Here is a 54747-nt window from a genome sequence, read left to right as displayed (position 1 = left end):
GGTGCGCCGACCGCCACAGCCACGGCGAGCTGCGCGCCAGCGCCCGGAGGTCCTTCGCGGTCGGGGTCATCGCGCCACCGTAGGTGCCCCCGGAACCCCCCACCACCCCTGCGACACTGGCCCGGTGAGCGACGCACCCACCCACCTGCAGATCGGCGAGGTCGCGGCGCGGACGGGGCTGAGCCTGCGGACGATCCGCTACTACGACGAGATGGGTCTCGTGGCGCCGTCGGCCCGGACGGCGGGCGGGTTCCGGCTCTACACCGAGCCCGACCTCGCGCGGCTCGGGCTCATCATGCAGATGAAGCCGCTCGGGTTCACCCTCGACCAGATGCGCGACCTGCTCGGCATCGTCGACGCCCTCGCCGCGGACGCCGACCAGGATCCCGACGCCGCCCCCGACCCCGATGAGCGCCACCGCCTCCTCACGAGCCTCGCCGCCTACCACGCGGACGCCGAGGAGCGGGTGACGAAGGTACGCCGCGAGCTCGCCACCGCCGAGGCCTTCGCCGCCGACCTCGCTGCGACGCTGGAGCGCGCCGACACCTGAGCAGACCATCCCTCGTGGCGCAGGCCACACAGCCCCGGCTTTGCAACCCTCACGCAACGTGAGGTTTGCTGCGGCGGTGACCTCCGCCGTACCCGCGACGCCCGCGACACCCGTGCAGCCCCCGCCCGACCACCGCGTGCGGACCGCGCTCCGCTCCCCCGCCGTGCTGCGCCGCGAGGTCGTCGCCGGCCTCGTCGTCGCGCTCGCGCTCATCCCCGAGGCCATCTCGTTCTCGATCATCGCGGGCGTCGACCCGCGCCTCGGCCTCTTCGCGTCGTTCACGATGGCGGTCAGCATCGCGTTCCTCGGGGGCCGGCCCGCGATGATCTCTGCCGCCACCGGTGCGGTCGCGCTGGTCATCGCGCCGGTGGTGCGCGACCACGGGGTCGACCACCTCATCGCCACCGTCATCCTCGGCGGTCTCATCCAGGTCGCGCTGGCCCTCGCCGGCGTCGCCCGGCTCATGCGCTTCGTGCCGCGCTCGGTGATGGTGGGGTTCGTCAACGCCCTGGCCATCCTGATCTTCACGGCCCAGCTGCCCTACCTGCGCGACGTGCCCTGGCTGGTCTACCCCCTCGTCGCCGCGGGCATCGCGATGATGGTGCTCCTCCCCCGCCTCACCGACGTCGTGCCGGCCCCGCTGGTGGCCATCGTCGTGCTGACCGCGCTCACCCTCGCCGCCGGCTGGGTGCTGCCCGACGTCGCGGACCAGGGCGAGCTGCCCGACACGCTGCCCACGTTCCTCGTGCCCGACGTGCCGTTCACGCTGGAGACCCTCGAGATCATCGCCCCCTACGCGCTCGCGATGGCGCTCGTCGGCCTGCTCGAGTCGCTGCTCACCGCCAAGCTCGTCGACGACATCACCGACACGCCCTCCGACAAGACGCGCGAGTCGTGGGGCCAGGGCGCGGCCAACGTCATCACGGGGTTCACCGGCGGCATGGGCGGCTGCGCGATGATCGGCCAGACGATGATCAACGTGAAGGCGTCGGGCGCCCGCACGCGCATCTCGACCTTCTGCGCCGGCCTCTTCCTGCTGGTCCTCGTCGTGGGCCTGGGCGACGTCGTCGGTCGCATCCCGATGGCCGCCCTCGTCGCGGTGATGATCATGGTCGCCGTGGGCACCTTCGACTGGCACAGCGTCGCGCCGTCGACCCTGCGCCGCATGCCCCGCAGCGAGACCACCGTCATGGTCAGCACCGTCGTGGTCGTCGTGGCCACCCACAACCTGGCCATCGGCGTGGCCGTCGGCGTGCTCGTCGCGATGGTGCTCTTCGCCCGCCGCGTCGCGCACCTCGCGCGCGTCGACCGCACCGTCGAGACCGACGCCGACGGCGAGCTCGCCCGCTACACCGTCACCGGCGAGCTGTTCTTCGCCTCCAGCAACGACCTCTACAGCCAGTTCGACTACGCCGGCGACCCCCAGCGGGTGCTCGTCGACCTCTCGGCCTCCCACGTGTGGGACGCCTCGACCGTCGCGGCGCTCGACGCCGTCGTGACCAAGTACGCCGGCAAGGGCAAGCACGTCGAGGTGGTCGGGCTGAACAAGGCCAGCGCCGGGATGCACGAGCGGCTCAGCGGTCACCTCGGCGCGCACTGAGGGGAACCGTGGCGGCGACCGGCGCGTCGTACCGGTGATCACCCACCCACGGGAGGACCTGCCATGCCAGCCACCGCCCCGACCGACCGCACCGGACAGGACGGACGCGCCCGCCTCGTCGTCCCCGCCGTGGTGGCGGCCGTCCTCCTCGTCGCCGGCGGCGCCGTCGTGGGCGCCCTCGCCCTGCGCGGCGGGGAGCCGGGTGTCGCTGCCGACCCGGGTACGCCGGAGGCCGCGACGTCCGCCGTACCCGACGACCGGCCGCTTCTCGAGCAGCTCTACGCGGCCGTCGCGCTCGACCCGGGCCTCGCCTTCGTCACGTTCGCGGAGGACCCGGCGACGCGCACCGTCACGGCGTGGATGGCGGACGGCGAGCCGGACCGCGCCGCGGTGCGCTCGGCGACCGCGCCGGTCCTCGACCGCTTCGACCACGAGCTGACGATCGACGACGGCGCCCCGCAGGACGCGGTGGTCGACGAGGCCGATGTGGCGCTCTCCGACGTGGCGACCCAGGTGCAGCAGCGCCTGGTCGGGAGCGGGTCCGGCTTCTCCTGGATCAAGGTCCACGAGGGACTGGGGTGGGTCACGGCGTGGCGCACCACGCCGGACCCGGAGGTCGACGCCGCGCTCGTCGCGCTCGGCGCCGAGCGCGGGGTCACGGTGCAGCTGCTGACCGCCCGCTACACCGAGGAGCACCTGCACGCCGTGATGGAGGACCTCGACCTGGGCGACTCCGGGCAGGGCTTCGCGGCCGTCTCGATGTACGCCCTCCCCGACGGGCTGGTGGTCGAGGTGACCGGCGGCGACACCGAGGCGGCGGCCGCGCGGGAGTTCTACGCCGACGTGCCCGAGGTGGCCCACGTCGTGGGCGGCGCCAGCGCGCCCCAGCCGCTCGGGGCGGTCCTGGACGGCGCCCCGAGCGTCACGGGCTGACCGGGTACGCCGCGCCGCGCGGCACGGCGTACCCGGTCGGGGCTCGACCCGGGCTCAGCCCTGCAGGCTCTCCGCGGCGGCGAGCAGCACGCAGGTCGCGACGCCCTCCATCGCGGCGGTGACCTCGGCGACCGGCGGCAGCGTGGGAGCGAGGCGGATGTTGCGGTCGCGCGGGTCCTCGCCGTACGGGAACGACGAGCCGGCCGGCGTCAGGGCGATGCCGGCCTCCTTCGCGAGCTGGACCACGCGGCGCGCCGTGCCGTCGAGCACGTCGAGGCTGACGAAGTAGCCGCCCGCCGGGTCGGTCCACTCCGCGATGCCGTGCTCGGTCAGGCGCTCGCCGAGGATGCGCTGCACCTCGGCGAACTTCGGGGCGATGAGGTCGCGGTGGCGGCGCATGTGCGCCCGCACGCCCTCGGCGTCGCCGAAGAACTCGACGTGGCGCAGCTGGTTCACCTTGTCGGGGCCGATGGAGTAGAAGCCGAGCCCCTCGAGGTACGCCGCGACGGTGGCGTCCGAGCCGGCGAGGAAGGCGACGCCGGCGCCCGCGAAGGTGATCTTCGAGGTGGAGGCGAACATGACGACGCGGTCCGGGTTCCCCGCCTCGGCGGCCAGGCCGAGGATGTCGGGCGTCGCGGTCTCGACGTCGGTGAGGTGGTGCACCGCGTAGGCGTTGTCCCACAGGATCGTGAAGTCGGGCGCCGCGGTCGGCATCGACGCCAGCGTGCGCGCCACCTCGACCGAGCACACCGAGCCGGTGGGGTTCGCGTAGGTCGGCACGAGCCACATGCCCTTGATCGTCGGGTCGTCGGCGACCATCGTGGCCACGACCTCGGTGTCCGGGCCCTCGTCGGTCAGCGGGACCGGCACGAGCTCGATGCCGAGACGGTCCGCGAGCGCGAAGTGGCGGTCGTAGCCCGGCACGGGGCACAGGAACCGCACGACGTCCTCGACGCCCCACGGCTCGGGGCTGCTCGGGCGCCCGTAGAGCAGCGACTGCACGAGGGTGTCGTGCATGAGCGTCAGGCTCGAGTTGCCGGCCGCGACGACGTTGGCCGGCGAGGTGCCCAGCAGCTCGGCGAAGATCGCGCGCAGCTCGGGCAGGCCCGCGAGCCCCCCGTAGTTGCGCACGTCCGTGCCGTCGGCGGCGACGTGGCCCGACGGCAGCGACAGCAGGCCCTCGGACAGGTCGAGCTGCTCCGGCGACGGCTTGCCCCGCGTCAGGTCGAGCTTCAGACCCTTCGCCTTCAGCTCCGCGTACGCCGCGCGCTGGGCGTCGGCGAAGGCGGCGAGGTCGGCAGGGGCGAGGTCGGGCAGCGCCATCAGGGGCTCACTCTCATCGGTCGCGGTGCAGGCCGGGAACGATCATCGCAGGCGCGCCACCCCGGCGCCCGCCGGTGGGTCCCGGCGTCCGCCGAGCGGACACCCGACGGCGTCGGCGACGCCCGGGCCGACCCCTCAGGCCGCCGGCTGCGTCGGTCCGCGGTGCACGACGCGGCCGGTGGCGCCGGCCTCCTCCAGCACGCGGCGCGCGGCCTCGGCGCTCCCGGCCGAGAGGCCCGTCGCGAGCACGACGGGCGGGCGGTCGGTGGCCTGCTTGGCCGGCAGCAGCTTCCACCCGGTGATCTGCCGGACGGCCTTGACGACCGCCACCTGGTTCGGCCCGGTCGCCAGCAGCTCGACCGCGTGCTCGCCGGGCTGGGACAGGCTCTCGTGCGGCCACGGGCGGGTGAACCGCCGCCACCGCGCCCGGAGCGACCCCTCCGGCTGGTGGTGACCCCTCGCCGTACCCGTCTCCCCACGCATGCCCTCCATGGTGCCGGGCACCGGCGCGCCACCCCACCCGGCGCGGGCGTCGACTCGGCCACACGCACACGACAAACGCGTCGTGCAAGCCGTTTCGCGGCTCCTACGGTGCGGGACGCGGCGGCCGGGTGGTCGCCGCACCCGCGCCGACCGGTGCGGGACGAGACCGGAGAGGGACGACGGCAGGACGACGATGGAGCAGATCACCCCGACGCTCATGAGCTGGGCGTCGATCCTCGAGGAGGACACCCGCGCGCAGGCGGTCACGACGGCCACGATGCCGTTCATCCACCCGCACGTGGCCCTGATGCCCGACGCGCACCTCGGCCTGGGCGCCACCGTGGGGTCGGTCATCCCGACCCTCGGCGCCGTCATGCCCGCCGCCGTCGGCGTCGACATCGGCTGCGGCATGATCGCGGTCCGCACCGCCTGGACGACCGGCCGGCTGCCCGCCGACCGGCGCGCGCTGCGCGAGGCGATCGAGCGCGTCGTACCGCTCTCCGCGGGCGCGGCGAACCGCGACGTCCGCCGCGACCACACGCGCGCCCGGCTCGACGACCTGGCGGCGCGGGCGGAGGCCGCGGGGTTCGACCCCGCCCGCTACGCGGCTCGCTGGGAGCTGCAGCTCGGCACGCTCGGCTCCGGCAACCACTTCATCGAGGTGACCGCCGACGAGCAGCACCGGGTGTGGCTGTTCCTGCACTCCGGCTCGCGCGGCGTGGGCAACGAGATCGCCCAGCGGCACATCGCGGTCGCGCGGCGGCAGTGCGAGCAGGCCGGCGTGGACCTGCCGCACCGCGACCTCGCCTACCTCACCGAGGGCACGCCGGAGTTCGACGCCTACATCATCGAGATGCAGTGGGCGCAGCACTACGCGCTGCTCAACCGCGAGGAGATGATGGACCGGGTCGTCGCCGAGTTCTCGGCGTGGGTCGGCGAGCCCGGGCCGGTCGAGCGCGTCGAGTCCATCAACTGCCACCACAACTACACCGAGCCGGAGGAGCACTTCGGCCGCCGCGTCTGGCTCTCGCGCAAGGGCGCCATCAACGCGGAGGCGGGTCGCCCCGGGCTCATCCCCGGGTCGATGGGCACGGCGTCGTACGTCGTGGTGGGCCGTGGCAACGCGGACGCGCTCCACTCGGCGCCGCACGGCGCGGGCCGGGAGTACTCCCGGACGCGCGCCCGGAAGACGTTCACCCGCGCGCAGCTGCAGGAGTCCATGGCGGGCATCGAGTACCGCGACACCGTCGCGTTCCTCGACGAGATCCCGGCGGCCTACAAGCCGATCGACCGGGTGATGGAGGACGCGGCCGACCTCGTGCGGGTCCGCCACGTGCTGCACCAGCTCGTCAACGTCAAGGGCGACTGAGCGGTACGGCGACCAGCCGACGTCCTGGTCCGGGTACCGGCCGCGGGGCACGATGGAGGGATGCGCGTCCCCCTCATCGGTCCCGTGGTCGGCCCCGTGCTGTCCCCCGTGCTCACGCCGGTCGTGGGCCCGGTGGTCGCGGACGCCCGGCAGCGCCTGGGCCAGGCACTCTTCACCCGGGTCGCGGGGCCGGACGGCGAGCGCATGCGGGCCCGCATCCACGGCCGACCCGGTCCGCGGCGCTTCTCGGTCGACGACCCCATCGGCCGGGTGCACGGCGACGCGTCCATGTTCGTCGGCGGCATGCGGGCGCTGATGCTCCAGACGCTGCACCCCTCGGCCATGGCCGGCGTCGCGCAGCACTCGGCCTACCGCGAGGACATGTGGGGGCGGCTCAACCGCACCGCCACGTTCCTCGCCACCACCACCTTCGCGACCGACGCGGACGCCGACGCGGCGATCAGCGCGATCCGCCGCATCCACGAGCGCATCACGGGCACGACGCGCGACGGCGTGCCCTACGCCGCCTCCGACCCCCACCTGCTGCGCTGGGTCCACGTCGCCGAGATCGACAGCTTCCTCGCCGCGCACCGGGCCTACGGCGCCGAGCCGCTGTCGCCGGAGGACACCGACACGTACGTCGCGCAGGCCGCCCACGTCGCCGAGGCCCTCGGCGCCACCGACGTCCCCCGCAGCCGGGCCGAGCTCGACGAGACCCTCGCCGCCTACCGCCCCGAGCTCCGCGCGACGCCCGAGGCCCGGGAGGCCGTGCGCTACCTGCTGCTCAAGCCCCCGCTCCCGCTGCCGGCCCGCGCGCCGTACGGCGTGCTCGCCGCCGCCGCGGTCGGGCTCATGCCGGCCTGGACGCGGCTGCCGCTGCGTCTGCCCTACCTGCCGCTGACCGAGCGCACCGTCGTGCCCGTCCTGGGCCGGCTGTCGACCGCGACCGTGCGGTGGGCCATGACGTCGGACCGCGACGTCGTCGACGAGCTGCGCGCTTCCACCACCGCGGGGGCCGCCGACGCGCGAGGATGAGCGCGTGCACCCGCCGCCGTACCAGCCGCCGCCGCCGCGCCCGCCCCACCAGCCGCCGTACGGCCAGCAGCCGTACGGCCAGCAGCCGGCGTACCCGCCGGCGTGGCTCGACCTCCACGTCAAGGGCAACGCGCTGACGTCGGCGCTCAACGGCCCGCGCGCGCTGGTCAACGGGGTGCCGGCGCGGGTCTCCTACGGCGGCAACCGCCTCCCGATCCCACCCGGGCCGGTGCAGGTGGAGTGCTACCTCCACTGGATCTTCCAGCAGGGCCGGGCCACGGTGCAGTTCCACGCCCGACCGGGCGACGTCGTGCCCGTCTTCTACGCGCCGCCCTACGTCGCGTTCGTCGGTGGTCGGATCGGGCACGTCCCGCAGCAGCGGCCGGGCCTGTGGGCGTTCCTGCTGCTCATGGTCGTCGTCCTGCTGGCGCTGACGCTCAACGTCGCGCTCTGGCTCGCCTGACGGATCTTCCCCGTCACTTGCGACCTTCTTGAAGGCGGGCGCGGGACGCCGACCCTAGGCTGGCGGCGGCGCGGATCCGGCCGCGCCAATCCCTCCCCGGAGTCGCCCTGATGCTTGCTGCCCTGTCGCCCGCGCGCCGCCACGCGCTCGCCGCCCTCGTCGCGCTGCTCGTGCTCGTCGCGGGCGCGGCCGTCGCCGTCGGCTCCACCTCCGTCGGCTCGCGGGCCGAGGCCGCGACCGCCACGAACGCCCGCCTCGTCGGGGCGATCCGCCAGGCCAACGGGCAGCTGTGGGGCGGGGCCGTCAAGGTCACCTTGTTCGACCGCAACTGGAAGCAGCTGGGCTACACGACGGCCCGCTCGACGTACTCGATCCCGGTCGTCGCCGGCACCTACCGGATCCAGGTGACCGACACCCGCCCGACGTACGACACCAACCGGTTCGCGCCCGCCGACCTCTACGTCCCCGTCGTCCCCGGCCAGACCCGGCAGGCCGACGCGGTCATGCGCAAGGGCGTCAGCATCACCGGCACCGTGACGACCGGCGGCGGCGTCGGCTCCTACGCCCGGGTGGTCGCCGCGAACCAGTACGGCCAGTCCTTCGAGACGACGGCCAATAACAACGGCCAGTTCGCCGTCGCCGGCATGCCGGCCGGCAACTACTCGGTCTTCACCTACGACGCGCGCCGCCAGTGGGCCGCCGGCAGCACCTACCTCCCCAGCCGCCGCGTCGGGGCCAACACGAACATCGCGATCAAGCTCAACTACCGCGCCGGCTCGCTCGTCGTGAACGTCGTCGGCGGCGGGCAGGACCTGCGGGGCACCGGCTGGGTGACGGCCACCAACCGCAGCAGCGGCCAGTGGTACGTCGCGCGCGCCACGAACGGCACCGTCAACTTCGCCGGCGTCGCGCCCGGCGCCTACAGCGTGACCGTCCCCGACATGGGCAACTACCTGGGCCGCACCGGCGCGCTGCCGGGCGGGCGCCACGTGCCGGCCGGCGGCGTCCTGTTCTCCGCCTTCGAGCTCGTGCAGCGCGGAGGCTCCGTCACCGGCTCCGTCACCGACGCCCGCGTCACCGACCGCGGCCTGCCGAGCGTGCTCGTGCGCCTCTTCGACAAGTACGGCGCGCCCGTCGGCAGCGCGTGGACCTCGCCGAGCGGCCGCTTCACCATCAACGGCGCCCTGCGCAGCAACGGCGGCTACAAGCTCGTCCTGGAGCGGCCCGACGGCGGCTGGGTGAAGTGGGGCACCGGCGGCAACGACCAGTGCCAGTACGCCGGCCTCACCACGACGGCCTTCACCATCCGCCAGGGCCAGGTCGCGAACGTCGGCCGCCTCGGCCTGCGCGCCGTCGGCCACCCGCAGAACGCGTTGTGCATCCCGCCGACCACGCCCACCACCGAGCCCACGGCGAGCCCGACGACCACGGCCCCGACGACCGCGCCGACCACGGCGCCCACGACGACCGCGCCCGCCCCGACGACCACCGTCACCGTGACGGCCACGCCGACGAGCACCGCCACGGCCAGCCCGACCACCCCGGCGCCCTCCGCCACGAGCAACCCGACCACCACGGTCACCGTGACGGTCACGCCGACCCCCTGACGCACCGGACCTGACGGCCCGACCCCCACGGCCCGTCCCTGACGCCCCCGACCGCCACCCGGCGCTCGGGGGCGTCGTGGTTGGGCGCGGTCGGAGAATGGGGGCATGTCCGACGTCGAGCTGCTCTCCGCCCGCGCCCTCGTCCTCGCCGACCTCGGGGCGCGCGGCTTCGCGGACGCGGAGGGTGTGTCGCTGCTGGAGAACGCGCTGTCGGAGCGCCGCTGGTGGGTCGAGCAGTGGCCCGACGGCCTCGCCTTCGTGGCCGGGCTCGTGGCCACCGACGTGCAGGACGCCCTGCTCGACCGCGGGTCGCGGTGGCCGACCTGCACCACGTGTCCCTCGGTGGAGGAGCACGCGCTGCGGGTCGACCCCGAGATCGGTGGGCCGGACCCGCACTGGGTGTGCGAGAACTCCGGCCAGGCGATCGCGCCGCTCGGGCGGCTCACCGCCGCCTGACGCCTGGGGCCTCAGGCGCTGGTGAGGTGCTCGCCCAGGAACGCGATGGTGCGCTCCATCGACACCTCGAACTGCGGGCCGAAGGCGTGCCCCTCCCCCGGGTAGGTCAGCAGCGTGCTGTCGACCCCGGCGGCCGTGAACGCCGCCTGCGTCTCCTCCGACCACACCACCGGGCACGTGTCGTCGGCGGTGCCGTGGTGGATGAGGACCGGCTCGGTGATCCGGTCGGCGTACGTCCGGGCCGACAGCCCCGCGTAGAACGCGGGGTTCTCCGCGGGCGTGCCGACGCCCGCGGTGAGCCGCTCGACCACCTCGGCCCGCTCGGGCACGGCCCAGCGCTCGTAGTTGTCGACGAAGTCGGAGCTGACCGGCGCGAAGACGACCGCCGCGTCGACAAGGCCCGGCTGCGCGACGAGCACGTTGTAGGCCACCGCGCCGCCCATGGAGCGACCGACCACCGCCGTGCGCGCCGCGTCGACGACCGGCTCCCGCTCGAGCGACCGCACCGCGTTGACGACGTCGCGGGTGTAGCCGAGGCGCGACTCCCGGTCGAGGTCGCTCGCGGGCGACGACGCCGCGTGGCCCCGGTAGTCGGTGTGGAGCACGACGTACCCCGCCCGGGCGAGCCGGTCCTGCTCGCGGCGCATGCCCTGGCCCGTGACGTAGGCCGACGGCTCGATGTAGCCGTGCGCGAGCACGACGGCCGGGAACGGCCCCGCGCCCTCCGGCACCAGCAGCACGCCGGAGACCGTCGTGCCGGAGCTGTCGTAGGTGACCTCGAAGCGTCGGTAGGGCCCCTCGGCCGCCGTCTCCCGCACCCGCTGCAGCGGGCCGCCGGCCATCTCCTCGCGCATCAGGGTGGGCAGCGACAGCTCGTGAGGTGCGGCGGGGAGGGCGTCCGCCGTACTGGTCGAGGACGGGGCCGACGCCGACGAGGACGCCGACGGCGGGGCCGGGGACGCGGGGGCCGACGACGCGGAGCCCGAGCCGTCCGCCGTGTCGTCGGACGCGCCGCTGCACGCGCCCGCGGCGAGCGCGAGGGCCAGCACGGCGGCGGCGAGGCGCACGGCGCGCCGGTGGGGAGGAACGGGCCGGAGGGGCGCGAGCGGGGTCATGGTTCCTCCTGCACGGGTGGACCCCGTCAGCGTAGCCAGCGGGTCCGTCCGGACGACCGCGTGCGGGGCGGCTGCGTCAGGGACGGTGGTCGACGTCGGCGCCGCCGGCGAGGTCGCCGCACCACACCGACGTGGCGCCCACCCGGGCGAGCAGCCGCCGGGCACCCTGGTCGCCGCCCGCGACCGCTCCCGCCGCGTCGAGGTGGTCGCGACCGAGCAGCACGGGGTGGCCGGGGCGGGGATCGGCGGGGTCGCCGTACGCCGCGCGCGCGGCCGTCGCCGGGCCGCTCCAGGCGGCGAGCACCCGTCGTACGACGTCGGGTCCCACGTCGGGCAGGTCGACCAGGTGCACGAGCACACCGGGGGCGTCGGAGGGTGCGGCGGACAGCCCCGCCCGCAGCGAGGCGCCCATGCCGTCCGCCCAGTCGGCGGCGACCACGACGTCCTCGGCGGGGTGCGGGACGGGGCCGGCGTCGAGCAGGGCGCGTGCCGCCGCGGCCTCGGCCCCGAGCACGACGAGGACCCGGGGACAGCCGCCGGCGCGCAGGGTGGCGACCGACCGCGTCAGCCAGTCGTCGACGAGCGCCTTCGGCCGGCCCATGCGCCGGCCCGCGCCAGCCGCCAGGAGGAGGCCGACGACGGCCGGTCGCCCGGCGGGTGCGGCGGGTGCGGCGGGTGCGGCGGGCTCGATGACGCCGGGCTCAGTCGTCGCTGAGCTGCACGTAGAGGGTGAAGCGGTCGGAGCGGTAGACCGAGCGCGACACCTCGACGACCTTGTCGCCCGCGACGGCGCGACGCGCGACGCGGAGCACCGGCGTACCCAGGCCGATCTCGAGCGCCTGGGCCTCCTCGGCGGTCGGCACGTCGGCCGTCACCGAGTCCTCCGCCCAGCTCGGGCGCAGGCCGCGCATCGACAGCGCGTGGTAGAGGCTCGTCGGCATGCCGCTCTGCAGGAAACCGGGGAGCAGCACCTCGTTGAGGTAGGCGTCCTCGATGCACATCGGCTGGCCGTCGGCGCGCCGCAGGCGCTTCCAGTGGATGACGGCGTCGCCCTCGGTGAGGTCGAGGGCCCGGGCCACGCCGGGGCCGGCCTGCTCGCGCCGCGCGAGGATGGTCTGCGACTCCGGCAGGAGCCCGCGGCGCTGCATCTCGGAGGTGTAGCTGAGCAGGCGCCCGACCTGGTTGCGGGGCTTGGCCACGAACGTGCCCCGTCCGGGCATCCGCTCGAGCAGGCCCTCCGCGACGAGCGCGTCCATCGCCTGGCGCACCGTCATGCGTGCGACGCCGAAGCGCTGCACCAGCTCGCGTTCCGAGGGAGCCGGCGTACCCGGCGCGCACTCGCCCACGAGGTCCCGCACGTACTCACGTACCTGCACGTGCTTGAGCGGCTCCCGCTCGACCACCACCGCGTTGTCCACGGGCTCACCGTAGGGACCCCGGGGCACCCGTGTCCGGCATTTCGACCTCAATTTCCGTACCAGGTTTCCCGAGAACGGACCAGGCGGACCGGCCGTGGACCAGACCAGGCCTGCGTCACTCCGTGCCGACGGCGCCCAGCACGTCGAGGCGGGCGGCGCGGCGCGCCGGCAGGACGGCGGCGAGCACCCCCACGACGAGCGCGGCGACGCCGAAGGCGGCGAGCTGGTCGACGGGCACGCTGACGACCTCCAGGCCCTCGTCGCGCAGGGCGCGCATGAGCACGACGCCGAGCACCACCCCGAGCACGAGCCCCAGGACGGCGCCGAGCAGCGCGATCACCACCGACTCCAGCGTGATCATCCAGCGCAGCTGCCCCCGGCCCAGCCCCACGGCGCGCAGCAGGCCGACCTCCCGCGTGCGCTCCACCACGGACAGGGCGAGGGTGTTGACGATGCCGAGCACCGCGATGACGAGGGCGAGACCGAGCAGGGCCAGCACGACGAGCACGAGCTGGTCGATGGGCTCGCGCTGCTCCGCGGCGTAGTCCGCCTGGTCCTTCACCGTCAGCAGCGGGTTGTCGGCGACCACGGCGTCGAGACGCTCCTGCGTCCCCACCAGCCCTCCGGGGGCGTCCTCGGCGACCTCGACGACGAGGGTGGAGTCGACGTCGCGGTAGCCGGCGTCGAGGAGCGTGCCGGTCGTCGTCGCGAGGGGGAACCCGATGACCGGGTCCGGCTCGACCAGCGCGACCACCGGGAGCGTGCGCTCGCCGCCGACCGTGCCGACGACCAGCTCGTCGCCCACCGCGATGCCCTCCTCCTCGGCCTCCTCGGTGTCGACGACGACCGTGCCGTCCCGCAGGTCGGCGAGGTCGCCCTCGACGACCTCCAGCTCGAGCCCGCGTCCGAGGTCGGCGGGGTCGAGACCGGCGAGGCCCTGGGGCCCGCCGTCGACCTCGACGACGCCGTAGCGCAGCGCCACCAGGCTCTCGACGCCCTCCACCTCGCGCATCGCCCCGGCCACCGCGGTCGAGAACCCCTGCCCGACCTGGTTGCTGACGACGAAGTCGCCGGGGAACGAGTCGGCGATGGTCTTGTCGACGGACGCCTTGGCGGAGTCGCCGAGGATCGCCATCGTCGAGGCCAGCGCGAGCCCGATCATCAGCGCCGACGCCGTGGCCGTCGTACGACGGGGGTTGCGCAGGGCGTTGAGGCCCGCGAGGTCCCCCACCGTCCCGAAGGCCCGGCGGTAGAGCGCGTGCGCCGCCAGCAGCACCGGCCGCCCGAGCAGCGGGCTCGCGGCCGAGACCCCGAGGAGCACGGCCAGGACCCCGGCGCCGAGCCACCAGAACGGGCGGGGCACGTCGCCGACGAGCCGCAGGCCGAGCAGCACGGCCACCGCCCCGCCCGCGACCAGCACCAGCCCCAGCAGGCTGCGGCGGCGGATGGTCGTCTCGGGGAGGGCCACGTCGTCGCGCAGCGCCTGCACGGGGGCGATGCGGGTGGTGCGGCGCGCCGGTCCCCAGGCCGCGGCCATCGTGACGAGCACGCCCACCGCGTACGCCGCGAGGACCGTGCGCGGCTCCAGCACGAGCGGCTGGCCCTCGAGGTCGAGCCCGAACCGGCCGAAGAGCGTGCGGATGGCGATCGCGAGCACGACACCGAGCCCCAGGCCGAGGGTCGAGCCGACGAGGCCGAGCACGAGCGCCTCCAGCTGCACCGAGCGCACCACCTGGCCGCGGGAGGCGCCGAGGGCGCGCAGGAGGGCGAGCTCGCGGCTGCGCTGGGCGACGAGCATCGAGAACGTGTTGACGATGAGGAAGCCGCCGACGACGAGCGCGATGCCGGCGAAGATGAGCAGGAAGGTGGTGAGGAACGAGATGGCCTCGAGCAGCACCGAGGCGGTCTCGTCGGAGGCCTGCTCCCCCGTCACCGCCTCGACGCCGTCGGGCAGCAGGGGCGCCACCGCGTCGCGCAGCTCGGTCTGCGAGGTGCCGTCGGCGGCGCTGACCCACACCTCGGTGTAGGCGTCCGGCTCGCCGAGGAGCAGGGTCTGGGCAACTGGCATCTCGAGCACCGTCACCGTCGCGCCGTTCAGCGAGGCCCGGTCCCCGAAGGCGACGAGGCCGACCAGGGTCGCCGAGAGCGTCGGGCGCTCGGACGCCGTCACGAGGGAGACGGTGTCGCCGAGCTCGTAGCCGGCCCGCTCCGCCGTCGCCGCGTCGAGCGCCACCTCGGCCTCGCCCTCGGGCGCGCGCCCGGCGGTCAGGTTCAGCCCCTCCCCGCCGCCCGCGCTCGGGGCGGTGTCGAACCCCAGGCCGAGCCCCGGCGCCCCCTGGGCCCCGACCACCTTGCCGTCGACGTCGACGACGTTGACGCCCGGCACGGTGACCTTGCCGTCGACCCGGGCCGCGCCGCCGCCGCCCGTCAGCTCGGCGGCGAGCTCGCCGACGAGGGAGGCCGGCACGGTGCGGCTCGTGCCGCCCGGCCCACCCGGGCCACCCAACCCGGTGCCGGACGCGGGCCGCACGACGACGTCGCCCACGGTGGAGGAGAACAGCGACGTGAAGGAGCGCTCGAGGGTGTCGGAGAACATGAGCGAGCCGGAGGTGAAGGCCACCCCGAGCACGACGGCGAACGTGCTCATCACCAGGCGCACCTTGCGTCCGAGCAGGCTCCGCCAGGCCGCGCGGAGCATCAGGCGTCGCCGCTCGGCGCGGGCGCCACGCCGGGGTCGGTCCGGGCCATGGCCGCCAGCACCTGCTCGCGGTCGGGCGCGCGCAGCTCGTCCACGACGCGACCGTCGGCGAGCAGCACGACGCGGTCGGTGAAGGCCGCGGCGACCGCGTCGTGGGTGACCATGACGACCGTCTGGCCGACCTCGTCCGCGCTGCGCCGCAGGAGCCCGAGCACCTCGGCGCCGGAGCGCGAGTCGAGGTTGCCGGTCGGCTCGTCGGCGAAGACGACGTCGGGGCGGCTCACGAGGGCGCGGGCGATGGCCACCCGCTGCTGCTGCCCGCCCGACAGCTCGTTCGGCTTGTGGCGCAGTCGGGGCGCGAGTCCGACGGTGGCGATGACCGAGGCCAGCACGTCCGGGTCCGGCTTGCGGCCCGCGATCGCCAGCGGCAGGAGGATGTTCTCCTCCGCCGTGAGCGTGGGCACGAGGTTGAACGACTGGAAGACGAACCCCACGCGGTCGCGCCGCAGCCGGGTGAGCTCGCGGTCGCCGAGCCCCACCAGTTCGGTGTCGCCCAGCACGACCGAACCCGAGTCCGGCGTGTCGAGACCCGCGCAGCAGTGCATGAGCGTCGACTTGCCGGAGCCGCTCGGGCCCATCACGGCGGTGAACTCGCCGCGCCCGATGTCGAGCGTGACGCCGTCGAGGGCGTGGACGCGGGACTCGCCCGCGCCGTACGTGCGCACGAGGTCGCGCACGCGGACCGCCGGGGGGCGCGACGGGGTCGGCGCCGGCGTCGCATCGGGCTCGGGCCTCATGCACCCACTCTCCCGGGTGCCCGGTCACGGCACCAGGGCGAGCCCTGGTCGGTCGCACACCTGTTCGACTACGCTCCCGCCATGGACTTCCAGGCGACCCTCTTCGCGACAGCGCCCGAGGCCGAGGCCGGGGCGGACGCCGGGGCCGGCCTGGCCGGCCGGGTGGAGCGGCACGAGCTCAGCGCGGGCGCCTGGGTGGACGTGGCGCGCGACTGGCTGGCCGCCGACGCGGACGCGGTGTTCGACGCGCTCGTGACGCGCGTGCCGTGGCGGGCCGAGCGGCGCCAGATGTACGACCGGGTGGTCGACGTGCCGCGCCTGCTCCACACGTACGGCGCGGGCCAGTCCCTGCCCCACCCCGCCCTGGAGCGCGCGCGGGACGAGCTGAGCGCGCACTACGCCGACGAGCTGGGCGAGCCGTTCACGACGGCGGGCTGCTGCTACTACCGCGACGGCCACGACTCGGTGGCTTGGCACGGCGACACCATCGGTCGCGGGTCCACCCACGACACGATGGTCGCCATCGTCTCGGTCGGCGACCCGCGGCGGCTCGCGCTGCGCCCGCGCGGCGGGGGCGAGGCCCTGTCGTTCGTGATGGGTCACGGGGACCTCGTCGTCATGGGCGGCTCGTGCCAGCGCACGTGGGAGCACGCCGTGCCGAAGGTCGCCCACGCGGGCCCGCGCCTGTCGGTGCAGTTCCGCCCCGCCGGGGTCTTCTGACCCGGCGGGCCGGGAAAACCGGAGGCGCCAGGCCGCCCGCCGACCCTAGGCTCGGCGCCCATGACCGATCTCGATGCCGGCACCTCCGTCCGCCTGGAGGAGGACGACGAGCGCGGTGGCACCTTCGAGGGTCACAGCGCGTTCGCCCGCCACTCGCCCCACTACCTGGAGGAGGACACGCCGGACCGGCACGACCGCCGGCACGACGTCGTCGTCCGCACCGCGCCCGCCCAGTTCGACCGCACGAACGCCGACGACGTCGACCGCGTCCAGCACGAGCTGATGCTCCAGCTCGCCGGCGCGGTCGACGACCACTGCCTCCGCGCGGTGCTCGCCGCCGCACCCGCCGCGGGCACCACCGTCGACGACGTCGGGGCCGACGACCTCGACGCCTGGCTGGCGGACGCCGCGTGCGCGGTCAGCCTCGACACCCGCAGCGCGTGCGACGTGGAGGCCGTCCTCGACGTCGAGCTCGACGCCTTCCTCGAGCAGCAGCGCGGCGGGTGCGGCGCGCCGTACGTCGACCTGGGCTGGACCCGGTGCGACACGGCGCCGATGGCGCGCGGCGCGGCGGTGGACGAGGGATTCCACGTGGCCCTCTCGACCGAGCACCTCCTGGGCCTGTCGAGCCGCGCCGCGCTCTTCTACATCTCGCACGTGCTGGGCGCCGACGAGTACCTGAGCGCCCGTTGCGAGCTCGCCTACGCGCCGCGCCTGCGCTTCCACCCCGGCGCCGTGCGGGTCGCCCGCGTCCGCTTCGACCACGAGGCGCACTGGCGCCGGCTCGTGGGCGAGCGCCGTGCGCGGGCGGCCGACCGGGCGCGCGACCGCGTCCGGCACGGCGAGGGCCGGCGCGGCATGCTGGACGGGTGAGCCCCTCCCCCGACGCGCCCGACCTCGACCGCCGGATCGCCGCAGCGGTCGACGACCTGCTGGACGCCCGCGCCGCCGGCGCGACCATCTGTCCCTCCGAGGCGGCGCGCCGCGTCGCGGGCGACGACGGCGACTGGCGCGCCCTCATGGACCCGGTGCGCGCGGTCGTCGGTGACCTGGTGGGCCAGGGCCGGGTCGAGGTGACCCAGGGGGGCGAGGTCGTCGACCTCGCCACCGCGCGCGGACCGATCCGGGTACGACGCGCCCGCTGACGGCACGAGGCCCCCGCTCCCGGGTGGGAGCGAGGGCCTCGCGGGTGGTGCTGGTGGAGCGGCAGACTCAGAAGTCCATGCCGCCCATGCCGCCGGTCGGGTCGCCACCGGGGGCGCCCGCCTTCTCCGGCTTGTCGGCCACGACGGCCTCGGTGGTGAGGAACAGCGCGGCGATCGACGCGGCGTTCTGCAGCGCGGAACGCGTCACCTTCGCCGGGTCGATGATGCCCGCGGCGACGAGGTCGACGTACTCGCCCGTGGCGGCGTTGAGGCCGTGACCCGGGGTCAGGTTGCGCACCTTCTCCGCCACGACGCCGCCCTCGAGGCCGGCGTTGATCGCGATCTGCTTGAGCGGGGCCTCGATGGCGAGACGCACGATGTTCGCGCCCGTCGCCTCGTCGCCCGTGAGCTCGAGCTTGTCGAACGCCGTGGCACCGGCCTGGACGAGGGCGACGCCACCACCGGCGACGATGCCCTCCTCGACGGCGGCCTTGGCGTTGCGCACCGCGTCCTCGATGCGGTGCTTGCGCTCCTTGAGCTCGACCTCGGTGGCCGCGCCGACCTTGATGACGGCCACGCCGCCGGCCAGCTTGGCGAGGCGCTCCTGGAGCTTCTCGCGGTCGTAGTCCGAGTCGCTGTTCTCGATCTCGGCACGGATCTGGTTGACGCGACCGTTGATCTGGTCGCCGTCGCCGGCGCCCTCGACGATCGTGGTCTCGTCCTTCGTGACGACGACCTTGCGCGCCTGGCCGAGGAGCTCGATGCCCGCGGTCTCGAGCGAGAGGCCGACGGTCTCGGAGATGACCTGGCCGCCGGTGAGGATCGCGATGTCCTGCAGCATGGCCTTGCGGCGGTCGCCGAAGCCCGGGGCCTTGACGGCGACGGACTTGAACGTGCCGCGGATCTTGTTGACGACCAGCGTCGAGAGGGCCTCGCCGTCGACGTCCTCCGAGATGATGAGGAGCGGCTTGCCGGTCTGGATGACCTTCTCCAGCAGCGGCAGCAGGTCCTTCACGTTCGAGATCTTGCTCTCGACGAGGAGCAGGTAGGCGTCCTCCAGGACGGCCTCCATGCGCTCCATGTCGGTGGCGAAGTAGGCCGAGATGTAGCCCTTGTCGAACCGCATGCCCTCGGTCAGCTCGAGGTCGATGCCGAAGGTGTTCGACTCCTCGACGGTGATGACGCCTTCCTTGCCGACCTTGTCCATCGCCTCGGCGATGATGTCGCCGACGGTCGGGTCGGCGGCGGAGATGGCCGCGGTCGCAGCGATCTGCTCCTTGGTCTCGATCTCCTTGGCGAGCGCCAGCAGCTGCTCGGAGACGGACGCGACGGCGGCCTCGATGCCCCGCTTGAGGGCGATCGGGTTGGAGCCGGCGGCGACGTTGCGCAGACCCTCGCGGACCAGCGCCTGCGCGAGGACGGTGGCCGTCGTCGTGCCGTCACCGGCGACGTCGTCGGTCTTCTTGGCGACCTCCTTGACCAGCTCGGCGCCGATCTTCTCGTAGGGGTCCTCGAGCTCGATCTCCTTGGCGATGCTCACACCGTCGTTGGTGATCGTGGGGGCACCCCACTTCTTCTCGAGCACGACGTTGCGGCCCTTGGGACCGAGGGTGACCTTGACGGCATCGGCGAGGGTGTTCATCCCACGCTCGAGACCGCGCCGGGCCTCCTCGTTGAAAGCGATGAGCTTCGACATGTTCTCCTGCGATTCCTTGTCTGCTGGAGAGTGCGGATGGCCCGGGTCGTCGCCCGCGACGGACGGTCAGGCCGACCGGCGGACCCTTCCCACCGTCGCTGCTGACCTCGACTCACCGAGCCGGGTGGTGCTGCACGTTCGGTGGCACTCTCACCAGGAGAGTGCCAGTCCAATGTCTAGCACTCGACCCCCGGGAGTGCAAGGAGACGAGCCGTCAGCCGAGGCGCCGCACGACGAGCTCGGCGACGTGCTCGGCCATCTCGGGGGCCACGTCGAGGTAGAGCCCGGGCTCGATGAGCTCGAGCTCGCTCACCGCCCACGCGCCGTCGTGGTGGAGCAGGTCGACGCGGGCGTAGTCGAGCGTCGTCGAGCGCAACTCCTGGGCCGCCTCGACGGCCCGGCGGGCCACGACGGCGATCTCGTCGACCAGCGGCACGGCGCGGGAGCTCCCGCCGTACTGCTCGTGCACCCGCACCTCGCCCCCGGCGGGACGCTTGTCCACCTGCAGCACGGGACGCCCGTCGAGGACGAAGACGGAGGTCTCGCCGGTCGTGCGCACGGACGCGACCAGCGGCTGCACGACCCACGGCCCGGCCGTCAGGCCCTCCAGGCGCGGGTCCTCCACGGAGTCCACGACCACGACCCCCACCCCGCCGGCGCCGGTGGCGGGCTTGACGACGACCGTCCCCCAGTCCGCGGTCGCCGCGGCGAGGACGGGGCGCAGGGTGGCGTCGTCGACGGCCCGGGTCGGCACCGTCGGCACGCTCTCGGCCAGGCCGACGAGGTAGGTCTTGTCGGCGTTCCACGCGAACGTGGCGGCGCCGTTGAGCAGGCGCGTCGCGGCCTCGGTACGGCGCGCCCACTCCAGGAAGGCGGGCAGCCGGCGGTGGTAGTCCCACGTCGCGCGCACCGCGACGAGGTCGGCCCCGGCCCAGTCGACGGCCGGGTCGTCCCAGACCGCCCATCGGGCGTCGACACCGCGCGCGTCGAGGGCGGCGACGAGCCGCTCCCCGCCGGTCTCGCCCGCCGGGGCGAGCTGGAAGGTGGCGAGGAGGACGGTGGGACGGGCGGCGGGGCGGGCGGCGGCGGTCACCGCGGAAGCCTAGGACGCCGTGGAGGTGCCCGCCGGACCGGTCGCGTCCGCGTGGTCGCGCGGCCCGCCCACGACCTGGTCGTCGATGCCCCAGTCGTCGGCGTCCCAGCCCTCGCGCGGCCCCGCTGCCTCGACCGCTGCCTCGACCGCTGCTTCGACCCCGGCCTCGACCGGGGCGGCGGGGGGTGCGTGGTGCCCGAACGGCACCTCGTCGACGTGGCCCAGCGCTGCCAGCACGGACGGCAGGACGGCCTTGGCCGTGCGCTTGTAGCCCGCCGCGCTGGGGTGGAACCGGTCGAGGCTGAACATCTCGTCCGGGTTGGTGATGAAGAACGGACCGACCACGTCGGCGAGCGAGACCACGCGGGCGCCGGCGGCGACGGCGGCGACCCGCTGCGCGGCGGCGAGCTGGCGCGAGGCCCGCGAGCCGAGCGAGCGCAGCGGCTGGGGCACGGGACGCAGGGCACCGAGGTCGGGGCACGTGCCGACGACCACGGGGATGCCCCGCTCGCGGAGCGCCTCGATCGCCTCCCGCAGGTGGCGCACCGAGTCGGCGACGGGCACGCGGTGGGTCACGTCGTTGCCGCCCACCACCAGCACGGCGACGTCGGCGCGGTAGTCGGGCGGCAGCACGGCCAGCTGGTCGCCCAGCATGCTCGACTCGGCGCCGACCTGCGCGACGCTGCGCAGCCGCACGGGGCGCTCCAGCTCGCTCGCGACGTGCTTGGCGACGCGGGCGCCGAAGGTGTCGCCGGGCGTCTCCGCGCCCAGGCCGGCGGCGATGGAGTCGCCGAGGACGAGCAGCTCGACGGGCCGCCCGCCGTACCGCTTGCGGTAGGTCTTGTCCGCGTCCAGCGCCTGCTCCCCGAGCGGCTTGCCGATGAGGCGCCGCGCCGTCGCGGCCTGGCGGCGCAGGAGCGACCTCCCGCCGTACCCCACCGCGACCCCGACACCACCGGCAGCAGTCGCGACCGCGACCGCGGCGCGCACCTTCGACGAAGCAGACATGCGCTCGTTGATGCCCGACGCGCACGAGCGCGAGGTGAACGCGCCGCCAACGCGGCGTGCCCTGCCCCCGACACTTGAGGCGGCCGCCCGGGACCGCTCACCAACGGGCAGACGCACGACGGCCCCGCCCCCTCCCGGGAGCGGGGCCGCGTGGCGCGGTCCGTGCGGCGGCTCAGGCCAGGCCGGTGGCGGCGAACGCCGCGTAGTTCGGCGCGATCGTCGCGGCCGGCGCGACCGCCCCGGCGACGGCGTCGAGCGTCTTGAGGCCGTGGCCCGTGTTGATGACCACCGTCTCCTTGGTGGTGTCGAGCTGGCCGGTCTCGACGAGCTTCTTCAGCACGCCGACGGTGGTGCCGCCCGCGGTCTCGGTGAAGATGCCCTCGGTGCGGGCGAGCAGCACGATGGCCTCGCGCACCTCGTCGTCGCTGACGTCCTCGACGACCCCGCCGGTGCGGCGGCACACGTCGAGCACGTAGGGCCCGTCGGCCGGGTTGCCGATGGCGAGCGACTTGGCGATCGTGTCGGGCTTGACCGGGCGGACGACCTTCTTGCCGTCCTTGAACGCCGCCGCGACGGGCGAGCAGCCCGTGGCCTGGGCGCCGAAGATCGTGTACGGCTTGTCCTCGACCAGACCGAGCTGGATCAGCTCCTGGAACGCCTTGTCGACCTTCGTCAGCTGCGAGCCCGAGGCGACGGGGATGACGACCTGGTCGGGCAGGCGCCACCCGAGCTGCTCGGCGATCTCGTAGCCCAGCGTCTTCGACCCCTCGGCGTAGAAGGGGCGCACGTTGACGTTGACGAACGCCCAGCCCTCCTCCTCGCCCGCGATCTCGGAGGCCAGCTTGTTGACGTCGTCGTAGTTGCCCTCGACGGCCACCAGCGAGTCGGTGAAGACGGCCGAGTTCACGACCTTCGGCGTCTCGAGGTTGCTGGGGATGAACACGACCGTGCGGATGCCGGCGCGGGCGCCCGCAGCGGCGACGGCGTTGGCCAGGTTCCCGGTGGAGGGGCAGGCGAACACGCGGCTGCCGAGCTCGCGGGCGGCGCTGAGCGCGCAGGCGACGACCCGGTCCTTGAAGGAGTTCGTCGGGTTCGTCGAGTCGTCCTTGACCCACAGCTTCTCCAGGCCGAGGGTCGCGGCCAGGTTGCGCGCCTCCAGCAGCCGCGTGAAGCCGGGCTCGGTGTTGGGGCTGCTCGCGATGTCGGTCGGCACCGGCAGGAGCGCCTGGTAGCGCCAGATGTTGCGGGGCCCGGCCTCGATCTCCTCGCGCGTCACCGCCGGGAAGTCGTAGGCCACCTCCAGGGGGCCGAAGCACTCCGGACAGGCGTAGGAGGGACCCAGCTCCACCTGGTGGCCGCACTCGCGGCACGAGAGGGCGGTGGCGTTGCCGAACGCGCCCTCGCGGAGGGTGGGGCTGCCGGGGGCGGGGCTGGTGGCGGGCGTGGTGCCCGCGGTGGTCTCGGTCTCGACGACGGACGCGCTCATGAGTCCTCCTTCTCATCTTCCCCGCGACGTCCCTCGCCGTGGGCCGGAATTAGCACCGTTTCCACGACTGCCGACGGGGCGCCGGCAGGGAGACGTGGCGGTTGCCGGGACTTCACAGGGCCGTTCCCTCAGTCCCTCTCGATGAGCTGTGCGTCAGCGTAGGGAGGGGCGCGAGCGGGGCGCGAATCGTCGTACCGTCATGTGGGACACGTGTCCACCCACTGGGACACGCGCGGCCGTCACCCCGCCGTGGCGCGGCGGAGCACGGCCGGGACCGACGTCAGGCGCGGACGGACGCGGCGTCGGAGGCGAGCCGTCGGAGCAGGTCCAGCACGCCCTCCGGGCCGGGTACGACGACGTCGGCCAGGTCGGCGAGCGCGCTCTGCTCCTCCGACGCCGAGCAGACCAGCAGCGCGGGCATCCCCTGGTTGCGCAGGTCCGCCACGGCCTTGAAGGCCTCGACGTCGCCGAGGTCGTCGCCGGCGAAGACGAAGCCACCGGCGCGGGTCTCGCGCACCAGCGTGCGCACGGCCTCGCCCTTGTGCATGCCCGGCGAGCGCACCTCGATGACCGACCGGCCCGGCTCGACGCCGAGCTCGTTGGCGGCCGCCAGCTCCGACACCAGGGGCATGAGGCGCTCGAACGCGCCCTGCGGGTCGGCCAGACGACGGGTGTGGACCGCGATGGCCAGGCCCTTCTCCTCGACGTACGCCTCCGTGGCGTCCGCGGTGCGCAGCACCTTCGGCAGGCCGGCGAGGAAGGTCGAGAGCCCGTGCGGCGGGCGGGGCGAGCGGACGCGGCGGTCCTGGGTGTCCCAGCGCTCGTTGCCGTACTGCCCGAAGACGTAGAGGTCGCTGCCGGCGTCGTGCACCAGCTCGCCCACCTCGTCGAGACCACCGAGGGCCAGCACCTGGCGCGCGGGACGACCCGTCACCACGGCGAGGGCGCGCACGTGCACCGCGAGGTCGACGAGCACGCCCGGCGCGTCGTCGTGGATGTGGGCCGTGGCGGGGTCGTCGACGATCGGCGAGAGGGTGCCGTCGAAGTCGAGCGCGACCACGGTCGAGGCCGCCACCTTCACCACCGCGGCGTAGTGCCGCTCGGCGCTCGGGGAGGAGAACTCCATGACGGACAGTGGACCACGGAACGCCACCGCCGCGGGCATCGATCGCGACCGGAGCCGCGTCACACCGCGCGGGGGTGCCTCAGGCGCGGTCGGCGGTGAGGATCACCGTCAGCCGATCGCCCCGCATGGGGTCGACGGCCGGCATGAGGCGGGTGATGCCGAGGTCCTCGGCGAGCAGCTGCGCCTCGCGCTCGAGCCGCTCGGGGAAGTAGACGGTGGAGGCCGGGATCGTGCCGACCCAGTTGTCGGACCCGACGACCTGCCAGCCGGCGGCGGCGGCCTCGTCGCCGGTGCGCGACGCCAGGCCCCGGATGCCCGAGTTGTTGAAGACCTCGACGACGACCTGTGCGCGGTCCACCGGCGGCGGCTCGGGCGCCGGCGGCGGGGCCGGGGCGCTCGTGGCGGTCTCGGTCGGGGTCGCCTCCGAGGTGGCGGCCGGCTGGGCGGCCGTCACGACCTCGTCGTCCCGGTCGTCCCCGCCGGTGAGGGCGAAGGCGAGGCCGGCCATGGCGACGGCGATGACGCTGAGCATGACGAGGGGGGCGGGGTACGCCGCCCCGCGGTCGTCGCGACGGGTGCGCACGGCGCTCAGTCGTCGAAGCCGAGGCGGCGGGCGGAGCGCTGGCGCTGCCGCGCCGCGCGCAGCCGACGCAGGCGACGGACCAGCAGCGGGTCGGCCGCGAGCGCCTCCGGCTTGTCGATGAGGGCGTTGAGCACCTGGTAGTAGCGCGTGGAGCTCATCTGGAACTTGTTCCGGACCGCCTGCTCCTTCGCCCCGGCGTACTTCCACCAGTGGCGCTCGAGCTCGAGGATCTCGAGGTCGCGCTCCGACAGGCCCTCGGCCTCGACGGCGCTCCGTGCGTCCGGGGAGACGGCGTTCGCGGCATCCATGGACAGCTCCTGGTGCAGGGGACGGGCGGCGGCGCGCCCCGCGGGGTGCGCCACGCGCGTTCTCACGCGCGATCCCGGCCATGGTAGGCGACGAACGACAACGGTGTCATTCACGCGCGCGGTGCGTCGCGGCGCGACCCACCGGACAGGCCGGGCGGGTCGCGCCCCTCGTCCCACTAGGGTGATCGCGTGGCTCCCACAGGCACGGCAGACCTCGTCATCGTCGCCAACCGACTCCCCGTCGACCGCACGACCAACCCCGACGGCTCCGTCGGGTGGCGCCGCTCGCCGGGTGGCCTGGTCAGCGCGCTCGAGCCGGTCATGCGCGCCAACGACGGCGCGTGGATCGGCTGGCCCGGCGGGAGCGGCGACAGCGACCTCGAGCCGTTCGTCGAGGACGGGCTGCAGCTCGTCCCCGTCGGCCTGAGCGCCGAGGAGGTCGTCGAGTTCTACGAGGGCTTCTCCAACAGCACGCTGTGGCCGCTCTACCACGACGTCGTCGCCAAGCCGGAGTTCCACCGCGAGTGGTTCGACTCCTACGTCCGCGTCAACGAGCGCTTCGCCGCGCGCGCCGCGGAGATCGCCGCCGAGGGCGCGACCGTGTGGGTGCAGGACTACCAGCTGCAGCTCGTCCCCCAGATGCTGCGCGACCTGCGCCCCGACCTGCGGATCGGGTTCTACCTCCACATCCCGTTCCCCCCCACCGAGCTGTTCCAGCAGCTGCCGTGGCGCCGCCAGATCCTCGAGGGGCTGCTGGGCGCGGACCTCGTGGGCTTCCAGCTGCCCGGCGCGGCGCAGAACTTCATCCGGCTCGTGCGCCAGCGGGTGGGGCACAAGACGCACCGCGACATGGTCTACCTGCCCGACGGGCGCATGGTGAAGGCGGCCGCGTTCCCCATCAGCATCGACACCGCCGGGTTCGAGGAGCTGGCGCGCTCCGAGACCGTCGACCGGCGCGCCCGCGCGATCCGGGAGGCGCTCGGCAACCCGGGCAAGATCTTCCTCGGCATCGACCGGCTCGACTACACGAAGGGCATCTACGCCCGGCTGCGCGCCTTCTCCGAGCTCGTGGCCGACGGCCACTTCGGGGTCGAGGACGCCGTGTTCGTGCAGGTCGCGACGCCGTCGCGCGAGCGGGTGGAGCAGTACCGGATCCTGCGCGACGACATCGACCGGCTCGTGGGTCGCATCAACGGCGACCTCGGGCGCATCGGGCGCCCCGTCATCTCCTACCTGCACTCCTCGTACCCCCGCGAGGAGATGGCCGCGCTCTACCGGGCGGCCGACGTCATGGTGGTCACGCCGTACCGCGACGGGATGAACCTCGTGGCCAAGGAGTACGTCGCGTGCCGCTACGACAACGACGGGGCCCTCGTGCTCTCGGAGTTCGCGGGCGCGGCGGAGGAGCTGCGCCAGGCGTGGCTCGTCAACCCCTACGACATCAACGGCATGAAGCAGGCGCTCCTGGCCGCGCACCAGGCGGACCCGAAGGACCGCGGTCGCCGCATGAAGGCGATGCGCAAGACGGTGACGGAGAAGGACGTGGCGTTCTGGGCCGCGCGGTTCCTCGAGGAGCTGTCGGCCACGCGTCCCGACCACGGCAAGACGGTCCGTCCCGCCCGCAAGTCCTGACGGGCGGGGACGGCCGGCCCCGCGGGGCCGGACCCACCCCCGCCCCCGCCCCCGCCCCCGCTCAGTAGCCGTACACGTCGCGCAGGCTGCGCCGCGTCGTCACACCGTCGAGCACGTCGATGTCGTCGACCGTGATGAGCGCCGGGTGGTCGACCCCGACGGCCTCGGCGACCTTCAGCAGGTCGCGGCGCAGCGACACGAGGTAGTTCGTGACCCGCTCGGCCTTCGACGGCACGTCGAGGCCGCGCACGTAGCGCGGGTCCTGCGTCGCGACCCCCACCGGGCACCGGTCGGTGTGGCACTTCTGGGCCTGGATGCACCCCAGCGCCAGCATCGCCTCGCGGCCGACGCTGATCACGTCGACGCCCAGCGCGAAGGCGACCACGGCGTTCTCCGGGATGCCGAGCTTGCCGGCCCCGAGGAAGGTCACCCGGTCCCCCAGCCCGGCGGCGTCGAAGCGCTTGCGCACCTCGGCGAACCCGATGCGGAAGGGGTAGGCCACGGCGTCGGAGAAGATGAGCGGCGCCGCGCCGGTGCCGCCCTCGCCCCCGTCGATGTTGACGAAGTCGACGCCGCGCTCGCCCGACGCCATCTGCGCGACGAGCTCGTCCCAGAAGTCGAGGTTGCCGACCGCGGACTTGATGCCGACCGGCAGCCCGGTGGCGTCCGCGACGCGCTCGACGAGGTCGAGCATGGAGTCGACGCTGTCGAAGGCCGTGTGCCGGCTCGGGGAGGCGCAGTCGACGCCGACGGGGATGCCGCGCACCTCGGCGATCTCGGGGGTCACCTTCGCGCCCGGCAGCAGCCCGCCGAGGCCCGGCTTCGCGCCCTGGGACAGCTTGATCTCGATGGCGCGCACCGGCGCGGACGCCACGAGGTCCACGAGCCGGGCGAGGTCGAACCGCCCCTCCGCGTCACGGCAGCCGAAGTACGCCGTACCGATCTGGAAGACGAGGTCGCCCCCGGCGCGGTGGTACGTCGAGAGCCCGCCCTCGCCGGTGTTCTGCCAGGCCCCGGCGGTCGCGACGCCCTGGTTCAGCGCCGTGATCGCCGCGTGCGACAGCGACCCGAAGCTCATGCCGGAGACGTTGACGATCGACGGCGGGACGAAGGCGTGGCGACGCCCGCGCGGCCCGCCGAGCACCTTGAGGCCCGGCAGGGGCACGCCCTCCTCGCTGTGCGGGTGCGTGCCCGGGCCGCTGCCGGCGAAGGTGCGGTGCTTCACGACGGGGTAGCCCGCGGTGTTCTCGACGTCGTTGTCGGTGCCGAACCCGACGTACGCGTTCTCCAGCTTGGAGCTCGCGTAGACCCAGCGGCGCTGGTCGCGGCTGAAGGGCCGCTCCTCGTCGTTGGAGGTCACGATGTACTGCCGCAGCTCGGGGCCGAAGCGCTCCACAAGGAAGCGGCCGTGGCCGACGACCGGGTAGTTGCGCAGGATGGCGTGCTTCTTCTGGGTCGCGTCGCGCACGGCGAGGGCGCCGACGGCCGCGGCGCCGAGACCGGCCAGGGATGTCCACCTCATCCACCCACCTTGCCCCACGACCGTTCGACGGGCGAGGTGACCGGTGGGTAACAGACCCTCCCCTGGCCCTGCGCGCCGGAGTACCTTGCCCCCCATGGACCTCCTCCCGAAGCCCGACCAGGTCATCTCGGCCACCGGCAACGTGGCGCACAAGGTGCTCTACGGCGGGCTCGCCGACCTGCGGAAGATGCCCCGGGTGCTCATCGACGACGGTCAGCTGCGCGAGGTCTACCACTACCGCCCGGACCCCTCGGTCCCCGAGAAGGGCGACCCCGTCCTGCTGGTGACGCCGCTCGCGGCGCCGGCGAGCTGCTTCGACCTGCGGCGGGGCTGCTCGCTGGTCGAGCACCTCGTGGCCGAGGGGCGCCCGACGTACCTCGTGGAGTACGGCCAGGTCTCCTTCCGCGACCGCAACCTCGGGATGGAGCACTGGATCTCCGAGGTGGTGCCGACCGCGATCCGGGAGGTCGCGCGGCACTCCGGCGGGCGCCCCGTGCACGTCGTCGGGTGGAGCCTCGGCGGCATCTTCGCGGCCCTCACGCTGGCCGGCGACACCGACCTTCCGGTCGCCTCGCTCACCGTCGTGGGCTCGCCCTTCGACCTCAGCAAGGTGCCGCTCATCGCCCCGCTGCGCCCGCTGCTCAACCTCGACGTGCTGCCGCCGCAGCTGCGCGCGGTCACGCGGGTCTACCAGACGATGGGCGGGGCGCCGCGGCCCCTCGTGCGGTGGGCCTTCCAGCTCAGCGCCTTCCAGAAGCTGGTGACCAAGCCGCTGGCGCTGGCGGCCAACCTCGACGACGCCGACTTCCTCGCCCAGGTGGAGGCCGTGAACGCGTTCACGGCGGGGATGATCGCCTACCCCGGCCGCTCGTTCGGGCAGCTCTACCACCGGATGTACCGGGGCAACGCCCTGCTCTCCGGCACCTTCCCCCTCGACACCCCCGACGGGCCGCGGGAGATCCGCGTCGCCGACATCACCTGCCCCGTGCTGGTGTTCGCGGGCGCGACCGACGGCATCGCGCCCGTCAGCGCGGTCAAGCCGCTGACCGAGCTGCTGACCGGCGCCGAGGAGGTCCAGTTCGAGGTCGTGCCCGGCGGGCACCTCGGCATGCTGACCGGCCGCGCGGCGCGGGGGACGACCTGGCGCTCCATCGACGCGTGGGTCGACCAGTGGTCGACGCCGCGCCCGGGCTCGACGCCGCGCCCGGGCTCCACCCCGCCGAGCGCGCCCCGCGCCGACCGCATCGGCTCCAACCCCGACCGCCGCTACGGATCGGCGGCGTCGCGTGCGTTCGGCTGAGCGCCCGGCGCCCTCCCCCACCACCCGCACGCTCCCCCGCTCCGTCCGCCTCGGCTACGGCAGCGGCTCGGTCGCCACCGGCGCCTTCGGCACGGTGCCGGGCCTCATGCTGCTGCCCTACCTGACCGACGAGCTCGGCGTCGCCGCCCTGTGGGCCGGCATCCTCGTCGTCGCCCCGAAGGCCTGGGACGTCGTGGTCAACCCGGTCGCCGGGCGCATCACGGACCGCACGCGCGACCCCCGCGGCCCGCGCCGGCCGTGGCTGCTGCGCGCCGGGCTGCCCCTGGCCGTGCTCTTCGCGCTCGTCTTCGCCTCGCCCGGCCTCGGGGCGCAGTGGCTCGAGGCGCTCTGGGTGCTGGTCGCGTTCCTGGGCTGCGCGACGGCGTACGCGTTCTTCCAGGTGCCCTACGTCGCGATGCCCGCGGAGATCACCGACTCCTACGACGAGCGCACCCGGCTGATGACGTGGCGCGTCGCGATCCTGGCGCTGACCATCCTCGTGGCGGGCGCGAGCGCGCCGGCCATCCGCGACGCCGTCGGCGGGCGCGACGGCTACCGGGCCATGGGCCTGACGATCGCGGTCCTCATCGCCGTCGGCGTGGTCGGGGCGTACGTCGGCACGCGCCGCGCGCCCGTCCTCGCCCCCGCCGCGGGGGCCGGCAGCCTGCGCGACCAGCTGCGGGTCGTCGCGCGCGCCCACGACTTCCGGCTGCTGCTCTCGACGTACGTCGTGCAGGCCCTCGCGGTCGGCACCATGCTCGCCGGCGTCGACTACCTCGCCCGGCACGTGCTCGAGGACGCGTCGCTGGCGACGCCGCTGTTCGTCTGCTTCGTCGGCCCGGCGCTCGTGCTGACCCCGGTCTGGACCCGGTACGGCGAGCGGGTGGGCAAGCAGCGCGGGTTCGTCGTCGCCTCGCTCGTGCTGGCGGCGGGCGCCGCCGCGACCGCCAGCGCCCTCGTCGCGCCGCTGGTCGTCGTCGCGCTGGCGGTCGCCGTGGTCGGCGTCGGGTACGCCGGCACCCAGGTCTTCCCGCTGGCGATGCTCCCGGACGCCGCGGCCGTCGACGCGCGCCGCACCGGGGAGAACCGGGCCGGCGTCTACACCGGCGTGTGGACCGCGGGCGAGACCGTCGGCCTGGCCCTGGGCCCCGGTGTCTTCGGCGTCGCGCTCGCGCTGGGCGGCTACGTGTCGAGCACCGGGGGCGCCTCCGCGCAGCCGGACTCGGCCGTCACCGCCATCGCGCTCGGCTTCTCGCTCGTGCCCGCCGCGCTGGTGCTGCTCAGCCTGCTGTGGCTGCGGCGCTACTCCCTCGACGCGACGACCGTCGCCGAGGTGAGCGCGTGAGCGGGCCCGAGCACCCCGTCCTCGCCCGCCTCGCGGAGCTGCAGCGGGGCGACCTGCCGACGCACGGGGGACGCACCCTCGCCTACGTGTACGACGCCGGCCTCCCGGAGGTGGACCGCGTCGCGCGGGCCGCGGTCGCGGCGTACGCGGCCACGAACGGGCTCGACCCCACCGCCTTCCCGAGCGTGCTGGTGATGGAGAACGAGGTCGTGGGCGCCGCGTGCGACCTGCTGGACGCGCCGGACCCCGTCGTCGGCACGGTGACCTCGGGCGGCACCGAGTCGGTGCTGCTCGCGGTGCAGACCGCCCGCGACGCCCGGCCCGACCTCGCCGCGGCCGGGCTGCGGCCCCGGATGGTCGTGCCGTCGACCGTCCATGCCGCGTTCCACAAGGCGGCCCACTACTTCGGAGTCGAGACCGTGGTCGTGCCCGTCGGCCCGGACTTCCGCGCCGACGTGGCGGCCACGCGCGCGGCCGTGGCGGCCGACGCCGACCGCACGGTGCTCGTGGCGGTGAGCGCCCCGTCGTACGCCCACGGGGTGGTCGACCCCGTCGCCGAGGTGGCCGCGATCGCGGCGCGGAGCACGGCGTGCGCTGCCACGTCGACGCGTGCATCGGCGGGTGGGTGCTGCCCTACGCCGCGCGGCTGGGCCGGCCGGTGCCGCCGTGGACCTTCGCGGTGCCGGGCGTCACGAGCATCTCGGTGGACCTCCACAAGTACGCCTACGCCCCGAAGGGCACCTCGGTGCTGCTGCACCGCGACGCCGGGCTGCGCCGGCCGCAGCTGTTCGCGGAGGCGGACTGGCCGGGCTACACGATGCTCAACACCACGCTGCAGTCGACGAAGTCGGGCGGACCGCTGGCCGGGGCCTGGGCGGTGCTGCGCACCATCGGTGACGCCGGCTACCTGGAGCTGACCCGCACGGTGCTGGACGGCGTCGACCGGCTCGTGGCCGGGCTCGCGGACCTCCCCGGGCTCGACCTCGTCGCCGCGCCCGACTCGACCCTCGTCGCGGTGGCCGCGGACGGCTCCTGCGACGTGTTCACCGTGGCCGACGAGCTCGCGGCCGACGGCTGGCTGGCGCAGCCGCAGCTGTCGTACGCCGGGCAGCCGCCGACGCTCCACCTCTCCCTCAGCGCGGCCACCGACGTCGAGGGGCTGCTCCTCGCGCTGCGCCGCGCCGTCGACGCCGCGCGGGCCGCGGGCCCGGTCGCGCTCGACGACGAGGTGGTCGGCTTCGTCCGGGCGCTCGACCCCGCCACGCTCGACGACGCCGCGCTCGACGGGCTGCTCGCGGCGGTCGGCATGGGGGGCGGTGCCGACGGCGGCCTCGCGCTGCCGGAGCGGAGGGGCGAGGTCGACGCCCTGCTCGACGTGGCCACGCCCGCCCTGCGCGAGGCGCTGCTCACCGCGTTCCTCGACCGGCTGTCGCGACCCGTGCGCGGCGGCGGGTTCGACGGCGGGTTCGACGGCGGGGCCGACAGCCGCTGACGGCGGGTTCCGGCCGACCCGGCACGATGGCCTCCGTGGGCAGCCTGGACGCACTGGTGGAGAAGGGCCTCGTCGCCCCCGACTGGGCCGAGGCCCTGCGCGGGGTCGACCCGGCGATCGACGAGCGCATCGCCGCGATGGGGGCGTTCCTGCGCGAGGAGCTCGCCGCCGGGCGGCCCTACCTGCCGGCGGGCGACGCGGTGTTCCGCGCCTTCCAGCGACCGTTCGCGGACGTGCGCGTGCTCGTGGTCGGCCAGGACCCCTATCCCACCCCGGGCCACCCCATCGGGCTGTCGTTCGCGGTGGCGCCCGACGTGCGGCCGGTGCCGCGCAGCCTCGAGAACATCTACCGCGAGCTGCGCGACGACCTCGGCGTGCCGACCCCCGACCACGGCGACCTCACGGCGTGGGCCGACCAGGGCGTCATGCTGCTCAACCGCTGCCTCACGGTGCGCCCGGGCGCCTCGGCGTCGCACCGCGGGAAGGGCTGGGAGCACGTGACGGCGACCGCGATCACGGCGTGGGTACGGCGGGGCGGCCCCCGCGTCGCCGTGCTGTGGGGCCGCGACGCCCAGGGCCTGGCGCCGCACCTCGGCGACGTGCCGTCCGTCGCCTCGCCGCACCCGTCGCCCCTCTCGGCCAGCCGCGGCTTCTTCGGCTCCAAGCCGTTCAGCAAGGTCGACGCGCTGCTGCGCGAGCAGGGCGGCGAGCCGGTCGACTGGCGCCTGCCCGGCTGAGGGTCCGTCCCCGGTCGGGACGCGTGGACACCGCTCAGCCGTCGAGGGTGGAGAGCCCGGAGGCGTCGAGGTTGGCGCGGATGGTGCCGGCGATCGCCGCCAGCTGGCGCACCTGCTCGGGCGCGAGGCCCTCGAAGACCAGCTGGCGCACCGCCCGGACGTGACCCGGGGCGGCGGCGACGAGCACGTCGTAGCCCGCCGCGGTGAGCGAGCACTCGGTGACGCGGCGGCTGACGGGGCTCGGCGTGCGCGCGAGCCAGCCCCGGGTCTCGAGCTTCTTCACCACGTGGGACAGGCGCGAGAGCGACGCGTTGACCTGCACGGCCAGCTCGCTCATCGGCAGGCGCCGGTCGGGCACGGCCGACAGCATCGCCATCACCTGGTAGTCGAAGTGCGTCATGCCGGATTCGCCCTGCACCTGCGAGTCGAGGGCGGGGCCCAGCCGCAGGAGCACGCCGACGAGCGCCAGCCACGCCTCCATCTCGGCCTCGTCGAGCCAGGGTCCGTCGGTCACGGGCCGCACCCTACCCATGACACACACTTGAAGGTTCAACCAAACCGGCCTAGGCTGCCCCCGACCCAGGAGGAAGCCCATGACCGCCACCGCCGACCCGATGCCCGCCCTCTACATCGGGCACGGCGCGCCCCCGCTGCTCGACGACCCCGTCTGGTCGGGCCAGCTGGCGACCTGGGCGCGGGACCTGCCGCGCCCGCGGGCCATCCTCGTCGTCAGCGCGCACTGGGAGTCGGCGCCGGTCAGCCTCTCGGCCTCGGGCGCCCCCCTGGTCTACGACTTCGGCGGCTTCCACCCGCGCTTCTACCGGATGACCTACGCGACGCCGGACGCGACCGCGCTCGCCGTGCGGGTCGCCGCGATGATGCCGCGTACCCAGCCCGTGCACCAGCACGCCTCCCGCGGCCTCGACCACGGGGCCTGGGTGCCGCTGAAGATCATGTACCCCGACGCCGACGTGCCCGTCCTGCAGATGTCCCTGCCGACCGACGACCCCTACCGACTGCTGGCGCTGGGCGAGCGGCTGCGCCCGCTGCGCGACGAGGGCGTGATGATCGTCGGCTCGGGGTTCCTCACCCATGGCCTGCCGTTCCTGCGCGACTTCAGCATCGACGCGCAGGCGCCGGGCTGGTCGGTCGACTTCGACCTCTGGGCCGCCGATGCCCTCGCCCGGGGCGACGTGGACGAGCTCGCGGCGTACCGCACGAGGGCGCCCGGGATGCCCTACGCCCACCCGACGGTCGAGCACTACTCGCCGCTGTTCGTGACGCTCGGGGCGGCCGCGCGGGCCGACGAGCCGTCGGAGCAGCGCATCGACGGCTACTGGATGGGGCTCGCGAAGCGCTCGCTGCAGGTCGCCTGAGGCGCCACCCCCGGCGACCGGGGCCGTGGGAGGATCGCGCCCGTGAAGATCCTGTCGATCCAGTCGTCGGTCGCCTACGGGCACGTGGGCAACTCGGCGGCCACCTTCCCGCTGCAGCGCCTCGGCCACGAGGTGTGGCCCGTGCTCACCGTGCACTTCTCCAACCACACGGGGTACGGCGCGTGGCGCGGCCCGCTGCTGGCCCCCACCGACGTCGCGGAGGTCATCCGGGGCATCGGCGAGCGGGAGGTGACCGGGGCCGACGGGAAGCCGGTCAGCGTGCTGGCGACCGCGGACGCGGTGCTGTCGGGCTACCAGGGCGCCGAGGAGGTGGGCGCCGTCGTGCTCGACGCGGTCGCCCGGGTGAAGGAGCTCAACCCGCGCGCCGTCTACTGCTGCGACCCGGTGATGGGCGACGTGGGGCGCGGCATGTTCGTGCGGCCGGGCATCCCCGAGTTCATGCGCGACCACGTGGTCCCCCACGCCGACGTGCTGACCCCGAACCACTTCGAGCTCGACTTCCTCGCCGGCACGACGACCCGCACCGAGGACGAGGTGCTCGACGCCGTCGACAGCGTGCGCGACCGCGGGCCCCGCGACGTGCTCGTCACGAGCGTCATCACCGACGCCACGCCGGCCGGGTCGCTCGAGGTCGTCGCGGTCTCCGACGACGGCGCCTGGGCGGTGACGACCCCGCAGCTGCCCATCACGCCGAACGGGTGCGGTGACGTGACGTCGGCGCTCTACCTCGCCCACCTGCGCACCACCGGCTCGCCCCAGGTCGCGCTCGAGCGCACCACGTCGTCGGTGTTCAGCATCCTGGAGGCGACGATCGCCGCGGGCACGCGGGAGATCCAGCTCGTCGGGGCGCAGGCGTCCATCGCCAACCCGCCCGAGCGGTTCGCCGCGCGCCAGCTGCGGTGAGGGAATGCGCCGCCGCGTCATCTAGTTCATCTTTCAACTAGACCGACGAGGAGGCTCCCGATGCCTGCAGTGACCGTTCCCGACTGGACCGTCCTCCCCCGCACCGTCGCCGCCCTGCCCGGCGCGGAGGACCGCGCCGTGGTGAAGGTGACGACGGCCCCGCGGGGCTACGAGGGCGAGGGCTTCCCCGTGCGGCGCGCGTTCGCCGGCGTCGACGCCCGGATGCTCGACCCGTTCATCCACCTCGACCAGATGGGCGAGGTGGAGTACGCCCCCGGCGAGCCCAAGGGCACCCCGTGGCACCCCCACCGGGGGTTCGAGACGGTCACCTACATGATCGACGGGGTCATGGACCACCAGGACAGCCACGGCGGCGGCGGCTCGATCACCGACGGCGACACCCAGTGGATGACCGCCGGCTCGGGCCTCCTGCACCTCGAGGCGCCCCCGGAGTGGCTCGTCGCCCGCGGCGGGCTGTTCCACGGTCTGCAGCTGTGGGTGAACCTGCCGCGCGCCGACAAGTGGCTGCCGCCTCACTACCAGGACCTGCGGGCCAGCGAGGTCGGGCTCGGCACGTCGCCCGACGCCGGCGCGCTCATCCGGGTCATCGCCGGGGAGGTCGACGGCATCCGCGGCCCGGGCAGCACCCGCACCCCGATGGCGATGGTGCACGCGACCGTCACGCCGGGCGCCGAGCTCGTGCTGCCGTGGCGCACCGACTTCAACGCGCTGGTCTACGTGCTGAGCGGCGACGGTTACGTCTCCGGCTCGCGGCGGCCCCTGCGCAGCGGGCAGCTCGCGGTGCTCGGCCACGGCGAGACGGTCACCGTCGGCGCCGACCGCGTGCAGGAGTCGCGCCACGAGGCGCTCGAGGTCGTCGTGCTCGGCGGCGAGCCGATCCGCGAGCCGGTGGCCTGGATGGGCCCGTTCGTCATGAACACCCGCGCCGAGGTGGCCCAGGCGTTCGAGGACTTCGGCAAGGGCCGGCTCGGCACCATCCCCACGGTGCCCCACGCCGACGTGCACGGCGAGATCACCGAGCCCTGAGGCCCCCGGCGGGCGGGACGCGCGACCCCCTACGATGGCCGCGCGTCCCGGCCGCCCCGCGTCCGGCCGCGCCGGTGTAGCTCAGTCGGTAGAGCGCTTCTCTTGTAAGGAGGATGTGAGCGACGGTTCTGGCCCGTGGTTGACACGCCGCCGCTGCGGCTGACAGCCATCGTGACAGCCATCCCGATCGAGTGCAGCCATCCCGCCGCGTTAGCTCAGCTGGTAGAGCACCGCTCTTGTAAAGCGAAGGTCGTCGGTTCGAGTCCGACACGCGGCTCCACGAACCGTCGGCGCGTCAACCTACGGTCGGCGGGCATGAGCGAGAACCGACCTCGCCCTCTGTGGGCGGACCTGACGATGGAGTCGTCGCGTGAGGAGGTGCTGGCGGCCGTAGCCGAGACCGAGGAACGGCTGGCCAGGACCCGCGAGCACATGAAGACCGTCGTGTTCCCCGACGTCCCGGAGGGCTACGAGGGTTGCGTGTGGAGCACCTGCGGGACGGTCCGGGCGCACTACGGGAAGACTGCCGACGAGACCGACCCGCACATGATCGCGCAGCGCGCGGCCGGCGAGGAGGACCAGTCGCCGCCCGAGGACTGGGTGCCGTGAGCCGGTCGCTGTCGGCGGCCGGGCGTACGGTCCCCGGCATGGACACCCAGCTCGCACCTGGGCTCTCCGACGAGCAGCGCGCCATGCTCGAACTCGAGGGGACCCGGTTCAAGTATCCAGGCCGCAAGGACACCGTCATCCGCGAGATGTTCGACCTCTCCCCTGCGCAGTTCGCCCAGAAGATCAACCACCTCATCGACCAGCCCGAGGCGCTTGTGTGGGACCCGGTCGAGGTGAACCGGCTCCGGCGCCTCCGCGACGCCCGCAGCAAGCAGCGCAACGGGTCGACCTGGCCCGGACGTCGCTAGCCGTGCTCGCTCGCCCGCAACACGCCTGGGTCGACCCGACCGCACGGTGGGGCGTTGACACCGCGCGGCCCGGCCTGTTGCTCTGGTGGGACCGGACGGCTAGCGGCGGCTGGTGGGCGTTCGTCGGCTGGGCCGAGGTCGGGGCCCGGGCGCACGGCGCGTCGCCGCGGTGGAAGGTCGGGTGGCTGCCGGCCGGGTGCGTGAAGAAGGTCGAGGGGCCGACGCCGCCAACGGACTTCTCGTGGGCGAGGCCGGCGGGCGTCGCTGGTTCTGACGATCCGGTCTGATTTGTGGTTGACACAAATGTTTGTGTCTGACAGAATTGCAGTCATGCAGGTACGGATCACGCGGTCGGCTCGCAAGCACCGCATCGGCAACGCCCACATCATCGAGGCGATGACCGACGCAGGCGAGCCCACCACCGACGGCGACGCTCTCGTCTACGTGGGTACCGACTCGCGCGGCGTCGAGATCGAGGTCGTCGCCGTCCCCGACGACCGCCGACCCGGCGGCCTCGCCATCATCCACGCGATGCCGACCCAGTACCGAGCATGAACCCCGCGGGGGGCAGCACGATCCCTCTCACACGCCCTGGAGGTAACCCGCATGACCAGCAACCGCATCACCCCTGACACCGTCGCCGTCGAGGTCGACCTCGACGAGGAGCCCATCACCCTCCCCGACGGCACCGTGCTCGACGAGACCGCCGCCGAGGCATACGGCAAGGCGGTCGCCGACCGCGCCGCAGCCACCCGCAAGCGCGGCCGGCCCTCCCTGACCGGCCCGGGCACCCACTCGCCCCAGGTGAGCGCCCGGATCACACCCGAGCTGCAGGTCGCGGTGAACGAGCTCGCCGACCGGGAGGGTGTCCGGTCCTCCGAGATCATCCGCCGCGCACTCGAGGACTACGTCGCCAACCACTGACAGCGCCACTGACTGAACCCCAGGGCTTAACTCCGCGAAGATGAAGGCTGGCGCTTAACCTCGCGGCATGCCCGTCACCGTCACGATGGCCCACGGCCCGGAGCGCTACCCCGACCGCGACGTGGAGTCCGCCCGCGTCACTGCGACCGCCGAGACGTACGCCGAGGCGCGCGACGACGCGCGGTCGCAGATCCCGGACGGGCACTTCGTCTACTGGCTCGACCGGGACTAGCAGGAGCTGGCGCGGGCCGCATGAGGACGGTGCAGCCCGGGCACCAGTGCTGTAGGCCCGGGCCGCGGGTCGAGCAGAGGCTCGCGGCCCGGGCCCCTCAACGCGACCCGCTGCAGCAGAGGAACAGCGGGGCGAGCCCAGCGGAGCAACGCTAGAAGGTCGACGCAAGAGGGGGCCGTGGAAGGCCCGCGAGAGGTGGATCATCCAGTGACAGAGGCTGCCCATCTGGAACTCGTGGCCGAGGTCGTCGCGGCGCTGCAGCAGGACCACGAGTACCGAGCCGTGGTGCCGGCCGACGACCCCACGCGGGTGGAGGCCGTCCGCGCCGCAGGCAGGGCCGCCGGCCGCCGGCTCAGCTGGAAGGTGCAGACCCTTGCTGTCGGCCTCGGTGGGGGCGAGGTGCTCGTCCACGTCCTGGTGATGAAGTCGACCCCTGAGCGCGATGCCGCGGCTGCGAGGCGACGAGAGGCAGCCAAGAGGGAGGCGCTCACGCGGCTCGACGGCGCCGACAACGACGAAGGGCCCCCGCCACCCCCTGCGTGAGGGGATGACGGGGGCGCGGTCGGCGCGGCGGCTCAGCCGTCGTCGTCTGGGATGGGCGCGATGTTCTCGCAGGCGGGGTCGTCGCACGTGTGGCCGGCCTCGTCGTACCAGCCGTCACGCCACTGCCCGTCGTTGAACGAGACGTCCTCGCCGGCGTCGTAGCAGGAGTACCGGTGGCCCGGGTAGTCCGTGCAGTGCGCCGCGCGGGGGCCGCGCTCGCCGCACGCACCCGGCCGCGGCCCGCTCACGACGGGGCGCCCTGGCGCGGCGACGGGTTCGCCGCGAGCGCGCGCACCAGCTTGTGCCGGACCAGGAACCGCTCGACCTGCGGGATCGCCATGATGCGCGCTGCGGCCGAGGCGACCCCAACGATGACGGCCGACGCTGCGAGCAGCACAGCGCGGACGCCCGCGGGCATGGACTCGCCAGCCTCCTCGAGCACGATGCTCACGATCTCGGGAACTACAAACCCGAGCACCGGCACGACGGCGAGCGTGGTCTGCAGCGCGGTGCGCGCCGTCGCGCGCCAGGGCCGGCGGACCTGGGTCGGGTCGCTGGCCCGGTGCTGGCCGCCCATCAGGCGCCCTTCCGGATCTTGAGCGACCGGATGTAGCCGAGCTGCCGCTCGCGGCCGTCGACGGTGTCGTTCTCGCCGCGGCGTGCGGCGGCGGCCTTCTGCTCGGCCTTCCACGTGTACGCGGCGTCGAGCTGCGCGACGGTTAGGGGCGCGCGGAGCACCGCGACCTTTGCCTTGTTCGCCGCGGTGGGGCGCGCCTCGGCCGTCTCCTCCGCGGCGAGCCAGCGGTCGACGCCGATCTTCGCGAGCGGGCCGAGGGTCGCGGGTCGCGCCGGCGCGGCCGTCAGCTGGCGCGCGACGGCGGCACGGAAGGCGTCGAGGTCGAGCTTGCCCGGATCCCACTTCCCGGTCACCGAGGTCTCGCGGTGCCCGCGCTGCGCCGCGGCGCTCGTCCCGAGCACGCGGGCGAGGACGACGCCCACCTTGACCATCGCGGCGTGCTGCGCCGCAGACCAGCCCTCGGAGCCCGTGTTGTGACACTCCACCCCCACGTACAGGGTGTTGGCGTCGCCAGCGGCCACGGTCCCGGACGCCCGCGCCTTGCCGCCGTGGTTCGCGCGGCCGGCAGCGAGGACGTAGACGGTGCCGTCGCGGCCGATCGAGAGCTGGCACAGGGGTGCGGGGAGGTCGTTCTCGGGGCGGCCGGTGTGGGCGAGCCAGCGCGCGTACGCCGCGCCGTCGTCCTCGCCGCCCGTGTGGTGCCAGAGGACGCCGACGGGGCGGAAGGCGCCGAGGCGCTTGTTCCGGCGCCAGTTGCCGACGAGGGCGACCTCGCACCCGGCGGCGGTGAGCCGGGCAGGAAGATCGGCGGGGAGCGCGGTGAGCGCCATGGGTGCCTCCTGGTGGGGGTGGGCGGATACGACGAAGCCCGCCGCGCGGACCTGCGGGCGGGCTACGGTTCAGCGGTGAAGTGGGTGACGAAGGCTCAGGGGCTCGTCGTGGCGGCCGCTCTCGTGGCGGGGTGCAGCGGCGAATCGAGCGACGGCGGCGAGGCGGACAGCACGCCGAGCGCGTCAGCGAGCCCGCAGGAGCAGGAGACAACGGACGAGGTCGAGACCGCCACGCCTGAACAGCTCGCGTCGATCATCGCGGGCGGACAGAGCGACTGGCGCGCGGTGATCGACACCGCCTCGGGCTGCCGTCTGCTGTGGACCACGGCGTACCGCAACACCGACCCGGCCGTCGACCTCGAAGCGAAGTCCTGCTACATGCGCGAGATCGTCCTGAACTCGACGTCGGGGGACGCGCTGTACGAGATGGAGGCGCTCACCCCGCCCGAGTCGATGGAGGACCTCGTGAGCGAGACGGAAGCCGTCCTGCGCGAGATCTCCACCGCGGACCTCGAGCCGGACTGCGGTCCCCCGCTCGAGCTGCCCGCGACCTCCACCCGCTGCAACCAGACGCTCGGCGAGCTGTACGTCGCCTACCTCGACCTCGAGGAAGCCCTCGACTCGTGGACGCCGTACCTCTGAGCGCGGCCTAGGACGAGCGCAGTGGACGTCGAGACCTGGATTGCAGGTGGCGGGCTGCTCCTGTCGGGCGTTGCCGGGGCCGTCGCCGTGTTGGCGCTGCGGGCGAGCAACCGCAGCGCCACGGCGGCTCAGCAGTCGGCCGCCGCGGCGCGCGACTCAGCCCACGAGGCACGGCGGATGCGTGAGCTGGAGGAGCAGGCCGCGTTGCTCGCCAGGGCTCCTGTTCTGACCCTGGGCCACGACGGGGGACGGCACGGCGAGACTGGGCGCGCGAAGATGTGGGTTACCGCACACCGCGACCTGGATGAGCTCGTCGTCGAGCTGGTGGTTGACGCGGATGAGCCCGGGATGAACGCGGCCCAGTGGATCTCCAACGTCGAGCTGCCCTCGACGATGGGCCACACCGGCCCCCTGCGGCTCGGCCCCGCTGAGGCCGGCACCCGCATGGTCTTCTGGGCCTGGCCGCTGGGTGCTTGGCGGGGGCGCAGCGTCCGTCTGCGGTGCGTCGCCCTCTACGACGGGGACATGTGGCCGCCGGTGCTCGTCGAGACTCAGGGGCCGTCAGGGCCGCCGCGTGTGGTGTTCGCGTGACCGTGGCCTGGCGTGGGTGGTGCTGCGGGGGCGCGGGTGCGTCTGCATGCGGCGAAAGCCCGCCGGGCGAGGTGCGGGGCGGGCTAGGTTCTGCGCTATGTCGACGGGGATCGAGCTGCCATCGGTGCAGTCGCTGCTGATCAGGATGTTTGTGCGCGGGCAGGTGTTGTCCATCGGCACGGCGTTCATGGTGCACCGCGACGGGGCGCACTGGTTGGTGACGAACCGCCACAACCTCGCCGGGCGTCGTAGCGACACCAACGAGCCGATGAGTCCGACCGCCGCAGTGCCGGACACAGTCCAGGTCGCCCACAACGTGGCCGGGCATCTCGGCGCCTGGCAGTTCACGGACTACCCGCTCTACGACGCCGAGGGCCGGCCGTTGTGGCTGGAGCACGCGCAGTTCGGCCGGGCCGTCGACGTTGTGGCTCTGCAGATCGCTTCCGACCCGAACCTCATGTTCTTTCCGCACAGCCTGGAACCCGGCGATCCCGAGGTGCTGATCCAGGTCACCACCGACGTCCACGTGGTCGGCTTCCCGTTCGGGATCACATCGGGTGGAGCCCTTGCCGTTTGGACCAGGGGCTCCGTGGCGTCGGAGTACGGCTTCGACCTCAACGACCTGCCTGCGTTCCTGATCGACGCACGCACCCGGCCCGGGCAGTCGGGGTCTCCGGTGCTGTTCCACTCGACGGGCGTCAACGCGGTACCGACCGCGACGGCCATGATCATGGGCGGAGGCCCGATCACGCGGTTCCTCGGCGTCTACTCCGGCCGCATCAACAACGAGAGCGACCTCGGTGTCGTGTGGCGCGCACGTGCCGTAGGCGACGTCATTTCACGGGGCGTGCGGCCGGACTCGAACTGACGAGACCGGGGCGTCAGGCAATCTCGCCGTAGTGGGCTTTCATCGCGGTGTAGACCGCGGTGCGCTCGGTGGCGTCGAGCACGCGGTCCCAGGCGAGCAGCTCGGCGTAGTCGACGGGCCCGGCTGCCGAGCTCGCTCGAGCGAAGAAGTCGGGGGCCGCGCTGGGCGTCCACGTGCCGCCTCCTGCGACGGTGGTGGTCTCGGTGGCGTTGATGCGCACGAGGCCCCCGGTACCGGTGCCGGTGACCTCGAACAGCACGAAGACGAAGCCTGCGACGAAGGGTGTGGCGATGTGGTTGCCGGTCGTGAGGCCGGTGAGGGCGAACTGACTGCCCACCCGCTGCAGTCGGGCACCGGATGCCTGGACGCCGTCGAGTCCCGCGTTCACCGCCCCGCCCAGCCGAACGACGGCCGCCATCGTCTTGTGGGCGGCCACGCCCGCATCCTTCAGCGACGCCTGCGCCGTGGTGTACGTCAGCCGCACGAACGTGCGACCGGCCTCGGTGGTGACGACGGCGGTGCCGGCGTCGGCGGTCTTGGTCAGGGCACGGCCGACGGATCCGATGTCGGGCCAGGAGGTGAGGGCGCCGTCGTCGAGGCGTTCGGCCACGAAGCGGCGCTGGTAGTCGGTGACGCCGGCGCTGTGCAGCGGCGGGGGGTCGATCGGGCCGGGCCCGACGGTGGCGCGGGGAACGATGATGCCGACTCCGGTCATGCGGTGGCCCAGCCCTTCGAGAGGTAGGTGCGGTGGACGATGCGGTTCAGCGCCTTGTAGCCGGACTCGTTCAGGTGCAGCGAGTCGCGGCGCAGGCTGGTGGGGGTGACGCCGTTGGCGATGTCGGTGGTGTCCTGGGCGGTGGGGTTGACCCCGATTGAGGTCATCAGCTCGGCGCTGCGGAGCATGGCGTAGACCGGCACGTAGACGGTGGGGAACGCCTCGCGGATGAGGGTGTTGAGCGCGTCGATCGGTGCCCGGGCGGCGCTGGCGTAGGGCTCGGTGGCGTCCGGGGGGACGTCCCACACGAGCGCGTGGCGCCGTGCGATGGGGCCGGCGTAGTCGAGCATCGCGCGGATCGCGGTCACGGTCGGGGCGTGGTTGCTCGTGACGTTGGCGCCGTTGCGGCCGCAGCCGATGATCGGCCAGCAGTCGCGGTAGCGCTCGCCGGTCTGGAAGGCGGTGGGGATGACCACGGTGCCAGCGGTGTTCAGCGGCACCGGGACGGGCAGGCCAGGAGTCGTGCGGGTGAAGGTGGCCTGCGCAGTCTCGCCGCTGGTGCCGGTGATGAGCATGGTGCCGCGCACGCCGAGGACCTCGCCCTCGACGCTGAGAGTGGCGATGATGCCGGGCAGCCGGTCGAGGGTCATCGTGACCGACCCGGCGGCGGGGATGGTGTTGCCGGTGACCGCGGTGACGAGCGCCGGCGCACCGCCCTGGCGTGCCGCGACCTGCGCGGGGGTGCGGCCGCCCCACCCGAAGGTCAGCACCGGTCGGTCCAGCAGCGCCTCGAGGTCGGTCTCGGTGGGCTCGGAGTCCTGGGTGAGGGAGTCGCCCCAGCGCACGACCGGGGTGGTGCGGGCGACGTCGGCCATCAGCTGGTCGAAGTCGGGGTAGCGGGTGCCGTCCTTGCGGATGCCCATGCCGATGCGGCGCCGCCCGTCGGGGTCGGCGAACGAGACCTTCCACGCCCACTCGTCGTCGGCGTCGAGCTGCTCGTAGGTGCCGCCGGCGAACTGCGCGCCGGACCCGTCGCGCTTCCACCGCATGCCGTAGACCTCGTCGCCGTCGAGTTTGATGCCGAGCTCGCCGTCGGCCAGATCGGGGGCGTCCTCCCGGGTCAGGAGCCCCTCGCCCTCAAGCGCCTTCTGCGCCGCAGCGGTCGCGGCCTCCTGAACAACCTCGGGATGCTCGATCAACGTGTCGCGGGCTGCCTGCTGGGCAGCAGGAACGACGCCTGCAACCCGCTCGGCCGCTTCGAGGGCCGCGGCCTGGGCTGCAACCCGCGCAGCTTCGATCTGGGCGCCTGTGACATCGGCCCCCGGGCCGGGCTCGCCCTTGTCCCCCTTCTGACCGCTGATGACGCCGAGGTCGATGGTCCCGACGACTGTGGTGATCTCCAAGCGCATGAGCTGGCTCCTCAGGGGGTCTCGACGGTGACGGAGCAGAGCAGGCCGCCCCAGGCGACGACGACGATCACGGGATTCGCGGTGGTGTCCTTGATGAGCAGGCGCCACGGGTAGACGCCCGGCGGGATATCGGTCTGCTCTGCCGCGGCGACGGCCTCGAACTCCCCCACGCCGGCGGTCACGTTGAGGGGCACGAGGTATGTGTTCCCGTCGGGGTCGGCGGGGTCGATCACGCCGCCCTCGAACACGATCCCCGGCGCGGTGAGGTCGACCAGGCCGCCCGCGTCGTCTCGGACGTTGATGACCGGTCCCACCCGCCACGTAGTGCCTGCGTACGCGAAGCCACGGCAGGCGTAGCCGATGGCGGGTGATCGGTTGGCGAGGTCGGCGAGTCCGGCCATGGTCAGTCCTCACTCTCGATGAGCCGGCTCGACGGGACCGAGGCCGGTGGGGCTGTCGGGGTGCCGTCGAGGCGGCGGCGGAGGTCGTTGATCTGGGCGAGCATCTCGGCGGTCACGGCCGCGAGCTCCCGGGCGTGCTTCTCGTCCTGCTCGCGCAGCTCGCGGGCGTGGGCCTCGGCCTGGTCGCGCAGCTGCTGGCGGAGGTCGGTGATGTCGGTCTTGCGGGACTCCGACAGTTCGCGGACCTCCTGCAGCGTCTCGCGCAGCGTCGTCACGGTGATGTTCTCCGTCTCGGCGCGCAGGTGCGCGGTCTGGGCCTGGGACGCCGGGTGCTCGACCTTCCCGAACTTCACCCAAGCCAGGACACCGCCGGCGAAGAGGCCGAGGGCGCTGACGACGCCGGTCGTGATCTGCAACCACATGGGCATCAGGCGCCTCCGTGTCGTCGGTCGTGCTCGCGGCGCACGCGCAGCACCTTGCGGAGTGTCCAGAGGTGGACGCAGATCAGGGCGGCGAGGCCGCCGTACACCGCGACGGGGTACGGACGGCTCGTGGGCAGCCCGAGCGCGGTGAAGTAGGCGATGAGGAACCCTGCCGTCAGGGCGAGGTCCCAACCGAGGAGCAGGAACAGGCCGACGACCTCGAGCGGCACGGACCGGGGCTTGGAGCGGAGCCCGTCGGCGAGGAGCAGCCCGCCGATCAGGGGCACCCAGCCGGTGAGCGGCGCCGCGGCTGGCCCGAAGATGCGCTCCAGCGAGGTGGCGGTCCCAGCCGACAAGATCAGGACCCCGGCGAGCGCGCCGATGCCGGCGTGTACCCACAGCAGCCCGATCCGGTTCGTGTTCTCCCACGTGGCCTGCGCGGTCGCGAGCTCGTGCTCAGCCGCGAGGGTCTCGACCTGGCGCTCGAGCCGGTTGAGGGGCTCGTCGCCCCGCCGCGATGGGGAGTCACGTTCGGCCGTCATCAGCGCCCCCCGCTCATGCCCGTGAGGCGTGCAAGGTCCTGCTGCTGGCGCCGGCTGGCGGGCGTGCCGAGCGTGAGGCCCATCGTCTCGCCGTCGTCGTCGTAGTCGGCCTCGGTGATGCGCACGACGTCTCCCTTCTCGCGGATCCGGGCGGTGTAGCCGGGCTTCATCTCGCAGGGGTCGATGAGGGTGCCGGTGTGGCGGTCCACGACCTTCCGGCGCACGCGGGCAGTTCCGGACGGCGTGGGGGTGTTGAGCAGGGCGAGACGCAGCTGACCGGCTCGTTCGGCGTTGGCCGCGGACCCCATGCCGGCCCGCAGGGAGATGGTGGGCGCCGACTTGATCCGCTTCGCCTCGTCGAGCGCGGGGACGGAGGTGGTGACGCGCCGCGACTGGGTCCGGCCGAGGGTGTCGGTCCACTCGACGACGATCTCGTTGCACAGCTCGACGTCGCCGCCGGTGAGCTCGACGCTGTCGGCGGCGGTGGAGAGGGCGTAGCGGTGGGTGGAGCCCCACGACCGCCATTCCGAGCGGATCCCCCGTCCGGGCACGGTCTCGAGGATCATCCAGATCATGTCCGGCTCGACCGCCATGAGCTGCTCGTACTCGTCGCGCGCGGTGACGGCGTCGGTGAACACCATCTGGTCGATGTGGTACGGGTCGGCCGGCGCTTCGATGTAGGCCAGGTCGCCGCTGCACAGCGGCAGGAGGCGCCCGACGATGTCGGCGGCGACCTCGTGGGCGAGGACGTAGCTGGGTGAGGTGTAGGCCGTGGGAGGGACCCGGTTGCCGTACCGGTCGAGGCGGATGCCGGTCACAGCGATGTTCGTGAAGAACGACCACGTCTTGCCGTCGGGCACGACCGCGTCGCCGTTGGTGCGCACCAGGCGCAGCGCGATGGTCTCGACACCGAGCGGCGGGTGGCCCTCCCCCGCGCCGGCGACGCGGACCTGCTGGATCCACGTCGTGTTGATCTCGTCCGCTGACCCGATGTGCGCTGCTCCGTCGGGAGGGGTCCACACCAGCTGGGTGCGGTACCCGGTGTCGTACTTCCCCGACTTCAACGTCATCACGATCGACGCGAACTCCTGGCGAGCGTCCCCGAGGCGCCGGTACGCCATCGCGGCCTGGATGCCGGCGCCGTCGATCTCCTCGCCCTGGTTGAAGCCGACGAGCAGACCTTCGGCGCCGCCGGTGGGGACGGGCTCGATCGAGGCCATCGCGCCGGCTGGGACGGACCGGGACCCGTCGCGGACCCACGCACCGAGCTCGGTGTCGATCCCCACCCAGGCGGTGGCCTTGTCGCTGGCCAGCGCGGCGTTCCCGGCGGCGGTGAGCTGCCACGACTGTCCGTTGCGGCCGTCGAGCGGCCCGGGGGCCTCGGTCCATCCCTCCCACAGGGTCTCTCCGGTGCGGGGGTGGGTGATGTAGATCCGGTCGGCCGGCCCGAGGTCGGTGAACGCGTCCCGCGGGAGGGCGAGGGTCATGGACGCCCGCTGGAACCCGCCGGGCGCCACGGTGGAGAACGACAGCCGCGAGGCGGCCTGGGTCACGACTCGGCGGGTCTGCCCGTCGTCGATCACGACACCGACTCGACTCACCGGCGCCCACCTCCTCCGCTCGTCGACGTGCCCTGCAGGCCGTTGCCCTGTGCGTTCACGAGGCGCCGGGGTCGAGGGCCGTGGACGGCAGCCACAGGTACCGCGGCCGGTACGAGATCTCGACCTCGGTCTGCGCCTCCGCCGAGTCGGGCCACCCGGACATCGCGGTCTGCAACAGGACGGTCAGCTGGTTGACCGATCCGGGGGTGATGACGGGGAACTCGCCTCGGGGGATGTCCTGCTCGGACAGGCCCATCGCGGACCCGTCGGCCCCACGCACCATCAGCGTCTCGGCGGCGCCGTCGACCACGAGGCGCTGGTCGACGCCCACCCCGGACCCGGGGTGGGCCAGCAGCATCGAGGAGGACCGGATTCCCGGCCCGTCGAGGGGCAGCGCGAGCATCCCCCCGAACCGCGCGGTCCCGACCCCACGCCAGGCGTAGACGCTGGCGTCGTAGCCCGACACGACGTCATCGACCGTGAGGCTCGAGGTGTCCACCCCCGCCGGCCAGGTCAGGTCGGCCAGAGCCGCCCACGTCGCGAACCCGTCGGGCGGCGCCGAGTTGTGCGGCCCTACCCGCACCCGCTTCGTCCGCAGCCGGAAGTCGTTGGCAGCGTCGAAGTACGCGGTCGACTCCACGGTGCCCATCCGGCCGAGCATCTGGTAGCGGCCCGCCTTCACCACCCCACGAGTCGGCGCACGACCCTCGATGCCCAGCCACTTCCCCGACGTCCGCTGGGCCGCCTCGAGCGGGGTAGCCCGGTACCCCGACCCCGGCCACGCCGGGTCCGCAGTCACTGGGCCGGCCCACCCGGACGAGCCCCCCTGGTTCAGGTTCGCGAGGTCCCACCACACCGGCGCCGCGGCCCGCTCCCGGGTCGAGGCGACCATGTGCAGCATCAGGCGGCGCACCCCGAGCAGACCGCTCGCAGAGCGCAGCGACACGGTCAGCGGCGCCGGCACGTCACCGAGCGCCGAGGGGAGCGTCACCGTGCAGCCGCCGTCGTGGGGGTCGTTGCCGAGCAGCGGCAGCGTGGTCGTGATCCTCTCCCCCTCGGCGAACGGCGCGACCGGGATCTGCACGTCGAGGAACCATGTGGCCTTGCGGGTCGGGTCGGCGTACACCCGGGACATGTCGAGCGACCCGGGCGACCCGACGAAGGTGCGGTAGAAGATCGGCTCAGCGGACGGTGAGAGTCGGAACATGAGCACCCCGGGCCGCAGCACGTGCCGGGCGACCTCGGAGAGGACCTGCTGGGTGCGGAACGACGGCCCGTGGATGACGAGCGGGAATCGCAGCACCCGCCCTCCCCATGCACGACCGGCCGCGTCGGCCGGACCGGTGAGCTCGGGCGACCCGAAGTCCCACCCGTTCGCCGCGGGGTACGTCTCGGTCGACGCGACCTCGAACGTCTCCTGGTTGAACGAGAACATCACCCGGGCCCCGGGGTCGGCCGAAGCGAGGTACTGCACGAGGGGCCACCGGTCAGGCACCCGTCACACCCCCACTCGGTCGCGTGCCCAGTCGTCCATCGCCTGGTCCTTGAAGCCGCGGCGCACCGCCTCGTTGATCTCCTTGGCCACCTGCTTGTTCCCTTCGGCGATGCCGTCGCGCACCGCGCGCTGGATCTCGTTGGCGCTGGCCCCGTGCCCCGTCGGCGCGGCGACGACCGTCGTGGTCGTGGAGCCTGGGCCGCCGCTCCACGGGACGGCGCGCTCGGCGGCGCGGAGGCCGCCGTCGGCGTACTTCTCGAACCGACCCCCGAAGATGTCCGCGACCTGGCCGAGGATCGACTCAGCCCGCCCGCGGCGCCAGTCGTCGGCCAGCGGGATGTACGCCTCGCCCTTGGTCTCGGGCTCGGACCAGATCCGCATCTGGCCGCCCGGCCGGGTCAACTCGGGCAAGTGCCCGTCGGCGTGGTCTCCGAAGCCGCCAGCCGCGAAGGCAACCGCGGTGTGCGTCCGTCCGACCCGGGAGAGGATGCCGCCGTCGGCCTCGAACCGGGCCCCGCCCGGTGCCGTCTGGTAGACCTTCGTGTTGCTGCGGCTGACCGCCACACCCTCGGTGCGGTAGCGGGTGATGATGTCGTGGTAGGTCCGCGGGGGGAGGCTCCGGATGAGGTCGATCCACCGCCGCACGCCGCTCTCCGCTGCGCCCTTCTGGAGGATGAGAAGGGTCTGCCGGTCTCCCTCGAGGAGGTTGTACCGGTCGGCGACGGCCTCGGCTGCCTCCACGGTCTGCGGCACACCGTTGATGCGGATGTACGTCTGGACGGCGGGGGGCAAGTTGTTGAAGGAGTCCAGGAGTAGCGCCGACTGGGTGCGCGTCGCCTGCAGCTGAGTACCCACCTGCGACGCGGAGAGGCCGGCGACCCGAGCCCACTCCTCGGCAATCGCCGGGGCTGCGCCCATCTCACGAGCGATCCCGTAGAGCTCGGTGCGAGCCTGCTGCAGTCCAGCTGCCTTCTCAGCGGGCGGTAGTGAGTCGACGAGCTCCTGGGTCGCCCGGCCGATGGCCGTGAGCTGCGTCAGGTTCGCCTGACCCGCAGCGGTGTTCTCGTCGAGCGTCAGGCCATTGGTTGCGATGGACTCCTGGAGCCCATCCAGCGCTTGCTCGTACGCGACCACCGCGTCAACGGCATCCAACTGGTCCGTCCACGCCGCCCAAGCCGTCGAGAGCCTCTCAACCGCGGCCGCTGCGTCGTCGAAGCGGTCTGCGGCGATGCCAGTGGCGTCGATGATGGCCTGCTGGTCCAGCTGAGCCCGGTTGTACCCGCCCCGCAACTCCTCGATCTGGTCGAGTAGATCCTTGGCCGCCCGCGCCTCGTCGGTGAGCTGCTGCTCACGGACCTCACCGCTGAAAGCGTCGTACAGCTCGAACGTGCCGCCGGCGACCGTGGCCTTCAGCGAGGCGACGGCCGCCTCACTGCCCATGACGGCATCGGTGAGGTCGTTCATCGTCAGGCCCTGCTCACGCGCCGCGTCCGTGAGCCCCTCAGCAGCGATGCGCTGCTGGACCGTGTTGCGGGTGGACTCGGTAGCGGCACCGGTCTGCTTGTTCAGCGTGGACCGGACGGCCTCGGCGAACTGCGCGAGATCGGCCTGGTGCTGAGCCGCGGCGTCAGACGCTGCGGACAGATCGAGCAGGGCGCCGACACTGGCGCCCACCGCGCCGCCGAACGGGCCGGCCATCAGACCCATGAGGCCGAGGCTGACGGTGTTCGTGATGCCCAACCCGTCAGCGGCACCGGTCGCGGCAACGGCGATGCCGCCGAGGGCGGCGCCCCCGACGGCGAGCTTCCCCAGCGTGCCGCGCAGCCGCTCGGCCTGGGTGCGCTGGGCCGCCATCTGCTGGGTCAGCGGGCCCATCTGGCGAGCCCAGATGCCGCCGCTGGCTGCAGCGGCCTGGTAGTCCGAGCGCAGGTTGCGGAGTCCGGACCCCGTCTGGCGAAGGGTGCCGACGAACTGGCTACCCATCACGGCCTGGGTGCCGCGGGTCGCCCGCGCCAGCAGCGTCATGGCCGCCGCCGTCGCGATCAGCGGGGTACCGACGTCGCTGTCGGCGACGGCCGAGAACGCCTTGGCCAGGGCCTCAACGATCTCGAGCACCGGGCCACCGAGAGGGGCTATGGCCACCACGAGATCGGTGATGGCCCCGGCGATCGCGGCGGCGGTCTCGGCCACACGGGGGCCGTTGTCGCGAACGTACTCGGCGAAGTCCTGGAACCCCTGGGAGTCCTCGAGCTCGGAGGACCACCGGTCGAAGTCGTCGGCCTGCTCCGCGAGCCAGTCACCGAAGTCGCGGTTGAGGGGCTGAAACGCCATCCACATGTTGGCGAAGCCGTGGGTGACATCGCCCGCGATGGAGGCGACGTCGCTAAGGGTCGGTCCGGCCTCGCGCTCGAGGAAGTCGAAGAACTCGAACCACCGGTCGCTGTTGAGGCTGTCGATCCCGTCGGCGACCTCGACGCCAGCCGCCTGGGCGATGCCGTAGAGCAAGGTCTGCACCCGTGCGAGCAGGGGGTCGAGCTCGGTGAGCTCGTCGGTGAACTGGGGGAAAAAGCCGCCTGCTGCAGCGGAGCGCATGCCGCCGATCTGGTCACGGAGCAGCCCGATGGTGCCCGCGAACCGGCTCGCCTCCGGAGAGAGCTTCGACAGCTCGTCGTGCATCTTGACGAGGTTGTCGCCGGTCGGGTCGAGCGCGTACTCGTTGACCGCCTTCACAGCGTCGCCGACGCCCTGGAACGCGACGGCGATGGTGCCGACCGCGGCGACCGCGATGCCCGCCTGCGCGGCCAGCCCCGTGAGAGCCGGGACGGCGACTGCTCCGATGGGTGCAGCGGCGGGGCCGACCAGGAACAGCGCGTCGAGCAGCAGACGCACACGCCCGGAGGCGCGGTCGAACTCGTTGCCCAGCGTCTGGGTGCTCCGGTTCGAGACAACGAGCTGCTGGTTCGAGTTGCTGAGCACCTGGTTCTGCTGGTTCAGCAAGCCGTTGTGCGAGGTCAGCTGCTGGTTCAGCGACTGCAGCGACAGGGCGTTGCGGTCCGCCTGGCTCGTGTTCTGTCCGAGCAGGCCGGTGTGGGCAGCGAGGTGCTGGTTGAGGTCCTGCAGCGACTGCGTCTGGCGGTCCGACTCGGCAGCCTGCTGGGCGGAGCGGCGGTTGAGAGCCTCCAGCGCCCGGTCCGTCGCGGCCGCCTGCGCCGCGATCCGCGCAAGGGGCCCGCTACCCCGGTCCTCGACCTCGAGAACGATCCGCTCACGACGAGTTGCCACGTCTCCTGCCCCCTTGGCTCCGTTTTTCCGACGCAGCCACCGGTGGCGTCGAGGCGTCGTAGGGTCGTTGCATGCGCGTTGTAGTGGGGGTCGCGGTCGGTATCGCTTTGCTGCTGTTCTCGGGCGCGGCGCTGCTCACCTTGCTCCCGAGCGACTCACGTGGGTACGACTGCGGCACCTGGATCTCGCCGGCCTTCGACTCGTCGGACTCCAGGTACGCCGTGTCGCTAGTTGGGCGCGCTGACGCAGAGCAGCGCTCCGGCAACGCGACCAACGCCGACGGCCTACTACGGGAAGCCCAGATGCTGACCGAGGCGCACCTGGAGTGCGATGAGTCGCTGGCCGACCGGGAGGTGTGGTCGCTGGTGACCTTCGCAGCGGGGGCCCTGGTGCCGCTGGGAATGATCGTGATCGCAATGGCGGTGCGCCCCCGAGGGGCGCGGGGACCTGAGACGTTGGCGGGTCTGCCGCCACGGGGCTAGCCCCCCGTGTCGACGCCTGGCGGGGTGAGGAACCGGTCGTCGGGGTTGACGTCCTCGTCGGCGATCCAGATGGTGACGCCGTCGCTGTAGTGGAACGGGTGGTCCGGAGAGCGGTCCTTGGCCCACGACTCCTCGGTGCCGTCGTGGTAGGGCGCGTCCTTGTGCAGCTGGGCGTAGAGCGCCTCGGTGGCTTCCCGCTCCCGGGTGGCGTAGCAGATCGTGCGCTGCGCGAACCACTCCACATTCGGGTCGGAGCACTTGCTGCGGGGCTGCCCGCAGCGGGGGCAGGTGTCGCGCTTCTTCTCCCAGCGGGCTTCCCACCAGCCGCGCTCGTCGTCGGTGAGCGCGTACCACTCCTCGGCGGTGCGGCCGAGGGCCTCGGCGAGCTCTAGGTCTCGCTCGAGGAGCGGTGAGCGATCAAGGACCGCACGTCTTTTGGGTCGGCGGCCTGGGCCCGGTTGAGTCCGGTGGCGATGACGTACATCTGCTCGAGGTCGCTGTCCGGGATGTCGCGGAGGAACGCCTTGAGCTCGCTCTCAGACATCGCCGGCTCGGCGATGGTCCGACGGTCGGCGTCGTGGTCGACGTAGCCCAGCAGCGCGGCGGGGAACCGGTCGGTGTCGTAGCCGAGCTGCTGGTCGCGGCGGTTGCCGTCGCGGGGCGGGTACTTGGCGACGAGGTCGCGCCACCTACCGGAGCCGATGTCGTTCAGCACGACCTTCGTTCCGTCCGCCTTGGCGGCCTCGAGGGCGTCGGCGTACGCCTCCCACGCGGCGAGGGGATCGACGGCCTCGTCGGCGGGGACGCTGGCGCCGTTCTTGTTCTGGACCTCGGCGATGGCCTCGGCCTGCTCGGCCTTGGCGCGCAGCTCGTCCAGCTGCTCCCAGACGTCGCCGTCGAGGATGACGTGGGTGTCGGTGCGGGGCTTGATGCGGGACATGGTCTCTCCTGGCCGGGTGGTGCCGGGTTGGTACCCGCCGCCGGCAACCCGGCAGAAGCCGGCGGCGGGCGCATGGTGGGCCTGGGCCCGTCGGGTCAGGCGGTGGGCAGGATCGGCACGTTGAACGCGGGCGCCGACACGATCGACACGGGCTGCGTGAACGCGTACACGCCGGCGGCGTCGGTGGCGGTCTTGCCGGGGATCTTCGTGCCCAGCTGCACCGGCACGACGTCGACGAACTGGCCGGCCGTGAGGTCGGTGGTGATCGTGACGTCCTGGCGGCGCCACAGGAACCCGAGGAGCTGGTCCTGCAGCGTCTCCCACGCCTTCTTGCCGTCCGACCCGGCCGCGGCCTGCGGCTCCCAGGCCGACACGAGGTCGGACATCGAGTAGGTCGTGGAGCCGTTGACCTCGTAGTCGTCGGCCTCGCAGAGCCGCGCGGGGAGGGTCACGCGCGCGGTGGCGCCGTTGATGCCCTCCTGGTCGCGGAACAGGTGGCAGGTGATGTTGAGGCCGGTGATCGCGGTGAGCTCCGCGAGGGTCGGCGTCTTGATGTTCGCGATGGCGGGGGCGAACCCCCAGGAGTCCATCGTGAGCGCGCGCCGCTGCTTCGGCTTGAGGGGGGTGACCATCTCAGGCGCCGTCCTTCCCGTTGTCGTCGTTCTCGAGCGCGGCGACGAGGTCGGGCTTGAGGCCCTTGCCGTCGACCGCGATGTGCTGGTCCTCGGGCCGGTCGGCGTTGCGGCGCTCGATCTCGGTCTTGAGGTCGGCGACGCTGCGGTCGCTGTACCCCTTCTCCTGCTCGGCCGCCGGCTCCGGCGTGGCGTACACCGGCGGGAGCGGGACACCGCTGGGGTCCAGCGGGTCGGTGTCGAGGAGGGTGTAGCCGTCGGGGACGGCGTCGTACTGCCGGCGGAGCACGGTCAGCTCGTGACCGGTCTCCTTCT

63 protein-coding genes, 1 tRNA gene and 1 riboswitch (1 of these 65 only partly in view) are annotated in these 54747 nt (G+C 73.5%); of the genes, 30 read left to right on the top strand and 34 right to left on the bottom strand.

Annotation, left to right across the window (positions count from 1 at the left end; translation table 11 throughout):
• On the bottom strand, positions 1-70 hold the start of the coding sequence (locus KK617_RS07995) for a hypothetical protein (RefSeq protein ID WP_277499344.1). Its footprint begins 605 nt before the window's first position; only the first 70 of its 675 coding nucleotides appear in the window; it begins with the start codon at positions 68-70; its stop codon lies off the left edge, out of view.
• Between the two features lie 54 nt (positions 71-124).
• Here KK617_RS07995 and KK617_RS07990 point away from each other — a divergent pair, with 54 nt between their 5' ends.
• The 3 genes from KK617_RS07990 (at position 125) to KK617_RS07980 (ending at position 3083) form a co-directional block, all read left to right on the top strand.
• The gene (locus KK617_RS07990; RefSeq protein WP_277499343.1) at positions 125-550 is read left to right on the top strand and encodes a MerR family transcriptional regulator; all 426 of its coding nucleotides are present in this window, start codon (positions 125-127) and stop codon (positions 548-550) included.
• Positions 551-686: 136 nt separating this feature from the next.
• Positions 687-2150, top strand: coding sequence for a SulP family inorganic anion transporter (locus tag KK617_RS07985; RefSeq protein WP_277499363.1), 1464 nt, complete (start codon positions 687-689; stop codon positions 2148-2150).
• Positions 2151-2213: 63 nt separating this feature from the next.
• A complete protein-coding gene (locus KK617_RS07980; RefSeq protein ID WP_277499342.1) occupies positions 2214-3083 on the top strand; it encodes a hypothetical protein in 870 nt (289 codons plus the stop codon).
• A 54-nt stretch (positions 3084-3137) separates the two neighbouring features.
• On the opposite strand, the gene KK617_RS07975 is transcribed toward KK617_RS07980, so the two are convergent.
• The gene (locus KK617_RS07975; protein ID WP_277499341.1) at positions 3138-4406 is read right to left on the bottom strand and encodes an aminotransferase class I/II-fold pyridoxal phosphate-dependent enzyme; all 1269 of its coding nucleotides are present in this window, start codon (positions 4404-4406) and stop codon (positions 3138-3140) included.
• 135 nt (positions 4407-4541) lie between these two features.
• The gene (locus KK617_RS07970; RefSeq protein ID WP_277499339.1) at positions 4542-4889 is read right to left on the bottom strand and encodes a ribosomal protein L7/L12; all 348 of its coding nucleotides are present in this window, start codon (positions 4887-4889) and stop codon (positions 4542-4544) included.
• A 193-nt stretch (positions 4890-5082) separates the two neighbouring features.
• Here KK617_RS07970 and KK617_RS07965 point away from each other — a divergent pair, with 193 nt between their 5' ends.
• The 5 genes from KK617_RS07965 (at position 5083) to KK617_RS07945 (ending at position 9819) form a co-directional block, all read left to right on the top strand.
• Positions 5083-6258 (top strand): RtcB family protein, encoded by a 1176-nt coding sequence (locus tag KK617_RS07965; RefSeq protein WP_277499338.1) that lies wholly within the window; start codon positions 5083-5085, stop codon positions 6256-6258.
• A 60-nt stretch (positions 6259-6318) separates the two neighbouring features.
• Entirely contained in the window at positions 6319-7293 is a 975-nt protein-coding gene (locus tag KK617_RS07960; protein ID WP_277499335.1) for an oxygenase MpaB family protein, read from the top strand.
• A 4-nt stretch (positions 7294-7297) separates the two neighbouring features.
• The gene (locus tag KK617_RS07955; RefSeq protein WP_277499332.1) at positions 7298-7756 is read left to right on the top strand and encodes a hypothetical protein; all 459 of its coding nucleotides are present in this window, start codon (positions 7298-7300) and stop codon (positions 7754-7756) included.
• Between the two features lie 110 nt (positions 7757-7866).
• The gene (locus KK617_RS07950; RefSeq protein WP_277499330.1) at positions 7867-9363 is read left to right on the top strand and encodes a hypothetical protein; all 1497 of its coding nucleotides are present in this window, start codon (positions 7867-7869) and stop codon (positions 9361-9363) included.
• A gap of 105 nt (positions 9364-9468) precedes the next feature.
• Entirely contained in the window at positions 9469-9819 is a 351-nt protein-coding gene (locus tag KK617_RS07945; protein ID WP_277499329.1) for a hypothetical protein, read from the top strand.
• An 11-nt stretch (positions 9820-9830) separates the two neighbouring features.
• On the opposite strand, the gene KK617_RS07940 is transcribed toward KK617_RS07945, so the two are convergent.
• The 5 genes from KK617_RS07940 to KK617_RS07920 form a co-directional block, all read right to left on the bottom strand.
• Positions 9831-10934, bottom strand: coding sequence for an alpha/beta fold hydrolase (locus KK617_RS07940; protein ID WP_277499326.1), 1104 nt, complete (start codon positions 10932-10934; stop codon positions 9831-9833).
• Positions 10935-11010: 76 nt separating this feature from the next.
• Entirely contained in the window at positions 11011-11559 is a 549-nt protein-coding gene (locus KK617_RS07935) for an NTP transferase domain-containing protein (protein ID WP_277499361.1), read from the bottom strand.
• Between the two features lie 76 nt (positions 11560-11635).
• Positions 11636-12352, bottom strand: a complete 717-nt coding sequence (locus KK617_RS07930) for a GntR family transcriptional regulator (RefSeq protein ID WP_277499324.1) — start codon at positions 12350-12352, stop codon at positions 11636-11638.
• 115 nt (positions 12353-12467) lie between these two features.
• Entirely contained in the window at positions 12468-14999 is a 2532-nt protein-coding gene (locus tag KK617_RS07925) for an FtsX-like permease family protein (RefSeq protein WP_277499322.1), read from the bottom strand.
• 50 nt (positions 15000-15049) lie between these two features.
• Positions 15050-15847, bottom strand: a complete 798-nt coding sequence (locus tag KK617_RS07920; protein WP_277499320.1) for an ABC transporter ATP-binding protein — start codon at positions 15845-15847, stop codon at positions 15050-15052.
• An 81-nt stretch (positions 15848-15928) separates the two neighbouring features.
• Between KK617_RS07920 and KK617_RS07915 the strand changes: the two genes are divergently transcribed.
• From KK617_RS07915 to KK617_RS07905, 3 genes are read left to right on the top strand one after another with little or no spacing between them, the layout of a single operon-like run.
• Entirely contained in the window at positions 15929-16567 is a 639-nt protein-coding gene (locus KK617_RS07915; RefSeq protein ID WP_277499318.1) for an alpha-ketoglutarate-dependent dioxygenase AlkB, read from the top strand.
• A 60-nt stretch (positions 16568-16627) separates the two neighbouring features.
• Positions 16628-17440: a hypothetical protein gene (locus tag KK617_RS07910; RefSeq protein ID WP_277499317.1), complete on the top strand. Its 813-nt coding sequence runs from the start codon at positions 16628-16630 to the stop codon at positions 17438-17440.
• Positions 17437-17712: a DUF3253 domain-containing protein gene (locus KK617_RS07905; RefSeq protein WP_277499316.1), complete on the top strand. Its 276-nt coding sequence runs from the start codon at positions 17437-17439 to the stop codon at positions 17710-17712. Before KK617_RS07910 ends, KK617_RS07905 begins: the two co-directional genes overlap by 4 nt.
• Positions 17713-17779: 67 nt before the next feature.
• Here KK617_RS07905 and groL read toward each other — a convergent pair whose 3' ends face one another.
• The 7 genes from groL to KK617_RS07870 form a co-directional block, all read right to left on the bottom strand.
• Entirely contained in the window at positions 17780-19408 is a 1629-nt protein-coding gene (gene groL / locus KK617_RS07900; RefSeq protein ID WP_277499315.1) for a chaperonin GroEL, read from the bottom strand.
• 214 nt (positions 19409-19622) lie between these two features.
• On the bottom strand, positions 19623-20501 hold the full coding sequence (locus KK617_RS07895; protein WP_277499314.1) for a hypothetical protein: 879 nt from the start codon (positions 20499-20501) through the stop codon (positions 19623-19625).
• A gap of 9 nt (positions 20502-20510) precedes the next feature.
• Positions 20511-21509: an SGNH/GDSL hydrolase family protein gene (locus KK617_RS07890; RefSeq protein ID WP_277499312.1), complete on the bottom strand. Its 999-nt coding sequence runs from the start codon at positions 21507-21509 to the stop codon at positions 20511-20513.
• A gap of 172 nt (positions 21510-21681) precedes the next feature.
• A complete protein-coding gene (gene thrC / locus KK617_RS07885; protein ID WP_277499311.1) occupies positions 21682-22995 on the bottom strand; it encodes a threonine synthase in 1314 nt (437 codons plus the stop codon).
• Between the two features lie 9 nt (positions 22996-23004).
• Positions 23005-23143: riboswitch (SAM riboswitch) on the bottom strand.
• 132 nt (positions 23144-23275) lie between these two features.
• Positions 23276-24121 carry a trehalose-phosphatase gene (gene otsB, locus KK617_RS07880; protein ID WP_277499309.1) on the bottom strand — a complete coding sequence of 282 codons (846 nt, stop codon included), beginning with the start codon at positions 24119-24121 and terminating at the stop codon, positions 23276-23278.
• Positions 24122-24200: 79 nt separating this feature from the next.
• Positions 24201-24704 (bottom strand): LytR C-terminal domain-containing protein, encoded by a 504-nt coding sequence (locus KK617_RS07875; protein WP_277499308.1) that lies wholly within the window; start codon positions 24702-24704, stop codon positions 24201-24203.
• 5 nt (positions 24705-24709) lie between these two features.
• The gene (locus tag KK617_RS07870) at positions 24710-25012 is read right to left on the bottom strand and encodes a DUF3263 domain-containing protein (protein ID WP_277499307.1); all 303 of its coding nucleotides are present in this window, start codon (positions 25010-25012) and stop codon (positions 24710-24712) included.
• A gap of 189 nt (positions 25013-25201) precedes the next feature.
• On the opposite strand from KK617_RS07870, the gene KK617_RS07865 reads away from it, so the two are divergent.
• Positions 25202-26644 carry a trehalose-6-phosphate synthase gene (locus KK617_RS07865; RefSeq protein ID WP_277499306.1) on the top strand — a complete coding sequence of 481 codons (1443 nt, stop codon included), beginning with the start codon at positions 25202-25204 and terminating at the stop codon, positions 26642-26644.
• 61 nt (positions 26645-26705) lie between these two features.
• Here the strand turns inward: KK617_RS07865 and KK617_RS07860 are convergent, their stop codons facing one another.
• Positions 26706-28166: an FMN-binding glutamate synthase family protein gene (locus KK617_RS07860; protein ID WP_277499305.1), complete on the bottom strand. Its 1461-nt coding sequence runs from the start codon at positions 28164-28166 to the stop codon at positions 26706-26708.
• Between the two features lie 94 nt (positions 28167-28260).
• Between KK617_RS07860 and KK617_RS07855 the strand changes: the two genes are divergently transcribed.
• Entirely contained in the window at positions 28261-29466 is a 1206-nt protein-coding gene (locus KK617_RS07855; RefSeq protein ID WP_277499304.1) for an alpha/beta fold hydrolase, read from the top strand.
• Positions 29453-30811, top strand: coding sequence for an MFS transporter (locus tag KK617_RS07850; protein ID WP_277499303.1), 1359 nt, complete (start codon positions 29453-29455; stop codon positions 30809-30811). Before KK617_RS07855 ends, KK617_RS07850 begins: the two co-directional genes overlap by 14 nt.
• A gap of 82 nt (positions 30812-30893) precedes the next feature.
• On the opposite strand, the gene KK617_RS07845 is transcribed toward KK617_RS07850, so the two are convergent.
• Positions 30894-31202: a hypothetical protein gene (locus tag KK617_RS07845; protein WP_277499299.1), complete on the bottom strand. Its 309-nt coding sequence runs from the start codon at positions 31200-31202 to the stop codon at positions 30894-30896.
• Between the two features lie 9 nt (positions 31203-31211).
• Positions 31212-31412: a hypothetical protein gene (locus tag KK617_RS07840; protein WP_277499297.1), complete on the bottom strand. Its 201-nt coding sequence runs from the start codon at positions 31410-31412 to the stop codon at positions 31212-31214.
• Here KK617_RS07840 and KK617_RS07835 point away from each other — a divergent pair.
• Positions 31401-32303: a hypothetical protein gene (locus tag KK617_RS07835; protein WP_277499295.1), complete on the top strand. Its 903-nt coding sequence runs from the start codon at positions 31401-31403 to the stop codon at positions 32301-32303. The two genes, KK617_RS07840 and KK617_RS07835, sit on opposite strands and share 12 nt — an antisense overlap.
• A 35-nt stretch (positions 32304-32338) precedes the next feature.
• Entirely contained in the window at positions 32339-33040 is a 702-nt protein-coding gene (locus KK617_RS07830) for a uracil-DNA glycosylase (protein WP_277499293.1), read from the top strand.
• A 34-nt stretch (positions 33041-33074) separates the two neighbouring features.
• Here the strand turns inward: KK617_RS07830 and KK617_RS07825 are convergent, their stop codons facing one another.
• Positions 33075-33554 (bottom strand): MarR family transcriptional regulator, encoded by a 480-nt coding sequence (locus tag KK617_RS07825; protein WP_277499291.1) that lies wholly within the window; start codon positions 33552-33554, stop codon positions 33075-33077.
• Positions 33555-33633: 79 nt separating this feature from the next.
• Between KK617_RS07825 and KK617_RS07820 the strand changes: the two genes are divergently transcribed.
• The 10 genes from KK617_RS07820 (at position 33634) to KK617_RS07775 (ending at position 39003) form a co-directional block, all read left to right on the top strand.
• On the top strand, positions 33634-34416 hold the full coding sequence (locus tag KK617_RS07820) for a class III extradiol ring-cleavage dioxygenase (RefSeq protein WP_277499289.1): 783 nt from the start codon (positions 33634-33636) through the stop codon (positions 34414-34416).
• A gap of 42 nt (positions 34417-34458) precedes the next feature.
• Complete coding sequence (gene pdxY / locus KK617_RS07815) at positions 34459-35340, top strand: pyridoxal kinase PdxY (protein ID WP_277499288.1); 882 nt, start codon at positions 34459-34461, stop codon at positions 35338-35340.
• A 60-nt stretch (positions 35341-35400) separates the two neighbouring features.
• Positions 35401-36387 (top strand): pirin family protein, encoded by a 987-nt coding sequence (locus KK617_RS07810; protein ID WP_277499286.1) that lies wholly within the window; start codon positions 35401-35403, stop codon positions 36385-36387.
• A 204-nt stretch (positions 36388-36591) separates the two neighbouring features.
• Positions 36592-36667 (top strand) — tRNA-Thr (locus KK617_RS07805).
• A gap of 35 nt (positions 36668-36702) precedes the next feature.
• Positions 36703-36996: a hypothetical protein gene (locus KK617_RS07800; protein WP_277499283.1), complete on the top strand. Its 294-nt coding sequence runs from the start codon at positions 36703-36705 to the stop codon at positions 36994-36996.
• Positions 36997-37034: 38 nt separating this feature from the next.
• A complete protein-coding gene (locus KK617_RS07795) occupies positions 37035-37304 on the top strand; it encodes a DUF3263 domain-containing protein (protein ID WP_277499281.1) in 270 nt (89 codons plus the stop codon).
• Positions 37305-37634: 330 nt separating this feature from the next.
• The gene (locus tag KK617_RS07790; protein ID WP_277499279.1) at positions 37635-37859 is read left to right on the top strand and encodes a hypothetical protein; all 225 of its coding nucleotides are present in this window, start codon (positions 37635-37637) and stop codon (positions 37857-37859) included.
• 51 nt (positions 37860-37910) lie between these two features.
• Positions 37911-38228, top strand: coding sequence for a ribbon-helix-helix domain-containing protein (locus KK617_RS07785; RefSeq protein WP_277499277.1), 318 nt, complete (start codon positions 37911-37913; stop codon positions 38226-38228).
• 67 nt (positions 38229-38295) lie between these two features.
• Positions 38296-38460, top strand: coding sequence for a hypothetical protein (locus tag KK617_RS07780; protein ID WP_277499275.1), 165 nt, complete (start codon positions 38296-38298; stop codon positions 38458-38460).
• A 177-nt stretch (positions 38461-38637) separates the two neighbouring features.
• Positions 38638-39003 carry a hypothetical protein gene (locus tag KK617_RS07775; RefSeq protein WP_277499273.1) on the top strand — a complete coding sequence of 122 codons (366 nt, stop codon included), beginning with the start codon at positions 38638-38640 and terminating at the stop codon, positions 39001-39003.
• A gap of 32 nt (positions 39004-39035) precedes the next feature.
• Here the strand turns inward: KK617_RS07775 and KK617_RS07770 are convergent, their stop codons facing one another.
• The 3 genes from KK617_RS07770 to KK617_RS07760 are packed head-to-tail and all read right to left on the bottom strand — an operon-like array spanning position 39036 to position 40410.
• Entirely contained in the window at positions 39036-39251 is a 216-nt protein-coding gene (locus KK617_RS07770) for a hypothetical protein (protein ID WP_277499272.1), read from the bottom strand.
• Positions 39248-39580, bottom strand: coding sequence for a hypothetical protein (locus KK617_RS07765; protein ID WP_277499270.1), 333 nt, complete (start codon positions 39578-39580; stop codon positions 39248-39250). Before KK617_RS07765 ends, KK617_RS07770 begins: the two co-directional genes overlap by 4 nt.
• Positions 39580-40410, bottom strand: coding sequence for an N-acetylmuramoyl-L-alanine amidase (locus tag KK617_RS07760; protein ID WP_277499269.1), 831 nt, complete (start codon positions 40408-40410; stop codon positions 39580-39582). Before KK617_RS07760 ends, KK617_RS07765 begins: the two co-directional genes overlap by 1 nt.
• 75 nt (positions 40411-40485) lie before the next feature.
• Between KK617_RS07760 and KK617_RS07755 the strand changes: the two genes are divergently transcribed.
• The 3 genes from KK617_RS07755 (at position 40486) to KK617_RS07745 (ending at position 42511) form a co-directional block, all read left to right on the top strand.
• Positions 40486-41052, top strand: a complete 567-nt coding sequence (locus KK617_RS07755) for a hypothetical protein (protein ID WP_277499268.1) — start codon at positions 40486-40488, stop codon at positions 41050-41052.
• A 21-nt stretch (positions 41053-41073) separates the two neighbouring features.
• Positions 41074-41643 carry a hypothetical protein gene (locus KK617_RS07750; protein ID WP_277499267.1) on the top strand — a complete coding sequence of 190 codons (570 nt, stop codon included), beginning with the start codon at positions 41074-41076 and terminating at the stop codon, positions 41641-41643.
• 97 nt (positions 41644-41740) lie between these two features.
• Positions 41741-42511 carry a serine protease gene (locus KK617_RS07745; RefSeq protein WP_277499266.1) on the top strand — a complete coding sequence of 257 codons (771 nt, stop codon included), beginning with the start codon at positions 41741-41743 and terminating at the stop codon, positions 42509-42511.
• A 13-nt stretch (positions 42512-42524) separates the two neighbouring features.
• Here the strand turns inward: KK617_RS07745 and KK617_RS07740 are convergent, their stop codons facing one another.
• The 8 genes from KK617_RS07740 to KK617_RS07705 are packed head-to-tail and all read right to left on the bottom strand — an operon-like array spanning position 42525 to position 52378.
• The gene (locus KK617_RS07740) at positions 42525-43226 is read right to left on the bottom strand and encodes a hypothetical protein (protein ID WP_277499265.1); all 702 of its coding nucleotides are present in this window, start codon (positions 43224-43226) and stop codon (positions 42525-42527) included.
• The gene (locus KK617_RS07735; RefSeq protein ID WP_277499264.1) at positions 43223-44635 is read right to left on the bottom strand and encodes a hypothetical protein; all 1413 of its coding nucleotides are present in this window, start codon (positions 44633-44635) and stop codon (positions 43223-43225) included. Before KK617_RS07735 ends, KK617_RS07740 begins: the two co-directional genes overlap by 4 nt.
• A gap of 11 nt (positions 44636-44646) precedes the next feature.
• Positions 44647-45036, bottom strand: coding sequence for a hypothetical protein (locus KK617_RS07730; protein ID WP_277499263.1), 390 nt, complete (start codon positions 45034-45036; stop codon positions 44647-44649).
• A 2-nt stretch (positions 45037-45038) separates the two neighbouring features.
• Positions 45039-45458 (bottom strand): hypothetical protein, encoded by a 420-nt coding sequence (locus tag KK617_RS07725; RefSeq protein WP_277499262.1) that lies wholly within the window; start codon positions 45456-45458, stop codon positions 45039-45041.
• 5 nt (positions 45459-45463) lie between these two features.
• Positions 45464-46000, bottom strand: coding sequence for a hypothetical protein (locus KK617_RS07720; RefSeq protein ID WP_277499261.1), 537 nt, complete (start codon positions 45998-46000; stop codon positions 45464-45466).
• The gene (locus KK617_RS07715) at positions 46000-47601 is read right to left on the bottom strand and encodes a hypothetical protein (protein ID WP_277499260.1); all 1602 of its coding nucleotides are present in this window, start codon (positions 47599-47601) and stop codon (positions 46000-46002) included. Before KK617_RS07715 ends, KK617_RS07720 begins: the two co-directional genes overlap by 1 nt.
• A gap of 55 nt (positions 47602-47656) precedes the next feature.
• Entirely contained in the window at positions 47657-49096 is a 1440-nt protein-coding gene (locus KK617_RS07710; protein WP_277499259.1) for a hypothetical protein, read from the bottom strand.
• Positions 49097-49099: 3 nt separating this feature from the next.
• Complete coding sequence (locus KK617_RS07705; RefSeq protein WP_277499258.1) at positions 49100-52378, bottom strand: hypothetical protein; 3279 nt, start codon at positions 52376-52378, stop codon at positions 49100-49102.
• A 71-nt stretch (positions 52379-52449) separates the two neighbouring features.
• On the opposite strand from KK617_RS07705, the gene KK617_RS07700 reads away from it, so the two are divergent.
• The gene (locus KK617_RS07700; protein WP_277499257.1) at positions 52450-52860 is read left to right on the top strand and encodes a hypothetical protein; all 411 of its coding nucleotides are present in this window, start codon (positions 52450-52452) and stop codon (positions 52858-52860) included.
• Here the strand turns inward: KK617_RS07700 and KK617_RS07695 are convergent.
• The 4 genes from KK617_RS07695 to KK617_RS07680 form a co-directional block, all read right to left on the bottom strand.
• Positions 52857-53102, bottom strand: coding sequence for a hypothetical protein (locus KK617_RS07695; RefSeq protein ID WP_277499256.1), 246 nt, complete (start codon positions 53100-53102; stop codon positions 52857-52859). The genes KK617_RS07700 and KK617_RS07695 overlap by 4 nt on opposite strands.
• A 146-nt stretch (positions 53103-53248) precedes the next feature.
• Entirely contained in the window at positions 53249-53800 is a 552-nt protein-coding gene (locus KK617_RS07690) for a hypothetical protein (RefSeq protein WP_277499255.1), read from the bottom strand.
• A 95-nt stretch (positions 53801-53895) separates the two neighbouring features.
• Positions 53896-54432: a hypothetical protein gene (locus KK617_RS07685; RefSeq protein WP_277499254.1), complete on the bottom strand. Its 537-nt coding sequence runs from the start codon at positions 54430-54432 to the stop codon at positions 53896-53898.
• Between the two features lies 1 nt (position 54433).
• A partial coding sequence (locus tag KK617_RS07680) for a hypothetical protein (protein WP_277499253.1) occupies positions 54434-54747 on the bottom strand: 314 nt, incomplete at its 5' end.

The sequence above is a fragment of the Nocardioides sp. ChNu-99 genome, assembly GCF_029493445.1.
GTDB lineage: Bacteria > Actinomycetota > Actinomycetes > Propionibacteriales > Nocardioidaceae > Nocardioides.
Note: the sequence above shows the minus strand (reverse complement) of the source record. Positions and strands in the feature narration are given on the sequence as shown.

What these genes read in the sequence shown, in the direction of transcription:
- KK617_RS07980 (WP_277499342.1), top strand. Translation starts at nt 2,214, where the DNA reads ATGCCAGCCACCGCCCCGACCGACCGCACCGGACAGGACGGACGCGCC.
- KK617_RS07975 (WP_277499341.1), bottom strand. Translation starts at nt 4,406, where the DNA reads ATGGCGCTGCCCGACCTCGCCCCTGCCGACCTCGCCGCCTTCGCCGAC.
- KK617_RS07970 (WP_277499339.1), bottom strand. Translation starts at nt 4,889, where the DNA reads ATGCGTGGGGAGACGGGTACGGCGAGGGGTCACCACCAGCCGGAGGGG.
- KK617_RS07965 (WP_277499338.1), top strand. Translation starts at nt 5,083, where the DNA reads ATGGAGCAGATCACCCCGACGCTCATGAGCTGGGCGTCGATCCTCGAG.
- KK617_RS07960 (WP_277499335.1), top strand. Translation starts at nt 6,319, where the DNA reads ATGCGCGTCCCCCTCATCGGTCCCGTGGTCGGCCCCGTGCTGTCCCCC.
- KK617_RS07950 (WP_277499330.1), top strand. Translation starts at nt 7,867, where the DNA reads ATGCTTGCTGCCCTGTCGCCCGCGCGCCGCCACGCGCTCGCCGCCCTC.
- KK617_RS07945 (WP_277499329.1), top strand. Translation starts at nt 9,469, where the DNA reads ATGTCCGACGTCGAGCTGCTCTCCGCCCGCGCCCTCGTCCTCGCCGAC.
- KK617_RS07940 (WP_277499326.1), bottom strand. Translation starts at nt 10,934, where the DNA reads ATGACCCCGCTCGCGCCCCTCCGGCCCGTTCCTCCCCACCGGCGCGCC.
- KK617_RS07925 (WP_277499322.1), bottom strand. Translation starts at nt 14,999, where the DNA reads ATGAGCACGTTCGCCGTCGTGCTCGGGGTGGCCTTCACCTCCGGCTCG.
- KK617_RS07920 (WP_277499320.1), bottom strand. Translation starts at nt 15,847, where the DNA reads ATGAGGCCCGAGCCCGATGCGACGCCGGCGCCGACCCCGTCGCGCCCC.
- KK617_RS07915 (WP_277499318.1), top strand. Translation starts at nt 15,929, where the DNA reads ATGGACTTCCAGGCGACCCTCTTCGCGACAGCGCCCGAGGCCGAGGCC.
- KK617_RS07910 (WP_277499317.1), top strand. Translation starts at nt 16,628, where the DNA reads ATGACCGATCTCGATGCCGGCACCTCCGTCCGCCTGGAGGAGGACGAC.
- groL (WP_277499315.1), bottom strand. Translation starts at nt 19,408, where the DNA reads ATGTCGAAGCTCATCGCTTTCAACGAGGAGGCCCGGCGCGGTCTCGAG.
- KK617_RS07890 (WP_277499312.1), bottom strand. Translation starts at nt 21,509, where the DNA reads ATGTCTGCTTCGTCGAAGGTGCGCGCCGCGGTCGCGGTCGCGACTGCT.
- thrC (WP_277499311.1), bottom strand. Translation starts at nt 22,995, where the DNA reads ATGAGCGCGTCCGTCGTCGAGACCGAGACCACCGCGGGCACCACGCCC.
- otsB (WP_277499309.1), bottom strand. Translation starts at nt 24,121, where the DNA reads ATGGAGTTCTCCTCCCCGAGCGCCGAGCGGCACTACGCCGCGGTGGTG.
- KK617_RS07870 (WP_277499307.1), bottom strand. Translation starts at nt 25,012, where the DNA reads ATGGATGCCGCGAACGCCGTCTCCCCGGACGCACGGAGCGCCGTCGAG.
- KK617_RS07860 (WP_277499305.1), bottom strand. Translation starts at nt 28,166, where the DNA reads ATGAGGTGGACATCCCTGGCCGGTCTCGGCGCCGCGGCCGTCGGCGCC.
- KK617_RS07855 (WP_277499304.1), top strand. Translation starts at nt 28,261, where the DNA reads ATGGACCTCCTCCCGAAGCCCGACCAGGTCATCTCGGCCACCGGCAAC.
- KK617_RS07820 (WP_277499289.1), top strand. Translation starts at nt 33,634, where the DNA reads ATGACCGCCACCGCCGACCCGATGCCCGCCCTCTACATCGGGCACGGC.
- KK617_RS07810 (WP_277499286.1), top strand. Translation starts at nt 35,401, where the DNA reads ATGCCTGCAGTGACCGTTCCCGACTGGACCGTCCTCCCCCGCACCGTC.
- KK617_RS07800 (WP_277499283.1), top strand. Translation starts at nt 36,703, where the DNA reads ATGAGCGAGAACCGACCTCGCCCTCTGTGGGCGGACCTGACGATGGAG.
- KK617_RS07795 (WP_277499281.1), top strand. Translation starts at nt 37,035, where the DNA reads ATGGACACCCAGCTCGCACCTGGGCTCTCCGACGAGCAGCGCGCCATG.
- KK617_RS07790 (WP_277499279.1), top strand. Translation starts at nt 37,635, where the DNA reads ATGCAGGTACGGATCACGCGGTCGGCTCGCAAGCACCGCATCGGCAAC.
- KK617_RS07785 (WP_277499277.1), top strand. Translation starts at nt 37,911, where the DNA reads ATGACCAGCAACCGCATCACCCCTGACACCGTCGCCGTCGAGGTCGAC.
- KK617_RS07780 (WP_277499275.1), top strand. Translation starts at nt 38,296, where the DNA reads ATGCCCGTCACCGTCACGATGGCCCACGGCCCGGAGCGCTACCCCGAC.
- KK617_RS07765 (WP_277499270.1), bottom strand. Translation starts at nt 39,580, where the DNA reads ATGGGCGGCCAGCACCGGGCCAGCGACCCGACCCAGGTCCGCCGGCCC.
- KK617_RS07760 (WP_277499269.1), bottom strand. Translation starts at nt 40,410, where the DNA reads ATGGCGCTCACCGCGCTCCCCGCCGATCTTCCTGCCCGGCTCACCGCC.
- KK617_RS07745 (WP_277499266.1), top strand. Translation starts at nt 41,741, where the DNA reads ATGTCGACGGGGATCGAGCTGCCATCGGTGCAGTCGCTGCTGATCAGG.
- KK617_RS07740 (WP_277499265.1), bottom strand. Translation starts at nt 43,226, where the DNA reads ATGACCGGAGTCGGCATCATCGTTCCCCGCGCCACCGTCGGGCCCGGC.
- KK617_RS07735 (WP_277499264.1), bottom strand. Translation starts at nt 44,635, where the DNA reads ATGCGCTTGGAGATCACCACAGTCGTCGGGACCATCGACCTCGGCGTC.
- KK617_RS07730 (WP_277499263.1), bottom strand. Translation starts at nt 45,036, where the DNA reads ATGGCCGGACTCGCCGACCTCGCCAACCGATCACCCGCCATCGGCTAC.
- KK617_RS07725 (WP_277499262.1), bottom strand. Translation starts at nt 45,458, where the DNA reads ATGTGGTTGCAGATCACGACCGGCGTCGTCAGCGCCCTCGGCCTCTTC.
- KK617_RS07720 (WP_277499261.1), bottom strand. Translation starts at nt 46,000, where the DNA reads ATGACGGCCGAACGTGACTCCCCATCGCGGCGGGGCGACGAGCCCCTC.
- KK617_RS07700 (WP_277499257.1), top strand. Translation starts at nt 52,450, where the DNA reads ATGCGCGTTGTAGTGGGGGTCGCGGTCGGTATCGCTTTGCTGCTGTTC.
- KK617_RS07690 (WP_277499255.1), bottom strand. Translation starts at nt 53,800, where the DNA reads ATGTCCCGCATCAAGCCCCGCACCGACACCCACGTCATCCTCGACGGC.
- KK617_RS07685 (WP_277499254.1), bottom strand. Translation starts at nt 54,432, where the DNA reads ATGGTCACCCCCCTCAAGCCGAAGCAGCGGCGCGCGCTCACGATGGAC.